We start from the raw sequence: 57105 nt of genomic DNA on the forward strand, positions 1-57105 counted from the left end.
GGGGGGGGGGGGGGGGGGGGGGGGGGGCGGGGGGGGGGGGGGGGGGGGGGGGGGGGGGGGGGGGGGGGGGGGGGGGGGGGGGCGGGGGGGGGGGGGCCCCCCCCCCCCCCCCCCCCCCGGCAGGTCCGCCACACGCGAGAGGCCCCAGGTCGCTGACCTGGGGCCTCTCTGCTGTGGGCGATACTGGGTTCGAACCAGTGACCTCTACCGTGTCAAGGTAGCGCTCTACCACTGAGCCAATCGCCCGTTCCGGCCTGCCGGCCGGTCCGCTCCACCGCTCCCGGCGGATGCCGAGGTGGAGACGGGATTTGAACCCGTGTAGACGGCTTTGCAGGCCGTTGCCTCGCCTCTCGGCCACTCCACCGCACACGGGCGCTGGTCTCGCGACCAGCGCCCGAGGTTCCGAGCGGACGACGGGATTCGAACCCGCGACCCTCACCTTGGCAAGGTGATGCTCTACCAGCTGAGCCACGTCCGCGTTGCCTTACGAGAGAGAACTGTAGCCGACGCCGAAACGGGGTCGACAGGGGGGTCCCCCCGGGGGTCAGCGACCGCCCGGATCGGCCCCGCCGTTGGACAGCAGCGCGGCCAGCTCGCCGTCCACCTCCAGCACCGAGGACTCCTCGCCGACGGGCACCAGGTTCTCGGTCAGGCGCAGGAACCCGGCCAGCGTGCCGCGGGAGGCCTCGAACAGCGCCTCCCCGGACGGGGCGCGCAGGTGCAGGAACAGGACGTCGCCGGAGGTGCGGGAGGGCCACAGGCGCACGTCGCCCTCGCCCGCGGGGCGGTCCAGCCCGGTCTGGAGCAGCTCCCGGCCGACCAGCCAGGAGATGCCCTCCTCGCCGGCGCCGCTGTCGCCGAAGGTGATCCGGACGGCGAACGGGTCGCTCACCTCGTAGCTGAGCTGCGCGGGCACCTCTGTCCACGACTGCGGCCCCACGAGGTGGAGCGTGGTGGGGCAGGTGTACCCGGGTGTCGAGCGGCTCGTCATGTCCCCAACAACGACCTTCCCTGAGCGCGGTCACGCCGGGGTGTTCCCCGGGCGCGTCGTCCCTCTCTGTGCCCGCTACCGGGCGAGCTGAACCCCGGCCCTCTCCCGGGCACCCCCGGTGCGTGTGACGATGGGTGGGTGAGCCGTCCGGCACGGCGGGCCGGGGGCGGTCCCGGCGACGCCGACCTGCTGTTCCGCGTGCGCGCGGGGGACCGGGATGCCTTCGACGGCCTCGTCGACCGACTCGGCCGCCCGGCCCTCGCCCTGGCCCGGTGCGTCCTCGGCGACGACGCCGCCGCCGACGACGTGCTGCGGGCGGTCTTCCTCGACCTCTGGCGGGACCCCGCCGCGTACGACAGGGACTCCGGGAGCGTCGCGGCCCGGGTGCTGGAGCAGGTGCACCGGCGGGCGGTCGAGGCCGTGCGCCGCGGGCAGGTCCACCGGAGCCGGACGGGCGGGCGCCCTGCAGCCGGGGACCCGGCCGGCGCTGACGCGGCCCCCGGGGCGGCGGACCCCGTGCGCGCCGCGCTGCGCGGGCTGCCCGACGCCGAGCGGGCGGCACTGACCCTGGCGTACTACGACGGGTACACCCAGCGCGAGGTCGCCGCCCTGACCGGCACCCCGCTCGGCGAGGTGAAGGCCGCCGCGCTGGCTGCCGTGCGCGCGCTGCGAGGGGAGCTCGGCGCCGTTCCGCAGGGCGGTGCCCTGGGCAGCCCGGCGGTGGCCGAGAGGCCGGCCCGGTGACCGGTCCGGCCCGCGAGCACGAGGCCTTCGACGAACTGGCCGTGGGCTGGGCGCTGCACGCGCTCGAGCCCGAGGAGGAGGAGCTCGTCGCCGCCCACCTGCCCGGCTGTCCCCGGTGCCTCGGCACCGTCGCGGAGACCGGCGAGGTGCTGGCCGCCCTGGCCGGGGGTCTGCCGGCCGCCGGCTCCACCGAGCGGCTGCAGGCGGAGCTGCGCGCCGCGGCGCGGGAGACGGTGCAGGCGCGCCCGCAGCCGGCGCCCCGCCCCTCCGCCCCGGCACGACCGGACGCTCCGCCGGCCGGACCACCGCGGCGGCCGGGGGAGGACGACGCCGCCCGGCACGCGGCCGACCGCGCCGTCCCGGAGTCCGCCGCTCCCGTGTCCGGAGCCCTCCCACGCGGAGCGCCGCCGACCGCGTGGCGTCGCGTGCTGCCCAACGCACTGGGCGCCGCCGCGGTGGCGACCGTCCTCGCGCTCGGCACCTGGAACGTGGTGCTCAGCGACGCCCGCGACGAGGCGCGGGCGACCGTGGCGCGGCAGGCCGACGTCGTCAACGCGCTGCTGACGCCGGGCCCGGCGACGGTCGTGGCACTGTCCGGCGACGACGGTGCGGCCCTCGCCACCGTCGTCGTCCGCACCGGCCAGGTCCAGGTGGTCAACCACGGGCTGCCGGCCAACGACGTCCGGGGGCAGACCTACGTCCTGTGGGGCACCAGTGACGGGGTGGCCGTGGCGCTGGGCACCTTCGACGTCATCTCCCCACGGACCGACCTGCGCGTCGTAGGCTCCGGCGCGACCGGGCTCGGCGTCCACGACGGCTACGACGTCAGCCTCGAGGCCGGTCGCCAGGCTCCGTCGGCACCGACGGACATCGTCGCGCGTGGTGAGGTGACCAACTGACCGGCCCGGAGACGGCGGCGCCCCCAGACCGGGGGCGGCGGCACCACCACCAGACGTCCGCGGAGCTGCGGACGCGCTTCGACCAGGACGGCGTGCGCAGCCTGCGGGAGCGCGTCGCCGAGACGCGCTGGCGTCGCAGGCTGGGCGCCCGCCGCACCGTCGACTCCACCTACCGGGCCTGCGTCGGGGTCGTGGGCGCCCTGATCGTCGCCGTCGGCCTCGTCACCATCCCGCTGCCCGGGCCGGGGTGGCTCACCGTCATCGCCGGCCTGTTCGTCCTCGCGACGGAGTTCTTCTGGGCCGAGCGCCTGCTGGAGTTCACCAAGAAGCACGTCAAGCGCTGGACCGACTGGCTCGGCCGGCAGCCGCTGTGGGTGCGCCTGGCGGTGGCCCTGGCGACCGCGGCGTTCGTCTACGGCGTCCTGCTCGTGACCCTGCACGTCATGGGCGTCCCCGACTGGATCCCGGGGTGGGTGCCACTGTGGCGCTGAGCGTCTGGCAGAATGGGACGCACGGGCGATTGGCTCAGTGGTAGAGCGCTTCGTTCACACCGAAGAGGTCACTGGTTCGAACCCAGTATCGCCCACTCCCGGCAGAGGCCCGGTCCGCGGACAGCGGACCGGGCCTCCGTCGTCCCGGGGCGGCCGCACCGCGGCCGACGGGCCGTGGACACGGCACCGGGTCTGGACGGCGGGGACCGGTCCGGGCACCCTGCCGACATGACCGAGCAGGGAGCCGGCGCTCGTGACGGGCAGGACCCGGCGGTCCCGGCTCCCGCTGCCGGCGGGCTCTCCTCCGTCGGCGCCGCGGCCGCCGCCGGCACCGCCGTGGCGGGCAGTGTGGCGACGGCGGGCAGCGTGGCGGTGGCCGGGAGCGTGGCCACCGCGGGCAGCGTGGCGGTGGCCGGGAGCGTGGCCACGGCGGGCAGCGTCGCGGTCGCCGGGAGCGTGGCCACGGCCGGCAGCGTCGCCGTCGCCGGGAGCGCCGCCACCGCCGGCAGCGTCGGGGTCGTGGCCAGTGCGCTCACCCTGTTCGGCGTCCGGCTCCGGCGGTGCCTGGCCACGCTGGCCTGCGTGGACTGCACCCGCTGCGTGGGCTGCATCGCGTGCGTGGACTGCGTGGACTGCGTCGGGTGCATCGGCTGCGTCGGCCTCCGCGGCGCGGTCGGGCAGCGGGGCGCGCGCGCCTGACGCGCCCCGGTCCGGAGCGCCCACCCCCTGACGGGCCCGGAGGGGGACGATGGGGGAGATGTCCCCCCGCCGGCGCCCGCCCGAGCCCGAGCCGGTCCGGCGGCGCGCGCCCTCGCGGGGGGAGCGGCTCGACGCCGTCCTGGAGCGGGACGGCGGCACCTGCACCTGGTGCGGACGCCGCTTCGACGCCCTGGTGCGGCCCACCACCGACCACCTCGTCCCCCGGGTCAAGGGCGGCCCGTCCTGGCTGGAGAACGAGGTGGCCGCCTGCCGGCGCTGCAACGCCGAGCGCGGCCACCGGTCGCCGTCGGACTGGCTCGAGGAGTGCCTCCGGCGCGGGTGGCCGGCCGACGCCGCGCGGGTGCTGCGGGTCCTCGACGCCCTGGTCACCGCCATCGCGCGGGAGGGCGGTCAGCGCCGGGCGCGGCCCTACCTGGACGCCCAGCTGCGCCGGGTGCGCCGGCGGGAGGCCGACCGGGCCGGACCCGGACGCCGTACGGTCGCGTCGTGACCGCGGTGGGCAGGGTCGAGCAGCTGACGGTGTACCCCGTGAAGAGCCTGGGCGGCCGGCAGGTGGCCGCGGCGGACGTCGGGGCCGCCGGGCTGGCCGGCGACCGCGCGTGGGCCGTGGTCGACGCCACCTCCGGGGAGCGGGTGACGGTCAAGGGCTGCCCGGCCATGGCCGCGGTCGTGGCCACCGGGGACGCCGAGGCCGACACCACCACCCTCACCGAGGTGCTCGGCCGGCCGGTGCGGCTGGACCGGGCCGCCGCCCCGCAGGTCGACGCGGCGGCGGTGCACCTGGTCAGCCGCGCCGCCGTCGCCCGCGCGGCCGACGGCGAGGTGCCCGAGGGCTGCTCGGCCGACGACCCCCGCGCGAACGTCCTGCTCGACCTCCCCGAGGGCGAGGACGAGCGCCGCTGGGTCGGCCGGACGCTCCGGATCGGCGAGGTGGAGCTCGTGGTCACCCGCACCCCCAAGCACTGCCTGGGGGTCTACGCGGACGTGCGCACGCCCGGCCGGGTGCGGGTGGGGGACGCGGTCGAGCTGCACGGGGGCTGACCCGCCGGGCCGGCCGGGAATCGAGCCGGAGGGTGGTCCGCGCCGCGCACTAGGCTCGGAGCGGCTGGCGCACACGTCGCGCCCAGCAGCGCCCGACAGCCGGGCGTGACCGCCGTCGATCCTCTGGAGCGCTCTCGTGTCGACCCCGCCCTCGCCCACCGCCGTCGGTCCCGTCCGGGTGCCGGCCGGGACGACGGCCCAGGACGCGCTCAAGGAGGCGGGCGTCCCGCTCAAGGGCCCCGACGGCGCGGTCGTCGTCCGCGACGTCGCCTCCGGCGACCTCCGGGACCTCGCCTGGGTGCCCGATGCCGACGCCGAGGTGGAGCCGGTGCCCGCGGCCAGCCCCGAGGGCCGCGCGGTGATCCGGCACTCGACCGCGCACGTGCTCGCGCAGGCCGTGCAGGACCTGTTCCCCGGCACCCGGCTGGGCATCGGCCCGCCGGTGGAGAACGGCTTCTACTACGACTTCGACCCCGAGCGGCCGTTCACCCCCGAGGACCTCAAGGCCCTCGAGAAGCGGATGCAGGAGATCGTCAAGGCCGGGCAGCGGTTCGCCCGCCGCGAGATCGACGACGCCGACGCCCGGGCCGAGCTGGCGCACGAGCCCTACAAGCTGGAGCTGATCGGGCTCAAGGGCGGTGCCGGGGAGTCCGCCGAGGGGGCGGACGTCGAGGTCGGCGGCGCCCAGCTGACCATGTACGACAACCTCGACGCCCGCACCGGCGACCGCGTCTGGACCGACCTGTGCCGCGGCCCGCACCTGCCCCGCACCTCGAACATCCCGGCGTTCAGCCTCACCCGCTCGGCGGCGGCCTACTGGCGCGGCAGCGAGAAGAACCCGCAGCTGCAGCGCGTCTACGGCACCGCCTGGGAGAGCCGGGAGGCGCACAAGGCGTACCTCGAGCACCTCGCCGAGGCCGAGCGCCGCGACCACCGGCGGCTGGGCGTCGAGCTGGACCTGTTCAGCTTCCCCGACGAGATCGGCTCCGGGCTGGCGGTGTTCCACCCCAAGGGCGGCGTCGTCAAGCGGGAGATGGAGGACTACGTCCGCCGCCGGCACATCGAGGAGGGCTTCGACTACGTCGGCACCCCGCACATCAGCAAGCGCGGCCTGTTCGAGACCTCCGGGCACCTGCCCTACTACGAGGACACCATGTTCCCGGCCATGGAGCTGGAGAACAGCGAGTACTTCCTCAAGGCCATGAACTGCCCGATGCACAACCTGATCTTCCGGTCGCGCGGGCGGTCCTACCGCGAGCTGCCGCTGCGCTTCTTCGAGTTCGGCTCGGTGTACCGGTACGAGAAGTCCGGGGTGGTGCACGGCCTCACCCGGGTGCGCGGGCTGACCCAGGACGACTCGCACAGCTACGTCACCCCGGAGCAGGCGCCCGGGGAGGTCCGGCACCTGCTGGCGTTCGTCCTCGGCCTGCTGCGCGACTTCGGCCTCGACGACTACTACCTGGAGCTGTCCACCCGCGACGACTCGCCCAAGTTCATCGGGTCCGACGAGGAGTGGGCGGTGGCGACCGGGGTGCTCGAGGACGCCGCCCGGGAGACCGGGCTGGAGCTCGTCCCCGACCCCGGCGGCGCGGCCTACTACGGGCCGAAGATCTCGGTGCAGGCCCGGGACGCCATCGGCCGCACCTGGCAGATGTCGACCATCCAGTACGACTTCAACCAGCCGGCCCGGTTCGGCCTGGAGTTCAGCGCCGCCGACGGCACCCGGCAGCAGCCGGTGATGATCCACTCGGCGAAGTTCGGGTCCATCGAGCGGTTCTTCGGCGTCCTCACCGAGCACTACGCCGGCGCGTTCCCCGCGTGGCTGGCCCCGGTGCAGGTGGTCGGCATCCCGGTCACCGACGAGCAGGTGCCCTACCTCACCGACGTCGCGCTGCGGCTGCGTGCCTCCGGCATCCGGGTCGAGGTGGACGACTCCGACGACCGGATGCAGAAGAAGATCCGCACCGCGAGCAAGCAGAAGGTGCCGTTCGTGCTCATCGCCGGCGCCACCGACGCCGAGGCCGGCGCGGTGTCCTTCCGCTTCCGCGACGGCAGCCAGCACAACGGCGTGCCCGTCGACCAGGCGGTCGAGGCGATCACGCAGTGGGTGGCGGCGCGGGCGAACGTCGACCCGACCGCCGAGGCGCTGGTGGCCGGATGAGCACCGGCGCGGAGGAGGTCCCCCGGGTCGCCGTCCCCGGTGACGACGGTGGCCCCACCACGGTCTTCGAGCACCTGTGGACCCCGTACCGGATGGCCTACATCCGCGGGGAGGGCAAGCCCACGGGTGCGCACGACTGCCCGTTCTGCCTGATCCCGCAGATGGACGACGAGGAGGGGCTGGTCGTCGCGCGCGGCGAGCTCGTCTTCGCGGTGCTCAACCTGTACCCGTACAACGCCGGGCACCTGATGCTGGTGCCCTACCGGCACGTCCCCGACTACACCGACCTCACCCCCGAGGAGGTCGCCGAGCTGGGCTGGTTCACCCAGACGGCGATGCGGGTGGTGCGCGCGGTCTCCGGGGCGCACGGGTTCAACATCGGCATGAACCAGGGGTCGGTCGCCGGTGCCGGCATCGCCGACCACCTGCACCAGCACGCCGTCCCGCGCTGGGGCGGGGACACCAACTTCATGCCGGTCATCGGGCTCACCCGCGTGCTGCCGCAGGTGCTCCGGGAGACCCGCGCGCTGCTGGCCCGGCACTGGCCCGCCGACGGCGGGTCCGTCCCCGCCCGGGAGGACTGAGTGCTCGGCGCCAACGCCCGGGCCGCCGTCGGCCGGTTCTGGGCGCCGGTGGTCACGCGCCTGCTGCGCCTGGGGGTCACCGCCGACATGGTGACCGCGACCGGCACCCTGGGCGCCGTCGCCGGGGCCGTGGGCCTGATCGCCACCGGGCACCTGTTCTGGGGCGCGTTCACCGTCACCGTCTTCGTGCTGCTGGACATGCTCGACGGCGCGCTGGCCCGCGCCCGCGGCGGGGGGTCGCTGTTCGGCGCGGTCCTGGACTCCACCGGCGACCGGGCCGCCGACGCGGCGGTCTTCGGGGCGCTGGTGTGGTGGTACTCGGGGGCGGGGGACAACCGGCTCCTGGTGCTCCTGGCGCTGGTCTGCCTCGTGCTCGGCGTGCTCACCTCCTACGTCAAGGCCCGCGCCGAGGGGGTGGGCCTGCGCTGCGACGTCGGCATCGTCGAGCGCACCGAGCGGCTGATCCTGGTGCTGGTCGGCACCGGGTTCACCGGCCTGGGCATCCCGTACGCCCTGCACGTCACCCTGTGGGTGCTGCTCGTGGGCAGCGCCGTCACCGTCGGGCAGCGGTTCGCCGCCGTCCACCGGGCCGGTCGCGGCCGGCCGCTGCCCTCGGCACCGCCGTCCGGCGGGACCGCGCCGTGAGCGACGCCTCCCCGGCGGACACCGGGCCGGCGACCCCGCCCCCGCTGTCGGTCGTGCCCGCCCGGCCCGGCCTGCGGGCCCGGGTCGGCGCCCGGGTCACCGACCTCGGCTTCGCCGCCGGGTGGGGCGCGGTCCGGGTGCTTCCCGAGCCGGTCGCCCGCGGGGGCTTCGACGCGGCCGGGCGGTGGGCCGCCGGACGGCGGGGCCGCGGCGTGCGGCAGCTGCGGGCCAACCTCCGTGTGGCCACCGGTGGGCGGCTGACCGAGGCCGAGCTCGACCGGCTCACCACCCGGGCGGTGCGCTCCTACGCCCGCTACTGGCAGGAGGCCTTCCGCCTGCCGCGGCTGTCCACGGAGCGGATCGTCTCCGCGACCGAGGTCGTCGGCCTCGAGCACCTGGAGCGGGCCCGCAGCCGCGGCGCCGGCCTGGTCATGGTGCTGCCGCACAGCGGCAACTGGGACGCCGCCGGGGTGTGGTTCGTCGACCGCCTGGGCGGGCCGTTCATGACCGTCGCCGAGCGGCTGCGCCCGGAGTCCCTGTACCGCCGGTTCCTGGACTACCGGGAGTCGCTCGGCATGCGGGTGGTGCCGCTGACCGGTGGTCCCCGGCCGAGCACCGAGGTCCTGCGCGAGTGGCTGACCGGCGGCGGCGCGACCTGCCTGCTGGTCGACCGGAACCTCGGCACCGGCGGGGTGCCGGTGTCGTTCTTCGGCCGGCCCGCGACCCTGCCGGGGGGCGCGGCGCTGCTGGCCGCGCAGACCGGTGCCCCGCTGGTGCCGACGGTCTGCCAGTTCACCCCGCGCGGCTGGCGGCTGGTCTTCTCCCCGGAGGTGCCGGTGGCCGGCCCCGGACGGCTGCGCGACCGGGTCACCGCGGCGATGCAGGGCGTGGCCGACGCGTTCGCCGAGGGCATCGCCGCGCAGCCCGAGGACTGGCACGTGCTCGGGCGCATCTGGCCCGACGTGACCCCGGACGCCGTCCCGGCCGGCCCGCCGGACGACGCCCCCGCGGGCGTGGTCGGCTGATGCGGATCGGGCTGGTCTGCCCCTACCAGTGGGACGTCCCCGGCGGCGTCCAGTACCACGTGCGCGACCTGGCCGAGACGCTGCGCGGCATGGGGCACCACGTCGAGGTGCTCACCCCCGCCGAGCACGAGGAGTCGCTGCCCGCCGAGCACGTCACCTGGGCCGGGCGCACGGTGCCGGTCCCCTACAACGGCTCGATGGCCAGCGTGCAGTTCGGGCCGGTCTCCGCCGCGCGGGTGCGCCGCTGGCTGCGGGAGGGCCACTTCGACGTCGTCCACGTCCACGACCCCGCGCCGCCGTCCATCGGGCTGCTGGTCTGCATGATCGCCAAGGGGCCGATCGTGGCGACGTTCCACGCCGCGACGATCCGCTCCAAGTGGCTGGCCGCCTGGGGCCCGGTCATCCGGCCGTGGCTGGAGCGGATCAGCGGCCGGATCGCCGTCTCCGACTTCGCCCGCCGGGTCCAGGTGGAGCACCTGGGCGGTGACGCGGTGATCATCCCCAACGGCGTGCACGTGGGCGCCTTCGCGAGCGGGCCGGCCCTGCCGGGGCACACCCGCGGCGTCGACGGGCCCACCATCGGCTTCCTCGGCCGCTACGACGAGCCGCGCAAGGGCCTGCCGGTGCTGCTGGAGGCGATGCGCACCGTCGTCCGGCGGCACCCCGGCGCGCAGCTGCTCATCGCCGGCCGGGGCGACCCCGACGAGGTGCGCGAGCTGCTCGGTGACGACCTGCGCCCGCACGTCTCCCTGCTCGGGGTGCTCAGCGAGGAGGAGAAGGGGGCCTTCCTGCGGTCGGTCGACGTGTACTGCGCGCCGAACCTGCTGGGGGAGTCCTTCGGCATCATCCTCATCGAGGCCATGGCCGCCGGGGCGCCGATCGTCGCCAGCGACCTCGACGCGTTCGCCGCGGTGCTCGAGGACGGCGCGGCGGGGGTGCTCGTCCGGCGGGGCGACGCCCGGCAGCTGGCCGTCGCCCTGTGCGACCTGCTGGCCGACCCGGCGCGGCGGGTCCGGCTCTCGGCCGCGGGGTCGCAGGCGGCGACCGCCTACGACTGGTCGGTGGTGGCCCGCCGGATCCTCGCGGTCTACGAGACCGTCGTCCTGCCCGGCGCGGGTGAGGTGACCGCCACGGAGGACGACGACGCCCTGGCCGCGCTGCCCGAGGTGCGCGCCGACGGCGACGAGGACTCCGGCGACGCCCCGCTGCGGTCGGCCCTGCGCCGGTGGGTGCAGCGATAGCCTTCCCCGCCGTGACCCCCGACGTCTGGCTGCTGTGCGCGGTCGCGGCGGTCGTGGTGCTCCTGGCGGTCTGGGCGGGCTGGACGCTGACCCGGTTGCGCCGCCTCGAGGCGCGCGCCGACCGCGCCTGGACCGCCCTCGACACCCAGCTGCGGCGGCGGGCGGGGCTGGCCGCGGAGCTGGCCCGTGAGCACCCCGCCGCCGTGGGGGAGGAGCGCGCCGCCCGGCTGGCCGCGGCGGCCGCCGGGGCGCGCACGGTGCCCGCCGGTGACCGGGAGCTCGCCGAGAACGCGCTGGGCCGCGAGCTGCGCGACCTGCCGGCCGACCTGCCCGGTGTGCCGGCCGCGCTGCGCGCCGACCTCGAGGGCACCGCCACCCGCATCGGCCTGGCCCGGCGGTTCTACAACGACGCGGTCCGCGACACCCACCTGCTGCGCACCCGCCGGCTGACCGGCCTGCTGCGCCTGCACGCCTCCCGCCCGCTGCCGCGCTTCTTCGACATCGAGGACGGCCTGCGCGAGGTGACCGGCAGCGCCTCCGGGGGCGGTCGGCCGCGGTCCTGAGGGCCCGTAGCATCCCTGCCGCACACTCCCGTCGAGCCGTGAGGCAGCATCCCGTGGCAGAGCACAGCACGACCGACCCCCGTACCACCGGCTCCGGTGCCGGCACCGGCACCGAGGGCGTCAAGCGCGGCATGGCCGAGCAGCTCAAGGGCGGCGTGATCATGGACGTGGTCACCCCCGAGCAGGCCCGCATCGCCGAGGACGCCGGCGCCGTCGCCGTCATGGCGCTGGAGCGGGTCCCGGCCGACATCCGCGCCCAGGGCGGCATCGCACGGATGAGCGACCCGGACATGGTCCAGGGGATCATCGACGCGGTCTCCATCCCGGTGATGGCCAAGGCGCGCATCGGGCACTTCGTCGAGGCGCAGGTCCTGCAGAGCCTCGGCGTCGACTACATCGACGAGTCCGAGGTGCTCACCCCGGCCGACGAGGCCCACCACATCGCCAAGAGCGGGTTCACCGTGCCGTTCGTCTGCGGCGCCACCGAGCTCGGCGAGGCGCTGCGCCGGATCGCCGAGGGCGCGGCGATGATCCGCTCCAAGGGCGAGGCCGGCACCGGCAACGTCGTCGAGGCCGTGCGGCACGTGCGGGCCATCCGGGCCGGCATCCGGCGCCTGGGCACCCTCGACGAGACCGAGCTCTTCGTCGCCGCCAAGGAGTTGCGCGCCCCGTACCCGCTGGTCGCCGAGGTGGCCCGGCGGGGGGAGCTGCCGGTCGTGCTGTTCACCGCCGGCGGCATCGCCACGCCGGCGGACGCCGCGATGATGATGCAGCTGGGTGCCGAGGGCGTGTTCGTCGGCTCGGGCATCTTCAAGTCCGGCGACCCGGCGCAGCGGGCCGCGGCCATCGTGCAGGCCACCACGTTCTTCGACGACCCGGACGTCATCGCCAAGGTCTCCCGCGGCCTGGGCGAGGCCATGGTCGGCATCGACGTGGCCACGCTGCCCGAGTCGGGGCGGTACGCCACCCGCGGCTGGTGAGCGCGGCCCCGGCGCCCGCCCGGGGTCCTAGTCTCTCGCCGTGGCCCTGGAGACCCCGCGCGTCGACGACCGGCCCGGGGGGACGCGCCGGGTCCCGGGTCGCATCGCCGGGCTGGACGTGGCCCGCGGGCTCGCCGTCCTCGGGATGTTCGGCGCGCACCTGGGGACCATCGAGGACCTGAGCTGGTCGCCGTCCACGTGGCCCGCGGTGGTGGAGGGCCGGTCCTCGGTGCTGTTCGCCACGCTGGCCGGGGTCTCGATCGCGCTGCTGTCCGGCGGTGTCACCCCGGCCTCCGGCCGCGAGCTCGCCCGGGCCCGCACGCGCATCCTCGTCCGCGCGGCCTGGGTGTTCGCGATCGGCGGGGTGTTGGAGGTCCTCGGCACGTTCGTCGCCGTCATCCTCGGCGTCTACGCGGTGCTGTTCGTCCTGGCGCTGCCGTTCCTCCGGTGGGCCCGCCGCTGGCTGCTGCTCCTGGCCGGTGTGATCGCGCTGGCCGGGCCGTTCCTCGTGCTGGAGATCGGCCAGTGGGTCACCGCCCAGGACCGCTCGCGCTCGGCACTGGCCGCCCTGACCGTCACCGGGACCTACCCGGCGCTGATCTGGTGGGCGTTCGTGCTCGTCGGCCTCGCCGTCGGCCGCAGCGACCTGCGCTCGGCCCGGGTGCGCGCCACGCTGGTGGCCGGCGGGGCCGCCGCCGCCGTGGCCGGCTACGGCGGCGGGTGGCTGAGCACGGCGTGGGTGGACGTGCGCCGCCCCCTCACCGGCATGCAGCAGGGCTTCGGCCGGGACGGGGCGTGGGAGGCGGCCTGGTTCGCCGGCGCCGGGCCGCACAGCGGGACGCCGTTCGAGTTGGTGGGCGCCGCCGGGGTCGCCGTCGCGGTCATCGGGCTGTGCCTGGTCCTCGCCGACCTCCTCCCGTGGCCGACCTGGCCGGTCGCCGCCGTCGGGTCGCTGGCCCTGTCGGTCTACGCCGCGCAGCTGGTCGCCATCTGGCTGCTGGACCTGCCCGTCCGGCCGGGCTGGGACGTGTGGGTGCGCTTCACCGTCACCGCCCTGGTCGTCGCGACGGTCTGGCGGCTGCGTCTCGGGCGGGGTCCGCTGGAGCGGCTGCTGACCTGGAGCTCGACGCGGGCAGCCGGGCCGTAGCCTGGGCAGTCGTGCCCGAGACCCGCGTTCCGCTCATCGGCGTGCTGGCCCTGCAGGGCGACGTCCGGGAGCACCTGGCGGCGGCACGGGCGCTGGGCGCGACGGCGGTGACCGTGCGCCGTCCCGAGGAGCTGGCCGGCGTCGACGGCGTGGTCCTCCCCGGCGGCGAGTCCACGACGATCGGCAGGCTGGCCGACCGGTTCGGGCTGCTGGGGCCGCTGCGCACCGCCCTCGCCGGCGGGCTGCCGGCCTACGGCTCCTGCGCGGGGATGGTCCTGCTCGCCGACCGGCTGCTCGACGCCCCGCCCGGTCAGGTGACCGTCGGCGGGCTCGACGTCACCGTCCGGCGCAACGCCTTCGGCCGGCAGGTGGACTCCTTCGAGTCGGAGGTGGCCCTCGAGGGCCTGGCCGGGGGGCCGGTGCACGCGGTGTTCATCCGGGCTCCGTGGGTGGAGCAGGCCGGACCGGGGGTGCAGGTGCTCGGGCGGGTCGTCGGCGGCCGGGCCGACGGTAGGATCGTCGCGGTCCGCCAGGGGAACCTGGTGGCCACCAGCTTCCACCCCGAACTGACCGGGGACCGCCGGGTGCACGCGCTGTTCGTCGACATCGTCCGCCGTCACCTGGACCAGAGGGCCGGCGTCTCCGCCGGGTACGAGAGGGGTACCGAGCCGTGAGCGGCCATTCCAAGTGGGCGACGACGAAGCACAAGAAGGCGGGCATCGACGCCAAGCGCGGCAAGCTGTTCGCCAAGCTCATCAAGAACATCGAGGTGGCCGCCCGCACCGGGGGCGGTGACCCCGCCGGCAACCCGACGCTGTTCGACGCCATCCAGAAGGCGAAGAAGAGCTCGGTGCCCAACGACAACATCGACCGGGCGGTCAAGCGCGGCGCGGGCCTGGAGGCCGGTGGCGTCGACTACCAGGGCATCACCTACGAGGGCTACGCCGCCGGCGGTGTCGCCGTCCTCATCGAGTGCCTCACCGACAACAAGAACCGGTCGGCGATGGAGGTGCGCACGGCCATGACCCGCAACGGCGGGTCGATGGCCGACCCGGGGTCGGTCGCCTACCTCTTCTCCCGCAAGGGCGTCGTGGTGGTGCCGAAGACCGACACCGCCGACGAGGACACCGTGCTCATGGCCGTGCTCGACGCCGGGGCCGAGGAGGTCCGCGACCAGGGCGACTCGTTCGAGGTCGTGTGCGAGCCGGGCGACCTGGTCGCCGTGCGCACTGCGCTGCAGGACGCCGGCATCGACTACGACTCCGCCGAGGCCGGGTTCGTGCCCAGCGTGACCGTCGAGCTCGACGAGGAGGCGGCCGGCAAGGTGTTCCGCCTCATCGACGCCCTCGAGGACTGCGACGACGTGCAGAACGTCTACGCCAACTACGACGTGTCCGACGAGGTCCTCGAGCGGGTCGGCTGAGGGCACCCTCCCGCGCACCCCGCGCGCCCGGGGTGGGCCCGCGGACGGGCGGGGAGGCGTGTCCTCCCTGATCCGTCGGCGGCGGCGGTTAACCTCGGTCGAACACCAGTTCGGCCGAAGGGGGGCGCCATGCGGGTGCTCGGGATCGACCCGGGCCTCACCCGGTGCGGGTGGGGCGTGGTCGACGGGCGGCCCGGCGCCCGGCCGGTCGCGGTCGGCGTGGGCGTGGTCCGCACCGCCGCGGAGCTGGACCTGGAGCTGCGGCTGCTGGAGCTGCACACCGCGGTGACGGCACTGCTGCGCGAGCACCGGCCCGACGTCGTGGCCATCGAGCGGGTGTTCACCCAGAACAACAAGGGCACCGCCACGGGCACCGCGCAGGCGGCGGGTGTCGCGGCGCTGGCCGCGGCCCAGGCCGACCGCCCGGTGGCCTGGCACACCCCGAGCGAGGTCAAGGCCGCCATCTCGGGCAGCGGCCGCGCCGACAAGGAGCAGGTGACCCTCATGGTCACCCGCGTGCTGGGGCTCGCGTCCGCGCCGAAGCCCGCCGACGCCGCCGACGCCCTGGCCCTGGCCGTCTGCCACGTGTGGCGGGGCCCGGCGCAGCAGCGGCTGCGGGTGGCGGCGCTGGCCGGCGGCATCGGCGCCCCGGTCCGGTCCAGGACGTTGCCGCGGTGGACGGGCGTGTCGCGGTGAGCGGCCCGGGGAGCGGACCGGGCACGACGGGAGGAACGCAGTGATCGCGAGTGTGAGCGGCCGGGTCGCGGCCGTCTCGCCCGACGGCGCCGTGGTCGAGGTCGGTGGCATCGGCCTGGCGGTGCAGTGCACGCCGGGGACGATCGCCCGGCTGCAGGTGGGGGAGAGCGCCCGGCTGTCGACCAGCCTGGTCGTCCGCGAGGACTCCCTCACGCTCTACGGCTTCGCCGACGACGACGAGCGCCAGCTGTTCGAGCTGCTGCAGACCGCCAACGGCGTGGGCCCGCGGCTGGCCCAGGCGGTGCTGGCGATCCACCCGCCGCGCGAGGTCCGCCGGGCGGTCTCGATGGCCGACGTCAAGGCCCTCATGCAGGTGCCCGGCATCGGCAAGAAGGGCGCCGAGCGGCTGATCCTCGAGCTCCGCGACCGGCTCGGTGCCACCACGACCGACACCCAGCTGGACGGGCCGGCGGCCGCCGGGTTGCCCGCGGTCACCCCGGTGGCCCCGTGGCGGGACCAGCTCGCCTCGGCCCTGGTGGGGCTGGGCTGGACGAGCAAGGAGGCCGACGGCGCCGTCGCCGCGCTGGCGCCGATCGCCGATGAGCAGGTCGTGGCCACCGGGTCGGTGGAGGTCGCCGTCCTGCTGCGGCAGGCGCTGCGGATGCTGGGCCGGCCGTGAGCGGGCCGTTCGACCGGTCGCTCCCGGCGGCCGACGCGGGGGCCGGCCGCTACGACCCGGTGACGGCCGAGGCCGGTGACGAGGAACGCGTCGTCGAGTCCGCGCTGCGGCCGCACTCCCTGGCCGACTTCATCGGCCAGCCCAAGGTGGCCCGCCAGCTCGACCTCGTCCTGGAGGGTGCCAAGCGGCGCGGCCGGCCGCCGGACCACGTGCTGCTGTCCGGGCCCCCCGGGCTCGGCAAGACCAGCCTCGCGCTGATCATCGGCTCGGAGCTCGGCACGGCGGTGAAGATCACCAGCGGTCCGGCGATCGAGCGCTCCGGCGACCTGGCCGCCATGCTGTCCAACCTCGGTCCCGGCGACGTGCTGTTCATCGACGAGATCCACCGCATCGCCCGGCCGGCCGAGGAACTGCTCTACATGGCGATGGAGGACTTCCGGGTCGACGTCGTCGTCGGCAAGGGGCCCGGCGCGACCGCCATCCCGCTGGAGATCAACCCGTTCACGCTCGTCGGGGCCACCACCCGCGCCGGCCTGCTCACCGGCCCCCTGCGCGACCGGTTCGGGTTCGTCGGGCAGATGGAGTTCTACGAGCCGGCCGAGCTGCAGCAGGTGCTGGCCCGCAGCGCCTCCCTGCTCGGTGTCGAGCTGACCGAGGAGGGGTCGGCGGAGATCGCCGGGCGCTCCCGTGGCACGCCGCGGATCGCCAACCGGCTGCTGCGCCGGGTGCGCGACTTCGCCGAGGTCCGGGCCGACGGCCGGGTGACCCGCGAGGTCGCCGAGGCCGCGCTGGCCCTGTACGACGTCGACCACCTGGGTCTGGACCGGCTCGACCGCGCCGTGCTCGAGGCGCTGGTCATGCGCTTCGGCGGCGGCCCGGTCGGCGTCGCCACGCTGGCGGTCGCGGTGGGTGAGGAGCCGCACACCGTCGAGGAGGTGTGCGAGCCGTTCCTGGTCCGCGCGGGCCTGCTCGCCCGCACACCGCGCGGTCGGGTGGCCACCGAGGCCGCCTGGCAGCACCTGGGCCAGCCGGTGCCGCGGGGTGGTGTCCCGCTCGGGCGCGTCACAGCAGACCCACAGGCCCCCGAGCCGTCGTCAGAGACCCTCTTCGACGCCTAGACTGCGGAGCGCTGGCGCGCAACCCGTCCGGCCGCGGCCGCGCGCGTCCCGCCCGGTCGCCGCGCCCGGAGGTCTGCGTGCCCCGCAGACCGACGCACCCGAGCGGTTCCGTCCCGGACCGCACCCACCGCGCCCGCACCGCGCGGTAGAGAGGCACATCAGTCGTGGAGCAGTACTTCCCGCTCGTCCTCCTGGCCCTGGCCTTCGTCCTGCTCATCGTCCTGCCGGCCCGGCAGCGCAAGCGGATGCAGGCACAGGCCCAGGCGATGCAGGAGTCGCTGACCCCGGGCACGCCGGTGATGACCACCGCCGGTCTGCACGGCACGGTCGCGGGCCTCGGGGACACCACCGTGGACCTGGAGATCGCGCCCGGCGTGGTCGTCACCTTCGCCCGGCAGGCGGTCCTCGAGGTCCGCAAGCCGGCCGTCGCCGACCCGACCGCCACCGACGGCCCCGCCCTGCCCGGGGACGAGGCGACCGGCCCGGCCGACGGCGGCCCGGCCGGCCGCGCCCACTAGGCCGGAGCGCCCCGTGGCCCAACGCCAGCTCCCCGCGCGCCGGTACTTCGGCGCCTTCCTCCTGATCGTGGCCGTCCTCTACGGCCTGGTCTTCTTCACCGGCGACACCCGCACCCCCCAGCTCGGGCTGGACCTGCGCGGCGGCACGACGGTCACCCTCACCGCGCGCACCCCCGACGGGCAGGCGCCCGACCCCGAGGACCTCGAGCTGGCCCGCCAGATCATCGAGCAGCGGGTCAACGGCCTCGGTGTCGCCGAGGCCGAGGTGGTCACCGAGGGCGACGCGAACATCGTCATCTCCGTCCCCGGGGACGACGGCGACCAGGCCCGCGAGCTGGGCCAGACCGCGCAGCTGCGGTTCCGCCCGGTCCTCGCCGGTCCGGAGCCCGTGACCCCGGCGGAGGAGGGCGCCGACGCGGCCGAGCCGACCGACGGCGCGGCACCGTCCGACGCGGCCACCCCGACCGACGCTGCGGCCCCGACCGACGCCGCGGCGGACCCCGCCGTCCCGACGACCGACGCCGCCCCCAGCGACGCCGTCGAGGATCCGGCGCTGGACCCCGACGCGCCGCCGATCACGCAGGAACAGGCGCAGGCGGCCTACGCCACCCTCACCTGCGACGGGGAGACGACCGGCGCGGTCGACCGCTCCGAGGACCACGTCGCGGCCTGCTCCGAGGACGGCACCACCAAGTACCTGCTGGGGCCGGCCATCCTCGAGGGCACCGACATCGTCGACGCCAGCGCCGGCACCCAGTCCGCCACCGGCGAGTGGGTCGTCCTGCTGGACTTCAACGCGACCGGCCAGGAGACCTGGGCGACCTACACCGCGGCCAACGTCGGCAAGAACGTCGCCTTCACCCTCGACGGCCGGGTCGTCTCCGCCCCGACCATCCAGGGCGCCATCAACGGCCAGACGACGATCACCGGTCAGTTCGACCAGACCAGCGCCGAGCAGCTGGCCAACCAGCTGCGCTACGGCGCGCTGCCGCTCACCTTCGAGCAGGCCACCGCCCAGTCGATCTCCACCGAGCTCGGCGCCGAGCAGCTGCGCGCCGGCCTCATCGCCGGGGCGATCGGCATCGCGCTGGTCTTCGTCTACGCGCTGCTCTACTACCGGCTGCTGGGCCTGGTCATGATCGCCAGCCTGGTGCTGTCGGCGGTCGTGGTCTACGGGGTGCTGGTCCTGCTGGGCCGGCAGATCGGGTTCACGCTCAGCCTGGCCGGGATCGCCGGGTTCATCGTGTCGATCGGCATCACCGCGGACTCGTTCGTCGTCTACTTCGAACGCCTCAAGGACGAGATCCGGGAGGGCCGCACGCTGCGCTCGGCGGTGCCCCGCGCCTGGGTGCGGGCCCGCCGCACGATCCTGTCGGCCGACGCGGTGAGCTTCCTGGCCGCCGCGATCCTCTACGTCCTGGCCATCGGCGACGTGAAGGGCTTCGCGTTCACCCTGGGCATGTCCACGGTGCTCGACCTCGTCGTCGTCTTCCTCTTCACCCACCCGCTGATGGCGGTGCTGGCCCGCTTCCGGAGCTTCGGCAGCAGCCGCTTCTCCGGCCTCGGCGGCAACCTCGACCGGCCCGGGCGGCCGGCCGGCCGGCGGCCCGCCGGCGACCGGCCGCTGGTGGCCGCCACCAGCGGGGCGAGCGCCACCGCGCACGACAGGAGCGACTCATGACCGGCCGCGACCAGCGTCCCGAGGACGACGAGCTGCCGGTGGGCACCGACGCCGACGAGACGCAGGACCCCTCCCGTGCGGCGGACGACGCCGCAGCCGCGGCGGACGACGCCGCCCTGGAGGAGGCCGGGCTGCCGCACGAGGGTGAGCCGGGCACCCGCCGTCCCGACCGCCGGGCGTCGCTGGCGCACCGGCTCTACAACGGGGAGGCGGGGCTCGACGTGGTCGGGCGCAGCCGGCTCATCTACCGCATCACCGCGGTCGTCCTGCTCCTGTGCCTGGCGGCCATCGTCCTCCGCGGCTTCAACTTCGGCATCGACTTCGCCGGCGGCAACAGCTTCCGGCTGCCGGGCACCGAGCAGCAGCTGACCGAGGTCCGGGAGGCGGCCGAGGACGCCGGCGCCGACGTGGCCAGCGCCCAGGTCGTGGGCGGCAACACGGTGCTGCTGCGCACCGGCGCGCTGGACAACGACGGCGAGCGGGCGGTCGTCGACGCGGTGGCCGACGCCGCCGGCATCGACCCGGCCCAGGTGAGCCCGGAGTCGGTGAGCGCCGAGTGGGGCCGCGACATCACCGACCAGGCCGTGTTCGCCCTCGTGGTCTTCCTCGTCGCCGTGACGCTGTTCCTGGCCGTGCGCTTCCAGCCGAAGATGGCGATCGGGGCCATGGCGGCCCTGGTCCACGACATCGTGATCACGGCCGGCGTCTACGCGCTCATCGGCTTCGAGGTCACGCCGTCGACGGTCATCGGGTTCTTGACCATCCTCGGGTTCTCCCTCTACGACACCGTCGTGGTGTTCGACAAGGTCGACGAGAACACCAAGGACGTCGGGCGCGCCGCGCGGATGACCTGGGGCGAGGCGGCCAACCTCGCGGTGAACCAGACCCTGATGCGGTCGATCAACACCTCGGTGATCGCCCTGCTCCCGGTGGCCGGCCTGCTGTTCGTCGGGGCCGGGCTGCTGGGGGTCGGCACGCTCAAGGACCTCGCCCTCGTGCTCTTCGTCGGTCTCGCCGCCGGCACCTACTCCTCGATCTTCCTCGCGACGCCCATCGTGGCCGACCTCAAGGCCCGGGAGCCCGAGGTGCAGGCGCTGCGCAAGCGGGTGCAGGCGCGGCGGGCGTCGCAGACCCGGGCGGGGGGTGCCGGTCCGGCGCAGGGCGCGGCCCCCGTGGCCAGTGCCCGGCGCGCCGGCGCTGCGGCCCGCCGCTCCGGCGGGGTCGCCCTGGCCGAGCGCGAGGAGGACCTCGGGCCGGCGCAGGCCGACGTGGTGGTGGAGTCGCCGGCGTCGGTGCGCCCGGAGCCGAGGACCGGCGGGGCGACGGCGCCGCGGCCCGGCGCCCGGCCGCAGCGCCCGGGCCGCCCGGCCGGGGCGAAGAAGCGCCGGTGAGCGCCGACCCGGTCGACCGGGCCGCGGTCCCGCTCGACGAGCTGATCGCCGGCCTGACCGTCGACGTCCCCGACCACCCCGAGCCCGGCGTGGTCTTCCGCGACCTCACCCCGGTGTTCGCCGACGGGGCCGCGTTCCGCCGGATGGTCGACGGGCTGGCCGCGCCGCAGCTGTCCGACCCGCGCGCCGCCGCGCTCGGCGACGGGGACGGCGGCCCGGGCTTCGACGTCGTCGTCGGGGTGGAGGCCCGTGGCTTCCTGCTGGCCGCCGCGGTCGCCCTGGACGCCGGCGTCGGGGTGGTGCCGGTCCGCAAGGCGGGCAAGCTGCCGCGGGAGCGGATCGCCGCGGACTACGAGCTGGAGTACGGCACCGCGACGCTGGAGCTGCACGCGGACTCGATCCGGCCGGGGCAGCGGGTCCTGGTCGTCGACGACGTGCTGGCCACCGGCGGCACCCTGGGCGCCGCGGTCGCCCTGGTCGAGCAGCTCGGCGGCGTGGTGACGGCCATCTCGGTGGTCGTGGAGCTGGCCGCGCTCGGCGGGCGGCAGCGGCTGGCGCCGCACGCCGTGCACGCCCTCTGGACCACCTGAGAGGGAGGCGGCCGCCCGTCGGGGACGCGACGACACGCCGTCCGACTAGCATGGTGAGGGTCGTTCCTCCTACGGCCTGCAGGAGTCGCCATGGGCCCCGACGCCGCCACCAACGTGGCTGCTCCACGGGCTGACGCCCCGGCGCTCCCCGCGGGCACGGGAACCGAGTCGCCACCGGGCACGGCGCAGCGCCCGCCGCTGCCCAGCCGCCCCGCGGTCCGCCGTCCCGACGACGTGGGCTCCGAGCCGCCGGGGGAGAACGAGACCCCGGGCGCGCCGAAGCGGCGGGTCCGCGACCGGCTGGCCCGCCGCATCGTGGCCGGGCAGCGCAGCACCGTCGTCCGGCCCGTGCTGGAGCCGCTGGCCGCGCTGCACCGGCAGAGCCACCCCAAGGCCGACCTCGCCCTCCTCCAGCGCGCCTACGACGTCGCCGAGAGCGCGCACGCCGCGCAGAAGCGCAAGAGCGGCGACCCGTACATCACCCACCCGCTGGCGGTCGCGACCGTCCTGGCCGGGCTCGGGATGGACACCACCACGCTGGTCGCGGCGCTGCTGCACGACACCGTGGAGGACACCGGGCAGACGCTGGAGTCGATCACCGAGGCCTTCGGCCCCGAGGTCGCCCACCTGGTCGACGGCGTCACCAAGATCGACCGGGTGAAGCTGGGCGACGCCGCCCAGGCCGAGACGATCCGCAAGATGATCGTCGCGATGGCCCGTGACCCGCGGGTGCTGGTCATCAAGCTGGCCGACCGGCTGCACAACATGCGCACGCTGCGCTTCCTCCCGCCGGAGAAGCAGGAGAAGAAGGCCCGCGAGACCCTGGAGATCCTCGCCCCGCTGGCCCACCGGCTGGGCATGAACACGATCAAGTGGGAGCTCGAGGACCTCGCGTTCGCGACGCTGTACCCCAAGCGCTACGACGAGATCGTGCGGCTGGTCGCCGAGCGGGCGCCCTCCCGCGACACGTACCTGGCCGAGGTCACCTCGGCGGTGACCGAGCAGCTCAAGGCCGCGAAGATCGAGGCCGTCGTCACCGGCCGGCCCAAGCACTACTACTCGATCTACCAGAAGATGATCGTCCGCGGCCGCGACTTCGCCGACATCTGGGACCTCGTCGGCATCCGGATCCTGGTCGACTCGGTGCGCGACTGCTACGCGGCGCTGGGCATCATGCACGCGCACTGGCAGCCGGTACCGGGCCGGTTCAAGGACTTCATCGCGATGCCGAAGTTCAACATGTACCAGTCGCTGCACACGACGGTCATCGGTCCGCAGGGCAAGCCCGTGGAGCTGCAGATCCGCACCCACGACATGCACCGCACCGCCGAGTACGGCATCGCCGCGCACTGGAAGTACAAGGAGAAGGCCAGGGCCGGGGGACGGCCGGTGCCCGGCGAGTTCGGCGCGAGCAAGGCCGGCTCGCCCGACGACATGCTGTGGCTGCGCCAGCTGCTGGACTGGCAGCGGGAGGCGCAGGAGCCCGGGGAGTTCCTGGAGACGCTGCGCTACGACCTCGGGCCCCAGGAGGTCTTCGTCTTCACGCCCAAGGGCGACGTGGTCAGCCTGCCCGGCGACTCCACCCCGGTCGACTTCGCCTACGCGGTGCACACCGAGGTCGGGCACCGCTGCATCGGCGCACGCGTCAACGGGGCGCTGGTGTCGTTGGACAGCAAGCTGACCAACGGCGACGTCGTGGAGATCTTCACGTCGAAGTCGCCGACGGCCGGCCCGTCGAAGGACTGGCTGTCCTTCGTCGGCTCCTCCCGCGCCCGCACCAAGATCCGGCAGTGGTTCACCAAGGAGCGCCGCGAGGACGCCGTCGAGGCCGGCAAGGACGCGCTGACCCGGGCCATGCGCAAGGCCGGTCTCCCGCTGCAGCGGCTGCTGGGCGGTGACGCGCTGTCCACGCTGGCCAAGGACCTCCGCTACGCCGACGTCACCGCGCTGTACGCCGCGGTGGGGGAGAACCAGATCTCCGCCTCGTCGATCGTCGAGAAGCTGATCGCCGCCCTGGGCGGGACCGAGGGCGCGGTCGAGGACATCGCCGAGACGACCATCCCCATGCGCCGGCCGGTGCACCGGCGTCCCGCCGGCGGGGACCCGGGCATCGTCGTCCACGGCATGAGCGACGTCTGGGCGAAGCTGGCCAAGTGCTGCACCCCGGTGCCGGGGGACGACGTCCTGGGCTTCGTCACCCGTGGCGGCGGCGTGAGCGTGCACCGCACCGACTGCACCAACGCCGAAGACCTCAAGCGCAAGCCTGAACGTCTGGTCGAGGTCGAGTGGGCCAGCCAGCCCGGCTCGGTGTTCCTCGTCGCCATCCAGGTGGAGGCGCTGGACCGGCACCGGCTGCTCTCCGACGTCACCAAGGCGCTGGCCGACGAGCGGGTCAACATCCTGTCGGCGTCGGTGCAGACCAGCCGCGACCGGGTGGCGGTCAGCCGGTTCACCTTCGAGCTGGCCGACCCGGCGCACCTGGGCGCGGTGCTGCAGACCGTGCGCAACGTCGAGGGCGTCTTCGACGTCGAGCGGGTCACCGCCTGACGGTGCGCACGGGGCTCGGCCCCTCCTGGTGCGTGCCGCCTCGTCGGTGCGAGCTGGGGCACCTCGTCTGAGGGAGCTCGGGCTCTGCCCACCAGGGTGGGCAGAGCACGAGCTCCCCGGTGAAGCCACCACGCAGCGGCCCCCGCAGAGCGCGCGGAGTGGGCCGCACCGCCTGACGCCCAGGCGGACGAGAGCACCGCCTGGGCGTCAGGCGGTGCCGGACCCGGCGAGGAACGCCGGGTTCTCGCACGGCGCACCGGGTTCCGGCGTGGTCTCCGGGTTGCCGGCGAACAGGGCCGCGAACTCCGCCAGGCGGGGGTCGTCGACGTCGTCCAGGCGCAGGGCGTGGTTCCAGGCCTGCACCGTCACCGTCGACCCCAGGTCCGGGTACGGCGACAGCATCAGCCCGTGGGTGCCCTCGGTCAGGTCGGTGAGGGTCGCGACGTCGTCGGCGCCGGCCAGCGCGGGGTCGTAGGTGATCCACACCGCGCCGTGCTCCAGGGCGTGCACGGCGTTCTCCGCGGGGACGGCGGCGGCGTAGACGCTGCCGGTGCAGTCGGCCCACGCGGCGGCGTGCGGGCCGCCGACGGGTGGGGTCTCCGCGTAGTCCACCGGACCGGTCACGTGCGGCTGGCCGGCCGAGTAGGCGGCCACGCGGGTGCCCTCGAGCGTGACCGGTTCCGGGGCCGGGGGGACCGAGCCGGCGACGGCGCCGGTGCAGCCGGTCAGCAGCGCCGCGGTCAGGACGACGACCGGCCCGCGGGCGCGCGTCACGCCACGCTGACCGACTCGATGGTCACCGGCACGCGGGGCGCGCCGCCGCCCGGGCTGGGGTCCATCGAGCCGTCGTTGCCGTTGGCCGCGACGGCGTCGAGCACCGCCAGGCCGGCGTCGTCCACGGTGCCCACGACGGTGTAGTCGGGGGAGAGCTGGCTGTCGCCCCACACGAGGAAGAACTGGCTGCCGTCGACCCCCTGCCCGCTGTTGGCCATCGCGACGGTGCCGCGCGGGTAGGTCTCCTCGCCGGTGACCTCGGTCGGGGAGGTGTAGGTCGGGCCGCCGGCGCCGGTGCCGGTCGGGTCGCCGCACTGGAGCACCTGCAGGCCGGGGCTGTCGACCTCCCGGTGGCAGGGGGAGTCGTCGAAGAACCCGGCCTGCGCCAGGTGCGCCAGGCTGGCCGCCGCGCACGGCGTGGCCGACTGGTCGAGGGTGAGGGTCAGCTCCCCGAGGTTGGTCGTCACGACCAGGTCGGTCGTGCCCGTCGCGGGGACCTCCTCGGGCGGGGTGTCGACCTCGATCAGGTACGGGTTCGCCGCCGAGCCGGCGCCCCACTCGCAGGTCGTCGTCCCGGACGCGGTCGCCGACCCACCGGGACCGCCGCCGGAGCCGGAGCCGCCCTGCGCCCCCGCGCCCGGGTCGTCGCCCGAGCAGGCGGCGAGGGTCAGCAGCGCCCCGGTGAGAGCGGCCGCGGTCCGCAGCCGAGCGGTCACGCGACCACGGTCATCGACTCGATGCTCACCGGGACGTTCGGGGCACCGCCGCCGGGGCTGGGCTCCATCGAGCCGTCGTTGCCGGCCGCGGCGATCTGGTCGAGGACGGCCAGGCCGGCCTCGTCGACGGTGCCCACGACGGTGTAGTCGGGGGACAGCTGCGAGTCGGTGAACACGAGGAAGAACTGGCTGCCGGTCGAGCCGGGCGTGCCGCTGTTGGCCATGGCGATCGTGCCGCGCGGGTAGGTCGTCTCCGGGCTGACCTCCTCGGCGAACTTGTAGGACGGGCCGCCCTGGCCGGTGCCGCTCGGGTCGCCGCACTGCAGGACGCCGAAGGCCTCGCCGTTGACCATGCGGTGACACGGGCTGCCGTCGAAGAACTGCTGCTGCGCCAGGTACGTGAAGCTGGCGGCGGCGCACGGGGCCTGCGCGCGGTCCAGGGTGAGGGTGATGTCGCCCTGCGAGGTGGTCATCAGCAGGGTGCCGGTGCCCTGGGTCGGGGTCGCCTCCGGGGAGGGCGGGGTGCCGACGTCGACGAGGTTGGGGTTGCCCGAGTCGTCGGGGGCGTAGGTGCAGCTCACCGTGCCGTCGGGGTTCGTGGTGGCGGCCGCGGCGCTGCTGGTGGGGGCGGCCGTCGTCGGGTCGGCGGCGGCGTTGTCGGCGTCGTCGCCACTGACGCCGGTGATCAGCCAGACGGCGCCGAGCACCAGCAGCACGGCGACCGTGGTCACCCCGATCAGCAGGTTGCGGCGGCGCCTGCGGGCCAGCTCGGCGCGACGCTCGAGCTGGCGCTGCAGTCGCCGCTGGGCGGCCTGCCGCCGCTGCTTGTTGGTCGGCACGGGTGGGACTCCTCGGACGGACGGGTGCTGCGGCGGGGCGCGGGGGCTCGGCCGGCGCGCGCCCACGCACCGCTGGTCGGTCTGCGAGTCTAGGTGGCGATCCTGGGCGACCCCTGGCAGCAGGAAGCGACGGAGCGCCGCGCGGGCCCCGCGTAACCTGCACGGGTGCTCATCCGCTCGTTCCCGGCCGGCGCGTTCGGCACGAACTGCTACGCGGTCGCCTCCGGGCCCCGGCAGGAGTGCGTGGTCGTCGACCCCGGCATGGACGCCGTCGAGCCGCTGGCGCGCATGCTGGCCGACGACGGCCTCAAGCCGGTCGCCGTCGTCCTCACCCACGGCCACCTCGACCACACCTTCTCCGTGCTGCCGGTCTGCGACGGCTACGACATCCCCGCCTACCTCCACCCGGAGGACGCCGGGATGCTGGCCGACCCGGTGGCGTGGCACGGTCCGCAGCTGGCCCCGCTGATCAGCGGCGTCCGGCTGCCCGACCCCGCCAACGTGCTGCCGCTGGACGACGGGGCGGTGCTGTCCCTGGCCGGGGTCGAGCTGACCGTCCGGCACGCGCCCGGCCACACCCGGGGCTCCGTGGTGTTCTCCCTCGACCTGGGCGAGGCCCCGGGCCTGCTGGCCGGCGACGTCCTGTTCGCCGGCTCGGTGGGCCGGGTGGACCTGCCCGGCGGGTCGTGGGAGGCGATGCTGGGCTCGCTGCGGGACGTCGTCCTGCCGCTGGACGACGCGACGGTGGTGCTGCCCGGCCACGGCCCGGCGACGACGATCGGCCGCGAGCGGGCCACCAACCCCTACCTGGCCGAGGCCGCGGCGGGCGTGGGCCCGGCGCCGAAGGGGCGGGGCCTGTGAGCGGGCTGACCGCGCCGAAGGGGACGTTCGACACCCTGCCGCCGGAGTCGGCGCGCTTCCTCGCCGTCCGGGACACGCTGACCGCGCCGCTGCGGCGGGCCGGCTACGGCTACGTCGAGACGCCGGTGTTCGAGGAGACCGCCGTCTTCTCCCGCGGGGTCGGGGAGTCCACCGACGTCGTGACCAAGGAGATGTACACCTTCGAGGACCGCGGCGGCCGCTCCCTGACCCTGCGCCCGGAGCTCACCGCCGGGCTCATGCGGGCCTTCATCGAGCACCGCCTGCACACCGGTGCCCTGCCGGTGAAGCTGTGGACCGTCGGGTCGGCGTTCCGCTACGAGCGCCCGCAGGCCGGCCGCTACCGGCACTTCACCCAGGTCGACATGGAGGCCCTCGGCACCGACGACCCCGCGCTGGACGCCGAGGTGGTGGCTCTGGGCGTGCAGGGGTTCCGCGACCTGGGGTTGACCGACTTCGAGCTGCTGCTGACCTCGCTGGGCGACGCGACCTGCCGCCCGCAGTACCGCGAGCTGCTGGTCGCCTACCTGGACAAGCTGGACCTGGACGAGGAGACCCGCCGCCGGGCGGAGATCAACCCGCTGCGGGTGCTCGACGACAAGCGCCCCGAGGTGCAGGCGCAGCTCGACGACGCCCCGCTCATGGTCGACCACCTCTCGGACTCGACCAGGGCGCACTACGACGCCGTCCGCCAGCACCTGGCCGACCTCGGCGTGACCTGGACCGAGGCCCCGAAGCTGGTGCGCGGGCTGGACTACTACACGAAGACCACCTTCGAGTTCGTGCACAACGGCCTGGGCGCGCAGTCGGCGATCGGCGGGGGCGGGCGCTACGACGGGCTGTCGGCGGCGCTCGGCGGTCCCGACGTCTCGGGCATCGGGTACGCCGTCGGCGTGGACCGGACGCTGCTGGCGGTGCAGGCCGAGGGTCTCGACGTCGGCGCCACCCCGGGGGTGCAGGCGTTCGTCGTCCCCCTCGGCGCGGAGGCCAAGCGGCTGGCGGTGCGCCTGGTCGGGCAGCTGCGGTCCGCGGGCGTCTCCGCGGACACCGTCTACGGCGACCGCGGGCTCAAGGGCGCGATGAAGGCCGCCGACCGGTCGGGGGCCTCCCACGTGGTGGTCATCGGCGAACGCGACCTGGCCGAGGGCGTCGGCCAGCTCAAGGACATGCGCACCGGCGAGCAGCGGGCCGTCCCGGTGGCCGAGCTGTTCGACACCGTGCGTGCGAGTGTGGGGCGATGAGCATGGAGCAGCGGCCGCTGGGCCGGACCGGGGCCGACGTCAGCGTCGTCGGCCTGGGCACCTGGCAGCTGGGTGGTGACTGGGGGGACGTCGACGACGACACCGCCGGCGACGTCCTCGACGCCGCCCTCGACGCGGGCGTCACCCTGCTGGACACCGCCGACGTCTACGGGGACGGGCGGTCGGAGGAGCGGATCCGCAGGGCGCTGGTCGCCCGCCCGGAGCGGCCGTTCGTCGCCACCAAGGCCGGCCGCCGCGCCGACCCGTTCGAGGCCGCCACGTACACCCCCGAGAACCTGCGCGCCTGGGTCGACCGGTCGCGGCGCAACCTCGGCGTGGAGACCCTCGACCTGGTGCAGCTGCACTGCCCGCCGCCGGCGGTCTACACCGACCAGCGGGTCTACGACACCCTCGACGGGTTCGTGGCCGACGGGTCGATCGCCGCCTACGGCGTGTCGGTGGAGACCGTCGCTGAGGGGCTGACCGCGCTGGAGCACCCCGGGGTCGCCACCATCCAGGTGATCCTCAACGTCTTCCGGCGCAAGCCGCTGGAGGAGCTGCTGCCCGCCGCGGTCGAGGCCGGCGTCGGCGTCCTCGCCCGGGTGCCCCTGGCCAGCGGCCTGCTGTCGGGCCGGTACACCGAGTCGACGACGTTCGCACCCGACGACCACCGGAACTTCAACCGGCACGGCGAGGCCTTCGACGTGGGCGAGACCTTCTCCGGTGTGCCCTACGAGGTCGGCGTCGACGCGGCCCGCGCGTTCACCGAGATCGCCGGCGACGCCGCGCCCAGCGCCGTCGCCCTGCGCTGGGTCATCCAGCAGCCGGGCGTGACCTCGGTCATCCCCGGTGCCCGCACCGTCGCGCAGGCCCGGGCCAACGCCGCGGCCGCCGCCCTCCCGCCCCTCACCGACACCCAGCTGGCCGACCTCGAGCGCCTCTACGACGAGCGCATCCGCGCCCATGTCCACGACCGCTGGTGACGACGACTCCCCGAAAGGCTCTCTAGTGCTCCGCACCCACGACGCCGGCACGCTGCGCGCGTCCGACGCCGGTTCCACCGTCACCCTCGCCGGCTGGGTCGCCCGCCGCCGCGACCACGGCGGGGTCGTCTTCGTCGACCTGCGGGACGCCTCCGGCTACGTGCAGGTGGTCGTCCGCGAGGAGGAGGCGCACGCCCTCCGCAACGAGTTCTGCGTGCTGGTCACCGGCGAGGTGCGCCGGCGGCCGGAGGGCAACGAGAACCCGGAGCTGCCCACCGGCGAGATCGAGGTCGCCGCGGCCGAGCTGCGGGTGCTGTCGGCGGCCGCGCCGCTGCCCTTCCCGATCGAGACCGACCAGGCCGCGTCCGACGACGTCCGCTACCGGTACCGCTACCTGGACCTGCGGCGCCAGGGGCCGGCCCGCACCCTGCGGCTGCGCAGCGAGATCAACCGGATCGCCCGCGGCGTCATGGCCCGGCACGGCTTCGTCGAGGTCGAGACGCCGAACCTGACCCGGTCGACACCGGAGGGTGCGCGCGACTTCGTCGTCCCCGTCCGGCTCCAGCCGGGCAACTGGTACGCCCTGCCGCAGTCGCCGCAGCTGTTCAAGCAGCTGCTGATGATCGGCGGCCTGGAGCGCTACTACCAGATCGCCCGCTGCTTCCGGGACGAGGACTTCCGCGCCGACCGGCAGCCGGAGTTCACCCAGCTGGACTTCGAGATGAGCTTCGTCGAGCGCGACGACGTGCTGGCCGTGGCCGAGGACGTCGTCCGGGCGCTGTGGGGGGAGCTGGCCGGCTACGAGGTGCCGGAGATCCCGCGGATGAGCTACCGCGAGGCGATGGACCGGTTCGGGTCGGACAAGCCGGACCTGCGGTTCGGGATCGAGCTCACCGAGCTCACGTCGTACTTCGCCGACACCCCGTTCCGCGTCTTCCAGGCGCCCTACGTCGGCGCCGTGGTCATGCCCGGCGGGGGCTCGCAGCCGCGGCGGGCGTTCGACGCCTGGCAGGACTGGGCGAAGTCCCGGGGCGCCCGCGGGCTGGCCTACGTGACCATCGCCGAGGACGGCACGCTGGGTGGCCCGGTGGCCAAGAACATCTCCGACGCCGAACGCGCGGGCCTCGTGGCGGCCGTGGGGGCGCAGCCGGGCGACTGCGTCTTCTTCGCCGCCGGTGCCCGCCGGTCCTCCCAGGAGCTGCTGGGGGCGGCCCGCAACGAGATCGCCCGCCGGCTGGAGCTCATCGAGCCCGGCTCCTGGTCGTTCCTCTTCGTCGTCGACTTCCCGATGTTCGAGGAGACCGAGGACGGCGACTGGACGTTCATGCACCACCCGTTCACCTCGCCCACGCCCGAGTGGCGGGAGCGGTTCGCCGAGGACAAGGGCGCCGCGCTGTCCGACGCCTACGACCTGGTCGTCAACGGCAACGAGCTGGCCAGCGGGTCGGTCCGCATCCACGACGCCGAGCTGCAGGAGCGGGTGTTCGAGACCCTCGGCATGTCCCGCGAGGAGGCCCGCGAGCGGTTCGGCTTCTTCCTCGAGGCCTTCGCCTACGGCCCGCCGCCGCACGCCGGGGCCGCGCTCGGCTGGGACCGGCTGACCGCGCTGCTGGCCGGCGTGGACTCCATCCGCGAGGTGATCGCCTTCCCGAAGACCGGTGCCGGGTTCGACCCGCTCACCGGTGCGCCGACGCCGATCACCGAGGCGCAGCGCAAGGAGGCCGGCATCGACGCCCGCCCGGAGGAGCCGGCGCTGCCCGCCGAGCCCGGCGCACCCGGGCCGACCTCGACCGGCGTCCCCATCCGGCCGTAACGCAGGTCACGGACCGCCGGTAGGTTGCGGGCATGCCGCTGCGTGCCCGCACCCTGCTCGGTCCCGGTCCCTCCAACCCCTACCCGGAGGCGACGGTCGCCCTCGGCCAGCCGCTGCTGGGCCACCTCGACCCGGTCTTCCTGGGCATCCTCGACGAGACCTCCGACCGGCTCCGCCAGGTCTTCGGGACGACGAACCGGCGGACCCTGCCGCTGTCGGCGACGGGGTCGGCGGGCATGGAGGCGGCGTTCGTCAACACCGTGGGCCCCGGCGACGTCGTCGTCGTGGCGGTCAACGGCCTGTTCGGCGAGCGGATGGTCGACGTCGCCACGCGGTGCGGCGCCGAGGTCGTGCGGGTGGACCACGAGTGGGGGCAGCCGGTCGACGTCGACCGGGTGCTCGCCGCCCACCCGTCGCCGAAGCTCATCGCCGCCGTCCACGCCGAGACCTCCACCGGGGTCCGTTCGGACCTCGCCCCGCTGGCCGCCGGCAAGGGCGACGCGCTGCTGCTGGCCGACTGCGTCACCTCGCTGGGTGGCATCCCGGTGCAGCTGGACGAGTGGGGCGTCGACCTCGCCTACTCCGGCTCGCAGAAGTGCCTCGGCGTGGCGCCGGGCCTGGCCCCGTTCACGATCAACGACCGGGCCTGGGAGCGGCGCATCGAGAAGCCGCGCAGCTGGTACCTCGACCTCGGCATGCTGGGTGGCTACGCGGGGGAGGCCGCCGGCTCGGGTGGCCGCACCTACCACCACACCGCGCCGACCGGCATGGTCGTCTCGCTGCACGCCGGGCTCGGGCGCCTGCTGGAGGAGGGGCTCGACGCCGTCCACGCGCGGCACGCCGAGGCCGGCCGGCTGCTGCACGAGGGCCTGCAGGAGCTGGGCCTGGAGCTGTTCGCCGCCGAGGGGTACCAGCTGCCCGAGCTGACCACCGTGCGCGTGCCCGAGGGCGTGGACTCCGCGGCGGTGCGCAAGGAGCTGCTCGAGCGCTACGACCTGGAGATCGGCGGCGGCGTGGGGGCCTACGCGGCGTCGGTCTGGCGGATCGGCCTGATGGGGCACAACGCCCGTCCGGACACCGTGACCCTCGTGCTGGCGGCGCTCCGCGAGGTCCTCGGCCGCTGACCCCGGCCGGGCGCTGCCCCGGCCTCCGTCCCGCCGTGATCATCGGATCCGTGCCCGCCGGCCCGGCGTGTCGGTGCGTGCCGCGTGCACCGATCCGATGATCACGGCCGAGGGGGCCGCGCCGAGGGGATCACGGCCGAGGGGGCGGCGCGAGGGCAGGCGGGCCGCACGTCAGCCGTCGAGGCGGGCCAGCTGGTCGGCGGTCAGCTCGAGGTCGGCGGCGGCCGCGGAGTCGACGATGGACGCCGGCCGGGACGCGCCCGGGATCGGGATCACCGCCTCGGACTGGGCCAGGTGCCAGGCCACGGTCACCCGGTACACCGAGACGCCCAGCTCCTCGGCGAGTTCGGCGAACGCCGGTGCGGTGGCGTCGAGCGAGCCGGCCGCCGACACGCCGCCGAAGGGGCTCCACGGCAGGAAGGCCAGCCCGTGGGCCGCGCAGTGCGCCAGCTCGTCGGCGGAGTGCCGCCAGCCGGGGGAGAACTGGTTCTGCACGCTGGCCAGCGCCGGCCCGACGATCGAGCGGGCGACGTCGATCTGGGCGATGTCGGCGTTGGAGATGCCCACCATCCGGACCAGGCCGTCGTCGGCCAGCGCCCGCAGCGCGCCCATCGACTCCTCCCAGGGCGTCGCCGGGTCCGGCCGGTGGAACTGGTAGAGGCCGATGGCCTCGACGCCGAGCCGCCGCAGGGACGCCTCGCACGCCCTGCGCAGGTACGCCGGGGTGCCGTCGAGCTCCCAGTCCGTCCCGCGCCGGGTGTGGCCGCCCTTGGTCGCCACGAGCACCTCACCGGCGCCGGACCCGTAGGAGGCCAGCGCCGCGGCGACCAGCGACTCGTTGTGGCCGAACTCCGCCTCGTCGCGGGCGTAGGCATCCGCGGTGTCGATGAGGGTCACCCCGGCGTCGAGCGCGGCGTGCACCACGGCCTCGGCGTCCTCAGGGGAGGGGCGCGCCTCCTTGGTCGACAGGGGCATCGCCCCGAGGCCGATGGCGCTGACGGTCGTGTCCCCGATGCGTCGCTGCTGCACGGGGGGTGTCGTGCCCCGCGGGTAGCGTTCGCAAGCGTGAGTGGACAGGGGCGGGAGCCCGCCGGGGCGCGCCGGCGACCGCGGGGCGGAGCGGCCCGCGGGAGCGGACCGAGGACGCCGTGAGTTCGCTGTTCGACGAGCCCGAGGGCGAGGGCGCGCCGGCGGTCGACCCGGGCGCCCCGCTCGCCGTCCGCATGCGGCCCCGCTCGCTGGACGAGGTGGTCGGGCAGTCCCACCTGCTCGGCCCGCGGTCGCCGCTGCGCCGGCTGGTCGAGGCCGACGAGCCGATGTCGCTGGTCCTCTACGGCCCGCCCGGCACCGGCAAGACCACCCTCGCGCACGTCATCTCGCTGGCCACCAAGCGGCAGTTCGTGCAGCTGTCGGCACTGGACGCCGGGGTCAAGGAGGTCCGCGCGGTCATCGCCGGGGCCAAGCGCGAGCTCACCTACGCCGGCCGGCGCACCGTCCTGTTCATCGACGAGGTGCACCGCTTCTCGAAGACCCAGCAGGACAGCCTGCTGTCCGCCGTCGAGGACCGGATCGTCAGCCTCATCGCCGCCACCACCGAGAACCCGTTCTTCTCCGTGGTCAGCCCGCTGCTGTCCCGCTCGCTGGTCCTCGCCCTGCAGCCGCTGTCCGACGACGACGTCCGTGCGCTGCTGCGCCGGGCACTCACCAGCGACCGCGGGCTGGACGGCGCGGTCACGCTGAGCCCGGAGGCAGAAGAGCACCTGGTCCGCATCGCCGGCGGGGACGGGCGCAAGGCGCTGACCGCGCTGGAGTCCGGGGCCGGGGCCGCGCTGGCGGCGGGCGTGCCGGAGATCGACCTGCAGACCCTGGAGACGGCGGTCGCCCAGGCGGCGGTCCGCTACGACCGGCAGGGCGACCAGCACTACGACGTGGCCAGCGCCCTGATCAAGTCCATCCGCGGCAGCGACGTCGACGCCGCCATGCACTACCTGGCGCGGATGATCGAGGCCGGGGAGGACCCCCGTTTCATCGCCCGCCGGCTGGTGATCTCCGCCAGCGAGGACATCGGCATGGCCGACCCGACGGCGCTGCTCACCGCGGTGGCGGCCGCCGACGCCGTGGCCTTCATCGGCATGCCCGAGGGGCACTTCCCGCTGGCGCAGGCCGTCGCGCACCTGGCCACCGCGCCGAAGTCCAACGCCCTCGCCGTCGCGATCGGCGAGTCCACGGCCGACGTGCGGGCGGGGCTGGCCGGGCCGGTGCCGCCCGGGCTGCGCGACGCCCACTACGCCGGGGCCAAGAAGCTGGGGCACGGCTCGACCTACCGCTACCCGCACGACGCGCCCGACGGGATCGTCCCCCAGCAGTACCCGCCCGACGCGCTGGTCGGCCGCGACTACTACCGCCCGACCAACCGCGGCGCCGAGGGGCCGATCGCGGCGCGGCTGGCCAAGCTGCGGGCGATCGTCCGGCGGGGCCGCTGAGGTCCCGGCCGGGTACGGACGGGCGCCGGCGCCCGCGACTACTGTGACCACGCCGGGCCGACGCCCGCCGGTGCCGACCGGCGGGCGGGAGCAGCAGCCGACGAGGAACAGGAGACCCCGCGTGTCCGCAGGAGAGTGGGCCGGATTGATCGCCGCGCTGGCGCTGGTGCTGCTGGTGGTGCTGCTGGCCGTCCCGATCCTGAAGCTGGGTCGCACGCTGGACGAGGCGACGCTGACCATCCGCCAGACGCGGGAGCACAGCGGCCCGATCCTCAGCCAGGCCTCGACCACGGTCGCGCACGTCAACAGCAACCTCGAGCGGGTCGACGACATCACCGGCAACGCGGCCAACGTCTCCAGCAACGTCGCGGCGCTGAGCAGTGTCGTGGCCGCCACCCTGGGCAGCCCGCTGATCAAGGTCGCCGCGTTCAGCTACGGCGTCCGCAGCGCCGCGCGGAAGAAGCGGGAGGGCCAGGCCCTCGCCGACGCCGCCGCTCGTGACAAGGCCGAGCGCCGCGCCCGCCGCGCCGCCCGGCGGGCCGCCTGATGCGCCGGCTGTTCTGGCTCGCCATGGGCATCACCATCGGCGCGCTCGTCGTCCGCAAGCTGTCCCGGGCCGCGGAGAAGATGACGCCGCAGGGCATCGCCGGCGCGCTGGTGGAGGGGCTGCGCGACCTCGCCGACGCGATCGGCGAGTTCGGTGCCGACGTGCGTGCCGCCGCCGCGGAGCGGGAGCAGGAACTGCGCACCGGCACCGGGCTGGACGCCCCGCTCCCCACGGGGGAGCAGGTGCAGCTGCCCGGCCGGCACGCCGTCCGCCCCACCGACCGCTGACCCCCTCACCACCTGCGGGAGGACGCCGCTCCGCCCGCCTCCAGACCCACGAGTAGGACCATGCAGACCGCCGAGATCCGCCGCCGCTTCCTGGAGCACTTCGCCTCCCGCGGCCACACCGTCGTGCCCAGCGCCTCGCTGGTCTCGCCCGACCCGTCGCTGCTGTTCACGGTGGCCGGCATGGTGCCGTTCATCCCGTACCTGACCGGCCGCGAGCCGGCGCCCTACCCGCGGGCCACCAGCGTGCAGAAGTGCGTGCGCACCCTCGACATCGAGGAGGTGGGCAAGACCACCCGGCACGGCACGTTCTTCCAGATGAACGGCAACTTCTCCTTCGGCGACTACTTCAAGGACGGCGCCATCCAGCACGCCTGGGAGCTGGTCACCGGGTCGGTGGACGACGGCGGGCTGGGCTTCGACCCGGAGCGGATCTGGGTCACCGTCTACCTGGACGACGACGAGGCGGCCGAGGCCTGGCACCGGATCGCGGGGCTGCCGGTCGAGCGGATCCAGCGGCTGGGCAAGAAGGACAACTACTGGCACACCGGCCAGCCCGGCCCGGGCGGTCCGTGCAGCGAGATCTACTTCGACCGGGGCCCGCAGTTCGGCCCCGACGGCGGCCCGCTGGTCGACACGGCCGGTGACCGGTTCCTGGAGATCTGGAACCTGGTGTTCATGCAGTACGAGCTCACCGACGTCCGGAGCAAGGAGGAGTTCCGGATCGTCGGCGAGCTGCCGAAGAAGAACATCGACACCGGCATGGGCCTGGAGCGGGTGGCCTACCTGCTGCAGGGCGTCGACAACCTGTACGAGATCGACGAGGTCGCCCCGGTGTTGCACCGGGCCGCCGAGATCGCCGGGGTGCGCTACGGCGCCGAGCACGACGCCGACGTCCGGCTGCGGGTGGTCGCCGACCACGTGCGCAGCGGCCTGATGCTCATCGGCGACGGCGTCACGCCCGGCAACGAGGGCCGTGGGTACATCCTGCGCCGGCTGCTGCGCCGCGCCGTCCGCTCGATGAAGCTGCTCGGCGTCGACGAGGCCACGCTGCCCGAGCTGCTCCCGGTGTCCCGCGACGCGATGAAGGCCAGCTACCCCGAGCTGGAGACCGACTTCGCCCGCATCTCCAGCGTCGCCTACGCCGAGGAGGAGGCGTTCCGGCGCACCCTCACCGCCGGCACCACGCTGTTCGACACCGCCGTGGCCACCGCCAGGCAGGCCGGTACCCCGCAGCTGTCCGGTGAGCAGGCGTTCTCGCTGCACGACACCTACGGGTTCCCCATCGACGTGACCCTCGAGATGGCCGCCGAGCAGGGCGTGTCCGTCGACGAGGAGGGGTTCCGCGCGCTCATGCAGCAGCAGCGGGACCGCGCCCGCGCCGACGCCCGCGCCAAGAAGACCGGCTCGGTCGACGTCCTGGCCTACCGCCGGCTGCTGGCCGACCACGGCCCCACCGACTGGCGCGCCTACGACACGCTGCGCACCGACTCCCGGGTGCTGGGGGTCGTCTCCGAGCTGTCCGACGACGAGGCGGGCCAGAGCGCCCCGGTGGGGCCGGGGGAGGTCACCCGGGTCGTCCTCGACCGCACGCCCTTCTACGCCGAGTCCGGCGGTCAGGTCGCCGACGCGGGCGTCCTCACCTGGGACGGCGGCCGCGCCGAGGTGCTCGACGTGCAGCGCCCGGTCAAGGGCCTGGTCGCCCACCAGGTGCGGGTGCTGGAGGGCGAGCTGCGCGAGGGCGCCGAGCTCGTGGCGGAGGTCGACCGCGAGTGGCGGCTGTCGGCCTGCCAGGCGCACTCGGGCACCCACGTGGTGCACGCCGCGCTGCGCCAGGTGCTCGGCCCGCAGGCGCTGCAGTCCGGCTCCTACAACCGGCCCGGGTACCTGCGGCTGGACTTCGCCTGGCAGGGCGCGCTCACCGCGCAGCAGCGGCACGACATCGAGGACGTCGCCAACGCCGCGGTCCGCGCCGACCACAAGGTGCGCGCCAGCTTCATGACCCTGCCCGAGGCCCGTGCCATCGGCGCCCTGGCGCTGTTCGGGGAGACCTACGGCGAGCAGGTCCGCGTCGTGGAGATCGGCGGCCCGTGGTCCCGGGAGCTGTGCGGTGGCACCCACGTGCAGGGCAGCGCCCAGATCGGCACGCTGGCGCTGACCGGTGAGTCGTCGGTCGGTTCCGGCTCCCGACGCGTGGAGGCCGTCGTGGGCCTCGAGGGCTTCCGCTACCTGGCCCGCGAGCGCGACCTGGTCCGCCAGCTCGCCGACCTGCTGAAGACCCCCACCGACGGCCTGACCGAGCGGATCAGCGGCATGCTGGCGCGGCTGCGCGACGTCGACAAGGAGCTCGCCGAGCTGCGGGCCCAGCAGACCCTCGCCGCGGCCGGGGAGCTGGCCGCCGGTGCGCGCGACGTCGGCGGGGTCGCGGTGGTCACCGGCTCGCCCGCCGGCCTGGGCGGCGGGGACCTGCGCACGCTGGCCCTCGACGTCCGCGGCCGGCTGCCGGGCGACCGGCCCGCCGTGGTGTTGCTGGCCTCGGAGTCGGGGGGCAAGGTGGCTCTCGTGGCGGCCCTCAACCCGGCCGCACAGGAGCGCGGGCTGTCGGCGAACGACGTGCTGCGCGCGGCGGCGGCCCCGGTCGGCGGCCGGGGCGGCGGCAAGACGGACGTGGCCCAGGGGGGCGGTACCGAGCCCGCCGGCATCCCCGCGGCCCTGCAGGCCGGCGAACAGGCGGTCGCGACCGCCGCAGGGAGGTGACCGAGGTGCCTGAGCAGCGCCCCGACGAGACCGGTCCGGTGGGCGAGCGCCGGGTGAGCCGCCCGGCGGTGCCGCCGCCCACCCGGCAGCGCCCCGCCGTGCCACCCCCGCCGGTGCAGCACCGCACCGAGCAGATCGACCTGTCCGCCGGGTTCCCGCCGGTGCGGCACGAGACCAGCCAGATCGACCTCTCCGGCGGCCTGCCCGGGGGGCTCCCCATCCCGCCGCGGCGCCCGAGGCAGGGCCGGCGGCTGGGCATCGACGTCGGCTCGGTGCGGGTCGGCGTGGCGCTGTCGGACCCCACCGGCACGCTGGCCAGCCCGCTGGAGACGGTGCGCCGGGCCCGCGACGAGTCCGACCTCGACCACATCGCGGCCCTCGTGGTGGAACACGAGGTGACAGAGGTGATCGTGGGGGAGCCGAGGCACCTCTCGGGAGCGTCGGGCGCCTCGGCGAAGGAGGCGCGTGCCTACTCTCGGGCACTCGCCGGGCGCATCGGGCCCGTGCCCGTGCACCTCGTCGACGAAAGGCTCTCCACCGTGACTGCAGCCAGTTCCCTCCGGGCGAACGGCCTCGACAGCCGGCAGCAGCGCCCGGTGATCGACCAGGCCGCCGCCGTGGTCATCCTCCAGGCCTATCTGGACGCCCAGCGGGAGCGCTCGTGAGTGATCCGACCCCGTCCGCGCGACGGGGTCGGCACTCGTCGGACCTCGCGAGTGGTGTCCCTGCCACCGCGTGGATGGCGTCCATGCCGCGGCAGGTCGCCGACCAGCCCCCGGCCGGCACCCGTGCCCCCGACCCGTACCGCGTCGACGCCCGGCTGGGGCCCGCCGGTGCGACCCCGTACGCGGGCCCGCGCGGGCGCCGGGCCGACGACCCCCGCAGCACCGGACCGCTGCTGCCCCGCGCGGAGGCCGGCGGCCTGCCCACCCCGCCGGCCGGCGGCTCCGAGGGCGGCACGCACCCGTCGGCGCCGCTGCCCGGCCTCCCGCCGCGGCCCGCCGGCACCTGGTCCCGCCTGCAGCGGCGCACCGACGTCCACCCCGACGACGCCCAGACCGTGGCCCAGCCCGTGGGCAGCCAGCCCGGCGTCCCCGGTGAGCGTCCCGGTGACGACCGCTCCGCCGACATGTCCTGGGACGACGACGGCGACGATCCCGACGCCACCGGCGGCCTCGAGGTGCTCGGTGCCTCCGACGAGGGGACCCGCGGCTGGCGGCACCGCGGCGGCGACGAGCCGCCGACCGGCCGCCGGCGTCGCCGGCGCCGCCCGGTGGCCGTCGTCGTGTCGCTGCTGGTGCTCGCCGGCCTGGTCGGCGGCATCGTCTTCGGCGGCAAGGCCCTGATCAACCTGGTCAACCCGCCCAGCGAGGACTTCGTCGGCCAGGGCAGCGGTGAGGTGCAGGTCCGGATCGCCGTCGGCGACACCCTCAGCGACATCGGCCGCACGCTCGTCTCCGAGGGCGTCATCGCCTCCGTCGGCCCGTTCGTGGACGCCGCCGAGCTGCAGCCGGCCGCCACCGGCATCCAGCCCGGGGTGTACGCGATGCGCCAGCAGATGAGCGGCCAGGCGGCACTGGACCTGCTGCTCGACCCGGCCACCCGGCTGTTCGCCCGGGTGACCATCCCCGAGGGCTTCACCGTGCAGCAGATCCTGCAGCGGCTCTCCGAGGGCACCCAGAAGCCGGTCGAGGAGCTGCGGGCCGCGGCCGCCGACCCCGCCGCGCTCGGCCTGCCGGCCTACGCCAACGGCCAGCTCGAGGGCTTCCTCTTCCCGGCCACCTACGACTTCCAGCCCGACGACACCCCGGTCACCATGCTCCGGGCCATGGTCTCGCGCTTCACCGAGACCGCGTCCGCCATCCAGCTGGAGCAGCGGGCCGCCGCGGCCGGCCGGTCGGTGTACGACGTGGTGACCGTGGCCTCCATGGTGCAGTCGGAGACACGGCTGGACGAGGAGCGGCCCGACGTGGCCCAGGTGGTCTACAACCGCCTCGGCCAGGGCATCCCGCTCGGCATCGACGCCACGCTGGCCTACGGCCTGGGCAAGAACGGCAACGACCTCACCGTCGCCGACCTGCAGACCGACAGCCCGTACAACACGCGCACCCGCGCCGGGCTGCCGCCGACGGCGGTCAGCTCGCCGGGGGAGGCCAGCCTCGAGGCGGCGCTGGCACCGACCACCGGCGACCTCCTGTACTACGTGCTGGAGTCCGCGGACGGGCGGCACTTCTTCACCGCCGACTACACGGAGTTCATGGCGGCGCGGGAGCGGTGCGCCGCGGCCGGCCTCGGCTGCGGTGGCTGACGGGCGCCACGCGGGGACGGCGGTCGGTGTGCAGCGGGCGGCCGTGCTGGGCCGTCCGGTGGGGCACTCGCTGTCCCCGTTGCTGCACCGGGCGGCCTACGCGGCACTGGGCCTGACCGACTGGACCTACGACGCCCTCGACGTCGGCGCCGAGGACCTGCCGGTGCTGCTGGCCGGGCTCGGCGAGGAGTGGCGCGGCTTCTCGGTGACCATGCCGTGCAAGCAGGCCGCGGTCGAGGTCGCCGACGTCGTCGAGCCGCTGCCGCGGCTGCTGCACGCGGCCAACACCCTCGTCCGCACCGACCAGGGGTGGCGCGCGGAGAACACCGACGTCACCGGCGTCGGCATGGCGCTGCAGCTGGCCGGGGTCGAGGAGGTGGACCGGGCGGCGATCCTCGGTGCGGGTGGCACGGCCGCGGCGGCCGCGGTCGCGCTGTCCTCGCTCGGCGCCCGGCACGTCGACGTCGTCGTCCGCGACCCCTCCCGCGCCGGGGACCTGCTGCGCGTGCTGGACACCCTCGGCGTGCCGACGACGGTGGTCTCGCTGCGGGAGGCCGTGGTCGACGCGACCGTCGTGGTGAGCACCGTCCCGGTCGGCGGGCAGCCGGACGTGGCTGCCCTGCCGTGGCTGGCCGACCAGACCGTCCTCGACGTGCTCTACGACCCGTGGCCGACGCCGCTGGCCAGCGCGGTGACCGCCGCCGGGGGCACCGTCGTCGGCGGGCTGGACGTCCTGTTCTGGCAGGCCACCGTCCAGGTGGAGCTGATGACCGGGCAGCCCGCACCGATCGAGGCCATGCGCGCGGCACTGCACGCCCGCTGACGCCGGTGCCCGCAGCGCTCCCGCCGGCCGCGGTCGGCGGCGTCGCGGTCGTGGCCGCGGTCCTGCTGGGCCCGTGGCTGGCCCGCGTGTCGGTCCGGCTGGCCCGGCGCGACGGGACGGCCGCCGCGTCCGCGGGGCGGACCGTCGTGACCACCGTCGTGCTCGCGGTCGCCCTGGCCGGCGCGCTCGCCCTGGGCGGGCTGCGGCCGGCCACCGTGGCGTTCGGGTGGGCAGCCGCGGCCGGGGTGGTGCTCGCCGCCGTCGACCTCGCCGTCCACCGGCTGCCCGACCGGGTCACCTTCCCCGCCGGGGGCGTGGTCGCCACGGCGTTCCTCGTGGACGCCGCCGTGCTGGGGACCTGGCCGGCGCTGCTGCGGGCGGTCCTCGCCGCCGCGGCCGCGTTCGGGCTGGCGGCGCTCGGCGCGCTGGTCTCCCCGCAGGGGCTCGGCTACGGCGACGTCAAGCTGCTGGGTCTGCTGGGGCTGCTGCTCGGGTGGGTGGGCTGGGGCGCGCTGCTGGCCGGGGTGTTCCTCGGGCTGCTCACCGGGGCGGCGGTCTCCCTCGTGCTGCTGGCCACCGGCCGGGCCGGGTGGCGCACCGCGCTGCCGTTCGGGCCGCCGCTGCTGGTCGGTGCCGCCCTGGCACTGGCGCTCGAGGGCGCCGTGCCCATGGCGTGAGCGGAGCCCGGTGCCCCGGCTGGCACAATCCGGGGCATGTTGCGCTGGCTGACCGCCGGTGAGTCGCACGGCCAGCAGCTCACCGCCATCCTCGAGGGCCTGCCCGCCGGCGTGCGGGTGCAGACCTCCGACCTCGACGTCGACCTGGCCCGGCGCCGGCTCGGCCACGGCCGCGGCGCCCGCATGTCCTTCGAGCAGGACGTCGTCACCCTGACCGGCGGCGTCCGGCACGGGGTCACCCAGGGCGGGCCGATCGCCGTCCAGGTGGGCAACACCGAGTGGCCGAAGTGGACGACGGTCATGTCCGCCGACCCGGTCGACCCCGAGGTGCTGGCCGGCCAGGCCCGCAACGCGCCGCTCACCCGGCCACGCCCCGGGCACGCCGACCTCGCCGGCATGCAGAAGTACGGCTTCGACGACGCCCGCCCCGTCCTGGAGCGCGCCAGTGCCCGCGAGACCGCGGCCCGGGTCGCGCTCGGCGCGGTGGCCCGGGCGTTCCTCCGGCAGGTCCTCGACGCCGAGGTCGTCAGCCACGTCGTGGGCATCGGGCCGGTGACCGTCCCCGACGGCGTCGTCCCCGGCCCGCAGGACAACCCGCGCATCGACGAGGACCCGGTGCGCTGCGCCGACCCGGCCACCAGTGCGCTCATGGTCGCCGAGGTCGACGACGCCCGGAAGAACGGCGACACGCTGGGTGGCGTCATCGAGGTCGTCGTCCACGGCCTGCCGCCGGGTCTGGGCAGCCACGTGCACTGGGACCGCCGGCTGGACTCCCGGCTGGCCGCCGCCCTCATGGGTGTGCAGTCGGTCAAGGCGGTCGAGGTCGGGGACGGGCTGGAGACCGCCCGTCGCCGCGGCTCGGTGGCCCACGACGAGATCGTCCTGGCCGACGGCCGGGTGCAGCGGACGACCGACCGCGCCGGCGGCATCGAGGGCGGCATGACCAACGGCGAGGTGCTGCGGGTCCGGGCGGCGATGAAGCCGATCTCGACGGTGCCGCGCGCGCTGGCCACCGTCGACGTCTCCACCGGCGAGGCCGCGGTCGCCATCAACCAGCGCAGCGACGCGTGCGCGGTGCCCCGCGGCGCCGTCGTCATGGAGGCGATGGTCGCCCTCGTGCTGGCCGACGCCGTCCTGGAGAAGTTCGGCGGCGACTCGGTGCCCGAGACGCGCCGCAACGTCCAGGCCTACCTCGAGAACCTCAGGATCCGATGAACCCCGCCGATCCGGGCACCCGTCCCGTCCTGGTCCTCGTCGGGCCACCGTCGTCGGGCAAGACGACGGTCGGCACCGCCGTCGCGGAGCTGCTCGGGGTCCCGTTCCGGGACACCGACGCCGACATCGAGGACGTCACCGGCCAGACCGTCGCCGACCTGTTCGTCGAGCGCGGCGAGCCGTTCTTCCGCTCCCTGGAGGAGCAGGCCGTGGCCCGCGCGCTGGGCACGCACGCCGGGGTGCTGGCCCTCGGTGGTGGCGCCGTGCTCAGCGCGGCCACCCGCGCGCTGCTGGTCGCCTACACCCGCGCCGGGGGCACGGTGGTCTGGCTGGACGTCGACCTCGCCTCGGCCGCCCAGCGCGTCGGGCTGGGCCGCGACCGGCCGGTGCTCGGCATGAACCCGCGGGCCACGCTGCGCAACCTGCTGCTGGCCCGCGCGCCGCTCTACGGCGAGGTGGCCACGCTGGCCGTGCCCACCGGCGGTCGCGAACCCGCCGACGTCATCGCCGACGTGGCCGCCGCCCTCCGCCCGCGGGCCACCTCGTGAGGCGGGTGACCGTCCCCGGGGACGAGCCCTACGACGTCGTGATCGGGCCGGGGGCCCAGGCCGAGCTCGCCCTGGTCCTCGCCGGCACCCCGCGGGCCGCCGTCGTGCACGCCCCGCCGCTGGCCGCGCTGGCCGGCGCCGCGGTGGAGACGCTGCAGACCGCGGGCGTGGCCGCGGAGGCCGTCGTCGTCCCCGACGGGGAGGCGGCCAAGACCGCCGAGGTCGCGGCCGGGGCGTGGGAGGAGTTCGGCCGGCTGGGGCTGACCCGCTCCGACGCGGTCGTCGGCGTCGGCGGCGGTGCGGTCACCGACCTCGCCGGCTTCCTGGCCGCCACCTGGGTCCGCGGCGTGCGGGTGGTCCACCTGCCGACCAGCCTCCTCGGCATGGTCGACGCCGCGGTCGGCGGCAAGACCGGCATCAACACCGGGGCCGGCAAGAACCTCGTCGGCGCGTTCCACCCGCCGGCCGGGGTGCTCGCCGACACCGACGTCCTCGCCGGGCTCCCCGAGGCGGAGTTCCGCTCGGGCCTGGCCGAGGTCGTCAAGTGCGGCTTCATCGCCGACGGGACCATCCTGGAGCTGCTCACGGCCGACCCGACCGGACGCCGCGACACCGCCGAGCTCATCGAGCGTGCGGTGCAGGTCAAGGCCGACGCGGTGGGGGAGGACCTCTTCGACACCGGGCGGCGCGAGTTCCTCAACTACGGGCACACCCTGGCCCACGCCATCGAGCGGGTGGAGGACTTCGGCTGGCGGCACGGCGAGGCGGTCGCCGTCGGCCTGGTGTTCGCCGCCGAGCTCGCCGGTCGGGCCGGGCTGCTCTCCCGCGCCGAGGTCGACCGGCACCGCGAGCTCGTCGCGGCGATGGGGCTGCCCACCACCTACGACGGCGACTGGGCGCAGCTGCAGTCGGTCATGCGGGTGGACAAGAAGGCCCGCGGTGCCTCGCTGCGGTTCGTCGTCCTCGACGGCCTCGGCAACCCCCGGATCCTGGCCGACCCGGACCAGGCCTGGCTCGACGCCGCGTGGGCGGCGGTCAGTGGAGGAGAAGCGTGACGATCCAGGTGCTCAACGGCGCCAACCTCGGCCGGCTCGGACTGCGCGAGCCGGAGAAGTACGGGACGACGACGTACGCCGAGCTGGTCGAGCTGCTGGAGGTCACCGGCCGGGAGCTCGGCGTCGAGGTGCGGGTGCGCCAGACCGACTCCGAGGGCGAACTGCTCGGCTGGGTGCACGCCGCCTCCGACGCCGGCGACGCCGTCGTGATCAACCCGGGCGGCTGGTCGCACACCTCGGTCGTCCTGCACGACGCGCTGGCCGCCCTCAACGGCCCGCTGGTCGAGGTGCACATCACCAACATCCACCGGCGCGAGGAGTTCCGGCACCTCTCCTACGTCTCGCGGGTCGCCGACGGCGTGATCGCCGGGCTGGGCGTGCAGGGGTACGTGCTGGCGCTGCAGTGGCTGGTCGCGCGGGGGCACCGGTGAACCACGCCGCCCGGCGGGAGGCGCTGCGGGCGACGGCGGCCGAGCGGGGGCTGGACGCCGTCCTGGTCACCGACCTGCTCAACGTCCGCTACCTGACCGGTTTCACCGGCTCGAACGGCGCGCTGCTGCTGCGCACCGACGCCGCCGACCTGTTCGGCACCGACGGCCGCTACACCACCCAGGCCGGGACCCAGGTGCCCGACGTGGAGCTGCTGGTCGACCGCGCCACCGTGTCCGCGCTGGCGCGGGAGGCGGTCCGGCGCGGCGCGGGGCGGATCGGCTACGAGAGCCACCACCTCACCGTCGACGGGCTCCGCGCCCTGGAGTCGGTGCTGGCCGACGCGGCCGCCGGCGGCACGGTGCCCGAGCTGACCAGCGTCCGCCGCGCGGTGGAGGCGCAGCGGGCGGTCAAGGACGACGACGAGGTCGACGCGCTGCGCCGGGCCTGCGCCGTGGCCGACGCCGCGCTGGCCGAGCTGGCCGCGGAGGGTGCGCTGCGGCCCGGCCGGACCGAGCTGCAGGTGGGCCGCGAGCTGGACGCCCGGATGCTGGCGATGGGGGCCGAGGCGCCGTCGTTCGAGACGATCGTGGCCACCGGCGCGAACTCCGCCATCCCGCACCACCGGCCCGACGCGACGGTGCTGGCCGACGGGGACCTCCTCAAGCTGGACTTCGGCGCGACCGTCGACGGGTACCACTCGGACATGACCCGCACGCTGGTCCTCGGCCACGCGGCCGACTGGCAGCGGGAGGTCTACGAGCTGGTCGCCGCGGCGCAGGCCGCCGGTCGGGCGGCGCTGGCCGTCGGGGCGGACGTGGTCGCCGTCGACGCGGCGGCCCGCGACGTCATCGCCGCCGCCGGCCACGGCGAGCACTTCACCCACGGCCTCGGCCACGGTGTCGGGCTGGAGATCCACGAGGCGCCCGGCATCGGGCAGCTGGGCGCGGGTACGCTGGCCGCCGGCATGGCCGTCACCGTGGAGCCGGGCGTCTACCTGCCCGGTCACGGCGGGGTCCGGATCGAGGACACGCTGGTCGTCACGGATGACACGCCCGAGTTGTTGACCCTCACGAGCAAGGAACTGCTGGTCCTCTAGATGGCTACCACCAACGACCTCAAGAACGGCATGGTCCTCAACCTCGACGGCCAGCTCTGGACCGTCACCGAGTTCCAGCACGTCAAGCCGGGCAAGGGCGGCGCGTTCGTCCGCACCACGCTGAAGAACGTGCTCTCGGGCAAGGTCGTCGACAAGACGTTCAACGCGGGCACCAAGGTCGAGACCGCCAACGTCGACAAGCGCTCGATGACGTACCTGTACAAGGACGGCAGCGACTTCGTCTTCATGGACGGCGACACCTACGACCAGATCCACGTGCCGGCCGAGACCGTCGGCGGGGGCGCGGACTACCTGCTGGAGAACACCGAGGTGGTCGTCGCGGTGCACGACGGCAGCCCGCTCTACGTGGAGCTCCCGGTGACCCTGGAGCTGGTGGTCCAGCACACCGACCCCGGTCTGCAGGGCGACCGCTCCACCGGCGGCACGAAGCCGGCCACCCTGGAGACCGGCGCGCAGATCCAGGTGCCGCTGTTCGTCAACACCGGCGACAAGCTCAAGGTCGACACCCGCGACGGCCGGTACCTCGGCCGCGCCAACTGACGACCCGCCCGGCGATGGCTGCCCGGTCCAAGGCGCGCAAGCGCGCCGTCGACGTCCTCTACGAGGCCGACCTGCGCGGTTCGGACCCGCTCGCGCTGCTGCGCGAGCGGGTGGCCGACGCCCAGCCGCCGGTGCCCGACCACGCCGTCCGGCTGGTGGAGGGGGCGGTGGAGCACTCCGCCCGCATCGACGAGCTGATCGACCGGCACGCCACGGGCTGGTCGATCGACCGGCTGCCCGACGTCGACCGCGCCATCCTGCGGATGGCGGTCTTCGAGCTGCTCTGGGCCGACGACGTACCCGACGCGGTGGTCATCGACGAGGCGGTGGAGTTGGCCCGGGCGCTGTCGACCGACGACTCGCCGGCCTACGTCAACGGCGTCCTGGGCGCGATCCTCGACGCCGAGGTGCCCACCAGCTGACCCGCGCGGTCACGCCGGCGGGCCGGCCGCGGCCAGCATCGCGCTGATCCGTGCGGCGCTCTGCCGGCGCTGCGCCCGGCGCAGGGCGGCCCGGCGGCGGGCGGCGCGTTCGAGCAGCCCGTCCAGGACGACGGGGGCCGGTTCGGTCGGCTCCATGGGGGCTCCTCGGGTGGTCGGTGCGGCGTCGCCGACGCTAGGACCCCCTGCTGACAGTTCTCACCCCCCAATGTCGGGAGGGGTGCGCGCGGCCCCGGTACGCCAGAGGCCCCCGACCGGTGCGGTCAGGGGCCTCTCGTGCGTCCACGGGCTCAGCGCGGGGTGCGCCGGCGCTCCCAGTTGGGGTTGACCTCGTCCTCGTCCTCGTCGCCGCCGAAGCCGACGACGCTCTCCATGCCGGGGGAGAGCACGCCCCACTCGATGAGCCGCGAGGTCAGCTCGTCGGGGCTCATGTCGTAGATGATCGCCAGCGACTTGAGGTCCTCGGCCCGGATGGACAGGACCTTGCCGTTGTAGTCGTGCCGCTGGGCCTGGATGGTCGACGCGTAGCGCGCCAGGGGCCCGGCCTCGTCGGCGGGCAGCGAGCCCAGCGACTCGAGGTTCAGCACGATCTTCGTCGTCGAGGTGACCGCGGAGCTCGGGCGGGGGTCGGGCAGCAGCTCGGAGACCGGCACGCCGTAGAAGACCGCCAGCTCGGAGAGCCGCTGCACGGTCACCGCACGGTCGCCGCGTTCGTAGGAGCCGACGACGACGGCCTTCCAGCGGCCGTGTGACTTGTCCTCGACTCCCTGGAGGCTGAGACCCTGCTGGTTGCGGATGGCGCGGAGCCGGGCACCGAGGGCCCGTGAGTAGTCGGTGCTCATCGCTTCCTGCTCACTGTCCGTCGTCGTGGGCGTTCTGTCGTCACGGAGCGTACTGGTCTTGCGGGATCAGCGACACCAGGGCACCCGTCAGGGTGGCTCGGCCCCACATCGTGGCCCCTCCGGCCGCGGTGCGGGTCACATCCGGGCGTGCAGTACCGTCGCTCCCGGTCCGACCACTCCTTTAACGACCCGTCCAGTGAGGCGGGGAAGGAGGCCTCATGGCCGATTCGTCCGAACCTGCCCTGGACGCCGCACCGGCCCCCGCCGGTCCGTCCGCCGCAGCACTCCTCTCCGCCGCCGACGTGGCGCGCGTCCTCGACCGGATGGCCCACCAGGTCATCGAGCGCGCCGCAGCGGCCAGCCCCGGCTCGGCCGACGGCGGCCTGTCCGACGTCGTCCTGATCGGGATCCCGACCCGTGGCGCCCCGCTGGCCCGCCGGCTGGCCGCCCGCATCGAGGCGTTCTCCGGGACGCCGGTCGACGTCGGCACCGTCGACATCACCCTCTACCGCGACGACCTGCGGCGACGCGGTGTCCGCGCGCTGGAGCCGACGACGCTGCCGGAGGCCGGCATCGACGACCGCCTGGTCGTCCTCGTCGACGACGTCCTCTACTCCGGCCGCTCGGTGCGGGCCGCGCTCGACGCGCTGCGCGACCTGGGCAGGCCGCGGGCGGTGCGGCTGGCCGTGCTCGTCGACCGCGGCCACCGGGAGCTGCCGATCCGCGCCGACTACGTGGGCAAGAACGTGCCCACCTCGCGCACCCAGCAGGTGCGCGTCCACCTCACCGAGACCGACGGCGCCGACGAGGTGCTCGTCACGGAGGAGGAGCGGTGAAGCAGCACCTGCTGGAGGCCGCCGACCTCGACCGCGCCGACGCGACGCTGGTGCTGGACACCGCCGCGCAGATCGAGCAGGCGCTGGCCGGCCGCGAGGTGCGCAAGCTGCCGACGCTGCGCGGCCGCACGGTGGTGAACCTGTTCTACGAGGACTCCACCCGCACCCGCATCTCCTTCGAGCTGGCGGCCAAGCGGCTGTCGGCCGACGTCATCAACTTCTCCGCCAAGGGCAGCAGCGTCTCCAAGGGCGAGAGCCTCAAGGACACCGCGCTGACGCTGGAGGCCATGGGCTCCGACGCCGTCGTCGTCCGGCACTCGGCCTCCGGGGCGCCGCACCGGCTGGCGAACTGGGTGCGCGGCAGCGTGGTCAACGCCGGCGACGGCACCCACGAGCACCCCACGCAGGCGCTGCTGGACGCCTACACGGTCCGGCAGCGGCTGGGCCGGCTCGAGGGCGTGCGGGTGGCGATCGTGGGCGACGTCCTGCACAGCCGGGTGGCCCGCTCCAACGTCCGGCTGCTGGCGACCCTGGGCGCGGAGGTCACCCTGGTCGCCCCGCCGACCCTGCTGCCGGTCGGGGTGGGCAGCTGGCCGGCGGAGGTCTCCTACGACCTGGACGCCGTCCTGCCCAAGTCCGACGTGGTGATGATGCTGCGGGTCCAGGCCGAGCGGATGAACGCCTCGTTCTTCCCCAGCGCCCGGGAGTACAGCCGCCGCTACGGCCTCGACGGCCGGCGCATGGAGGCCCTGGCCGACGACGCGATCGTCATGCACCCGGGCCCGATGAACCGCGGGATGGAGATCGCCGCCGAGGTGGCCGACTCCGCCCGCTCCACGATCGTCGAGCAGGTCGGCAACGGGGTCTCCGTGCGCATGGCCGTGCTCTACCTGCTGCTGGGAGGCGCCCCCTCATGACGGTTCTCATCCGAGGGGCCCGGCCCTACGGCGAGGACGCCGCCGACATCCTCGTCCAGGACGGCCGGATCGCCGCGATCGGGGAGTCGCTGTCGGTGCCCGGCGCGGACGTGGTCGAGGCCGCCGGCCTGGTCGCCCTCCCCGGCCTGGTGGACCTGCACACCCACCTGCGCGAGCCCGGCCGGGAGGACGCCGAGACCGTGGAGACCGGCAGCCGGGCCGCGGCGCTGGGCGGGTACACCGCGGTGCACGCGATGGCCAACACCGACCCGGTCGCCGACACCGCCGGCGTCGTGGAGCAGGTCTGGCGGCTGGGCCAGGAGGCCGGGCTGGTCGACGTCGTCCCGGTGGGGGCGGTGACCGTGGGCCTGGCCGGTGAGCGGCTGGCCGAGCTCGGCGCGATGGCCGACTCGGCCGCGCGGGTCCGGGTGTTCTCCGACGACGGGCACTGCGTCGCCGACCCCGCGCTCATGCGGCGGGCGCTGGAGTACGTCAAGGCCCTGGACGGCGTCGTCGCGCAGCACGCCGAGGAGCCGCGGCTGACCGTCGGCGCGCAGATGCACGAGGGGGACCGGTCGGCCCGCCTGGGGCTCACCGGCTGGCCGGCGGCCGCGGAGGAGGCGATCATCGCCCGCGACGTGCTGCTCGCCGAGCACGTCGGCGCGCGGCTGCACGTCTGCCACGTCTCCACGGCGGGTTCGGTGGAGATCCTCCGCTGGGCCAAGTCGCGCGGCGTGCAGGTCACCGCCGAGGTCACCCCGCACCACCTGCTGCTCACCGACGCCTGCGCCGAGGGCTACGACCCGGTGTTCAAGGTCAACCCGCCGCTGCGCACCGACGCCGACGTCGAGGCGCTGCGGGCCGGCCTCGCCGACGGCACGATCGACGCCGTCGCCACCGACCACGCCCCGCACGCCGTGGAGGACAAGGAGTGCGAGTGGGCGCAGGCCCGGCCCGGGATGCTCGGGCTGGAGCAGGCGCTGGCGGTGGTGGTCGACACGATGGTCGACACCGGCCGGCTCGACTGGCGCGGCGTCGCCGACCGGATGTCGGTGCGCCCGGCGGCCATCGGCCGCCTGGACGGTCACGGCCGACCGCTCGCCGCGGGCGAGCCGGCCAACCTGCTGCTGCTGGACCCGGGTGCCCGGTCGGTCGTCGACCCGGCGGCGCTGGCCAGCCGCAGCCGCAACAGCCCCTATGCCGGCCGGGAGCTGCCCGGCCGGGTGGTCGCCACGTTCCTGCGGGGCGAGGCGACCGTGCTCGACGGAAAGGCGACCAAGTGAGTGAGGCGCTGCTCGTCCTGGAGGACGGCAGGACGTTCCGTGGCGAGGCCTACGGCGCGGTGGGGACGACGCTGGGTGAGGCGGTGTTCGCCACCGGGATGACCGGCTACCAGGAGACGCTGACCGACCCCAGCTACGCCCGCCAGATCGTGGTCATGACCGCCCCGCACATCGGCAACACCGGGGTCAACGACGAGGACGACGAGAGCCGCCGCATGTGGGTGGCCGGGTTCGTCGTCCGCGACCCCGCCCGACGGCCGGCCAACTGGCGGGCCACCGGCACCCTCGACGACGAGCTGGTCGCGCAGGGGGTCGTCGGCATCAGCGACGTCGACACCCGGGCGCTGACCCGCCACCTGCGCGAGCGGGGCGCGATGCGCGCCGGCATCAGCAGCGAGGGCCTCTCGGCCGACGAGCTGCTGCTGCGGGTCCGGGCCTCGGAGAGCATGAGCGGCGCGGACCTGGCGCCGTCGGTGACCGCCAACGACCCCTACGTCGTCCCGGCGGTGGGGGAGCGGCGGTTCACCATCGCCGCCCTCGACCTCGGCATCAAGACCGCCACCCCGCGGCACCTGGCGGCCCTCGGCGTCGAGACCCGCGTCCTGCCGGCCACGGCGACCGCCGAGGACCTGCTGGCCGCCGGCCCGGACGGCGTGTTCCTGTCCAACGGCCCGGGTGACCCGGCCGCCGCCGACTACGCGGTCGAGGCGGTGCGCGGTGTCCTCGACGCCCGGCGGCCGCTGTTCGGCATCTGCTTCGGCAACCAGATCCTCGGCCGGGCCCTGGGTCTGGGCACCTACAAGCTGCGCTTCGGGCACCGCGGCATCAACCAGCCGGTGCTCGACCGGGTCAGCGGCACCGTGCGGGTGACCAGCCACAACCACGGCTTCGCCGTCGACGCCCCGCTGGACCGGTCCACCGACACCCCCTACGGCCGGGTCGAGGTCAGCCACGTCGGCCTCAACGACGACGTCGTGGAGGGGCTGCGCTGCCTGGACGTGCCGGCGTTCAGCGTCCAGTTCCACCCGGAGGCGGCGGCCGGGCCGCACGACGCCGCGCCGCTGTTCCAGCGGTTCGTCGACCTGATGGACACCGCCCGCGAGACCGGGGACGCCGTCAGTCCGCCGCCGGTCGTCGAGCACACGACCGGGGAGAAGAGCGCCTGATGCCCAAGCGGGACGACATCCACCACGTGATGGTGATCGGCTCCGGGCCGATCCTCATCGGCCAGGCCGCCGAGTTCGACTACTCCGGCACCCAGGCGTGCCGGGTGCTCAAGGCCGAGGGGCTGCGGGTCAGCCTGGTCAACAGCAACCCGGCGACGATCATGACCGACCCGGACGTCGCCGACGCCACCTACGTGGAGCCGCTGACGCCGGAGTTCGTCGAGAAGGTGATCGCCAAGGAGCGCCCCGACGCGCTGCTGGCCACCCTCGGCGGGCAGACCGCGCTCAACATCGCGATCGGCCTGTACGAGAACGGCGTCCTGGAGCGGTACGGGGTGCGGCTCATCGGCGCCGACGTCGACGCGATCAACCGCGGCGAGGACCGGCAGATGTTCAAGGACATCGTGCGCTCCATCGGCGCCGACGCCCCGCGGTCGACGGTCTGCTCGACCGTCGACGAGGCGGTCGCCACCGCCGAGGAGGTCGGCTACCCGGTCGTCATCCGGCCCAGCTTCACCATGGGCGGGCTGGGCTCGGGCATCGCCACCGACGAGCCGATGCTGCGCCGCATGGCCGGGCACGGGCTGGCCGACTCCCCGGTGCACACCGTCCTCATCGAGGAGTCGGTGCTCGGCTGGAAGGAGTACGAGCTGGAGCTGATGCGCGACCGCAGCGACAACGTGGTCGTCATCTGCTCGATCGAGAACATCGACGCGATGGGCGTGCACACCGGCGACTCGGTGACCGTCGCCCCGGCGATGACGCTCACCGACCGCGAGTACCAGCGGATGCGCGACGTCGGCATCGCGGTGCTGCGCGAGGTCGGCGTGGACACCGGTGGCTGCAACATCCAGTTCGCCGTCCACCCCGACACCGGCCGGCTGGTGGTCATCGAGATGAACCCGCGGGTGTCCCGGTCCAGCGCGCTGGCGTCGAAGGCCACCGGCTTCCCGATCGCCAAGATCGCCGCGAAGCTGGCCATCGGCTACACCCTCGACGAGATCACCAACGACATCACCGGGGTCACCCCGGCGTCGTTCGAGCCGGCGCTGGACTACGTCGTGGTGAAGATCCCGCGCTTCGCCTTCGAGAAGTTCCCCGGCGCCGACCCGCGGCTGACCACCACGATGAAGAGCGTCGGGGAGGTCATGGCGCTGGGCCGCAACTTCCCCGAGGCGCTGGGCAAGGCGATGCGGTCCACCGAGACCTCGATGGCCGGCTTCTGGACCGGCGGGGAGGACGGGTCGACCGCCGAGGAGCTGCTCGAGGCGCTGCGCACCCCGGTCGACGGGCGGCTCTACCTGGCCGAGCGGGCGCTGGCCGCCGGCGCCACCGTCGAGCAGGTGGCCGCGGCCAGCGGGTTCGACCCGTGGTTCGTCGACCAGATCGCCCTGGTGCACGAGATCGGCGAGCAGGTGCGCGAGGCGCCGTCCCTCACCCCCGAGCTGCTGCGCCGGGCCAAGCGCTACGGGCTGTCCGACCGGCAGGTCGCCGCGCTGCGCCCGGAGCTGGCCGGGGAGGACGGCGTCCGGCTGCTGCGCTGGCGCACGGGCATCCGGCCGGTCTACAAGACCGTGGACACCTGCGCCGCGGAGTTCGCCGCGCGCACGCCGTACCACTACTCCTCCTACGACGAGGAGACCGAGGTCGAGCCGCGGGAGAAGCCGGCGGTGCTGATCCTGGGCTCGGGGCCCAACCGGATCGGCCAGGGCATCGAGTTCGACTACTCCTGCGTGCACGCGGTCCAGGCGCTGCAGGACGCCGGCTACGAGGCGGTGATGGTCAACTGCAACCCGGAGACCGTCTCCACCGACTACGACACCGCCGACCGGCTGTACTTCGAGCCGCTGACCCTCGAGGACGTCCTCGAGGTGGTCGAGGCCGAGCGCGCGGCCGGCCCGGTGGCCGGGGTCATCTGCACCCTGGGCGGGCAGACGCCGCTGGGCCTGGCGCAGCGGCTCAAGGACGCCGGCGTCCCGGTGCTGGGCACCTCCCCGGAGTCGATCGACGCCGCCGAGGACCGCGGCGTGTTCTCCCGGGTGCTGTCCGACACCGGGCTGCTGGCGCCCAAGCACGGCACGGCGACCACGTTCGCCGAGGCCCGGGAGATCGCCGCGGCCATCGGCTACCCGGTGCTGGTCCGGCCGTCCTACGTCCTGGGTGGCCGCGGGATGGAGATCGTCTACGACGACGCCACCCTGGAGGCCTACATCGCCAAGGCCACCGACGTCAGCCCCGAGCACCCGGTGCTGGTGGACCGGTTCCTGGAGGACGCCGTCGAGGTCGACGTCGACGCGCTCTACGACGGCACCGAGCTCTACCTCGGCGGGGTCATGGAGCACATCGAGGAGGCCGGGATCCACTCCGGCGACTCCGCGTGCGCGCTGCCGCCGATCACGCTCGGCTCCACCGACCTGGTCCGCATCCGCGCCGCGACGGAGAAGCTGGCCGCCCGCATCGGCGTCCGCGGGCTGATGAACGTCCAGTACGCGGTCAAGGACGACATCCTGTACGTGCTGGAGGCCAACCCGCGGGCCAGCCGCACGGTGCCGTTCGTCTCCAAGGCCACCGCCGTCCAGCTGGCCAAGGCCGCCGCCCGCATCGCGGTCGGGGAGACCATCGCCGACCTGCGCGCCGCCGGGGTGCTGCCCGCGGCCGGGGACGGCGCGGACCTGCCCGAGGACGTGCCGATCGCGGTCAAGGAGGCGGTGCTGCCGTTCCACCGCTTCCGCACCGTCGAGGGGCAGAACGTCGACACCGTGCTCGGCCCGGAGATGAAGTCCACCGGCGAGGTCATGGGCCTGGACACCGGCTTCGGGACGGCGTTCGCCAAGTCCCAGGCCGCCGCGTACGGCTCGCTGCCGGTCGAGGGCACGGTCTTCGTGTCGCTGGCCAACCGGGACAAGCGCTCGGCGATCTTCCCGGTCAAGCGGCTGGCCGCCCTCGGCTACCGGGTGCTGGCCACCGCCGGCACCGCCCAGGTGCTGCGCCGCAACGGCGTGACCTGCGAGGTGGTCGGCAAGTTCAGCGAGGGCCCCGGCAACGTCGTCGAGCGGATCCTCGCCGGCGACGTCGACATCGTGGTCAACACCCCGTTCGGGTCGCCGGGCAACAGCGGGCCGCGGCTGGACGGCTACGAGATCCGCACCGCCGCGGTCGCCGCGGGGATCCCGTCGATCACCACCGTGCAGGGGCTGGCGGCCGCGGTGCAGGGCATCGAGGCCCTGCGCGAGGGCGACGTCGGCGTCCGGAGCCTGCAGGAGGTCCACGCGGCGCTGACCTCCGCGGCGCCGCGCCCGTGACCGCCGTCGTCGCGGCCGGCGCCGTCGCCCGCGTGCGGGAGGACCTCGTGCGGCGCGGGCTGGTCGACGGCCTGCCCGACGCCTTCCTCGCCGGGGTGACCCGCTTCGCGCGGCCGCCGCAGCCGGAGCTGGACGCGCTGGGGGAGTCCGCCCGCGCGCTGGCGGCGCGGCTCGCCTCCGGCGCGGCGGGGGACGGCGACCTGCCGCTGCTGACCCGGGTGCTGTTCTTCGCCGGCCACGGCGGGGTGCTGGCCGACGCCGGCGTCCGGACGCCCGCCTACGACGTCCTGGGCTCCTACCGGGACAACCTGACCACCCCGGTCGGCCCGCGGCTGCCCGAGCGGCCGGTCGCGGCCGGACGGCGCTGGCGGGTGCTCGGCCGGGAGGTGGGCTTCCCGATCGGCGTGCCCGCCTGCGTGCTCAACGGCGGCGAGCGGTGGGTGCGCCACTTCGCGGGGAACGGCTACAGCGTGCTGACGTACAAGACCGTCCGCAGCCGCGCCGCCGAGCCGAACAGCCGGCCCAACTGGGTCTTCGCCCAGCGGCAGACGGCGAGCCTGCCCCCGGGGGCGGCCGCCGAGGTCACCGCCGACCCGTGGGACTGGGTCGAGCCCGGCTCGCCGCACGTCAGCACGGTCAACTCCTTCGGCGTCCCGTCGCTCGCCCCGGAGGAGTGGGTGCCCGACCTCGAGCGGTCGCTGGCCGCGGTCGGAGACGACCAGCTGCTGCTGGTCAGCGTCATGGGGGAGGGGGACGGCACCGCCCTGGTCGACGACTTCGCCCGGACCGCGCGGATGGCGGAGGAGGCCGGGGCGCCGGTCGTCGAGCTGAACCTGTCCTGCCCGAACACCCTCAGCCCGTCCGCGACCGGGGTGAAGCCGCCGCTGTGCCTGGACGCCGACGCCACCGTCGCCGTCGTCGAGGGGGTGCGGCGGGCGCTGGACGACCGCACCGGCCTGGTCGCCAAGCTCTCCTGGCTGGACGAGCCGTCCCTGGCGGCGCTGGTGCCCCGGCTGGCCCCGCTGGTCGACGGCGTGGCCGGGATCAACACGCTGCAGAGCCGGGTGCGCCGCAGCGACGGGGCGGCGACCTTCCCGGGCCGCGAGCTGGCCGGGCTGTCCGGCGTCGCCGTCCGCGACTCCGCGCTCGACTTCACCCGGCGCCTGGTGGACCTGCGGGAGGCCGGCGGCTGCTCCTTCGACGTCCTCGCGATGGGCGGGGTGACCGACCCCGGCTCGTTCGAGGCGCTGTTCGCCGCCGGCGCGGACGCCGTGCAGTCGGCGTCGGGC

Annotated in this window: 57 protein-coding genes and 4 tRNA genes (1 of these 61 only partly in view); 51 read left to right on the forward strand and 10 right to left on the reverse strand. The window is 75.1% G+C overall.

Annotated elements, in window-relative coordinates:
- Positions 1 to 174: 174 nt before the first annotated feature.
- The 4 genes from ACI79E_RS07360 to ACI79E_RS07375 all read right to left on the reverse strand — a co-directional run bounded on the left by ACI79E_RS07360 (position 175) and on the right by ACI79E_RS07375 (position 916).
- Positions 175 to 246, reverse strand: a tRNA-Val gene (locus ACI79E_RS07360).
- Positions 247 to 293: 47 nt separating this feature from the next.
- Positions 294 to 364: transfer RNA gene (locus ACI79E_RS07365), tRNA-Cys, on the reverse strand.
- A gap of 41 nt (positions 365 to 405) precedes the next feature.
- Positions 406 to 478: transfer RNA gene (locus tag ACI79E_RS07370), tRNA-Gly, on the reverse strand.
- Between the two features lie 66 nt (positions 479 to 544).
- Entirely contained in the window at positions 545 to 916 is a 372-nt protein-coding gene (locus ACI79E_RS07375; RefSeq protein WP_456931874.1) for an SsgA family sporulation/cell division regulator, read from the reverse strand.
- Positions 917 to 1129: 213 nt separating this feature from the next.
- Between ACI79E_RS07375 and ACI79E_RS07380 the strand changes: the two genes are divergently transcribed.
- The 25 genes from ACI79E_RS07380 to ACI79E_RS07500 all read left to right on the forward strand — a co-directional run bounded on the left by ACI79E_RS07380 (position 1130) and on the right by ACI79E_RS07500 (position 23875).
- Positions 1130 to 1735, forward strand: a complete 606-nt coding sequence (locus ACI79E_RS07380) for a sigma factor-like helix-turn-helix DNA-binding protein (protein ID WP_456931875.1) — start codon at positions 1130 to 1132, stop codon at positions 1733 to 1735.
- Complete coding sequence (locus ACI79E_RS07385) at positions 1732 to 2634, forward strand: anti-sigma factor (protein WP_456931876.1); 903 nt, start codon at positions 1732 to 1734, stop codon at positions 2632 to 2634. The genes ACI79E_RS07380 and ACI79E_RS07385 overlap by 4 nt, the downstream gene beginning before the upstream one ends.
- A 92-nt stretch (positions 2635 to 2726) precedes the next feature.
- Positions 2727 to 3125: a TIGR02611 family protein gene (locus ACI79E_RS07390; protein ID WP_456931877.1), complete on the forward strand. Its 399-nt coding sequence runs from the start codon at positions 2727 to 2729 to the stop codon at positions 3123 to 3125.
- A gap of 23 nt (positions 3126 to 3148) precedes the next feature.
- Positions 3149 to 3220: transfer RNA gene (locus ACI79E_RS07395), tRNA-Val, on the forward strand.
- A gap of 133 nt (positions 3221 to 3353) precedes the next feature.
- Positions 3354 to 3824, forward strand: a complete 471-nt coding sequence (locus tag ACI79E_RS07400; RefSeq protein ID WP_456931878.1) for a hypothetical protein — start codon at positions 3354 to 3356, stop codon at positions 3822 to 3824.
- Between the two features lie 58 nt (positions 3825 to 3882).
- Entirely contained in the window at positions 3883 to 4335 is a 453-nt protein-coding gene (locus ACI79E_RS07405; protein ID WP_456931879.1) for an HNH endonuclease, read from the forward strand.
- The gene (locus ACI79E_RS07410) at positions 4332 to 4886 is read left to right on the forward strand and encodes an MOSC N-terminal beta barrel domain-containing protein (RefSeq protein WP_456931880.1); all 555 of its coding nucleotides are present in this window, start codon (positions 4332 to 4334) and stop codon (positions 4884 to 4886) included. The genes ACI79E_RS07405 and ACI79E_RS07410 overlap by 4 nt, the downstream gene beginning before the upstream one ends.
- 136 nt (positions 4887 to 5022) lie before the next feature.
- The gene (gene thrS / locus ACI79E_RS07415; protein ID WP_456931881.1) at positions 5023 to 7047 is read left to right on the forward strand and encodes a threonine--tRNA ligase; all 2025 of its coding nucleotides are present in this window, start codon (positions 5023 to 5025) and stop codon (positions 7045 to 7047) included.
- Positions 7044 to 7631: an HIT family protein gene (locus ACI79E_RS07420; RefSeq protein WP_456931882.1), complete on the forward strand. Its 588-nt coding sequence runs from the start codon at positions 7044 to 7046 to the stop codon at positions 7629 to 7631. Before thrS ends, ACI79E_RS07420 begins: the two co-directional genes overlap by 4 nt.
- Positions 7632 to 8276, forward strand: coding sequence for a phosphatidylinositol phosphate synthase (pgsA, locus tag ACI79E_RS07425; protein WP_456931883.1), 645 nt, complete (start codon positions 7632 to 7634; stop codon positions 8274 to 8276). It begins immediately after the preceding gene.
- A complete protein-coding gene (locus ACI79E_RS07430; RefSeq protein WP_456931884.1) occupies positions 8273 to 9301 on the forward strand; it encodes a phosphatidylinositol mannoside acyltransferase in 1029 nt (342 codons plus the stop codon). Before pgsA ends, ACI79E_RS07430 begins: the two co-directional genes overlap by 4 nt.
- Complete coding sequence (locus ACI79E_RS07435; protein WP_456931885.1) at positions 9301 to 10542, forward strand: glycosyltransferase family 4 protein; 1242 nt, start codon at positions 9301 to 9303, stop codon at positions 10540 to 10542. The genes ACI79E_RS07430 and ACI79E_RS07435 overlap by 1 nt, the downstream gene beginning before the upstream one ends.
- Before the next feature lie 11 nt (positions 10543 to 10553).
- Positions 10554 to 11105 carry a hypothetical protein gene (locus ACI79E_RS07440; RefSeq protein WP_456931886.1) on the forward strand — a complete coding sequence of 184 codons (552 nt, stop codon included), beginning with the start codon at positions 10554 to 10556 and terminating at the stop codon, positions 11103 to 11105.
- 53 nt (positions 11106 to 11158) lie between these two features.
- Positions 11159 to 12085, forward strand: coding sequence for a pyridoxal 5'-phosphate synthase lyase subunit PdxS (pdxS, locus tag ACI79E_RS07445; RefSeq protein ID WP_456931887.1), 927 nt, complete (start codon positions 11159 to 11161; stop codon positions 12083 to 12085).
- A 40-nt stretch (positions 12086 to 12125) separates the two neighbouring features.
- Entirely contained in the window at positions 12126 to 13232 is a 1107-nt protein-coding gene (locus ACI79E_RS07450; RefSeq protein WP_456931888.1) for a heparan-alpha-glucosaminide N-acetyltransferase domain-containing protein, read from the forward strand.
- Positions 13233 to 13243: 11 nt separating this feature from the next.
- Positions 13244 to 13906, forward strand: coding sequence for a pyridoxal 5'-phosphate synthase glutaminase subunit PdxT (gene pdxT, locus ACI79E_RS07455; protein ID WP_456931889.1), 663 nt, complete (start codon positions 13244 to 13246; stop codon positions 13904 to 13906).
- Positions 13903 to 14655: a YebC/PmpR family DNA-binding transcriptional regulator gene (locus ACI79E_RS07460; RefSeq protein ID WP_456931890.1), complete on the forward strand. Its 753-nt coding sequence runs from the start codon at positions 13903 to 13905 to the stop codon at positions 14653 to 14655. Before pdxT ends, ACI79E_RS07460 begins: the two co-directional genes overlap by 4 nt.
- Before the next feature lie 129 nt (positions 14656 to 14784).
- Positions 14785 to 15351, forward strand: coding sequence for a crossover junction endodeoxyribonuclease RuvC (gene ruvC / locus ACI79E_RS07465; protein ID WP_456931891.1), 567 nt, complete (start codon positions 14785 to 14787; stop codon positions 15349 to 15351).
- 40 nt (positions 15352 to 15391) lie between these two features.
- Positions 15392 to 16030 (forward strand): Holliday junction branch migration protein RuvA, encoded by a 639-nt coding sequence (ruvA, locus tag ACI79E_RS07470; RefSeq protein ID WP_456931892.1) that lies wholly within the window; start codon positions 15392 to 15394, stop codon positions 16028 to 16030.
- Positions 16027 to 17148 carry a Holliday junction branch migration DNA helicase RuvB gene (gene ruvB, locus ACI79E_RS07475; RefSeq protein ID WP_456931893.1) on the forward strand — a complete coding sequence of 374 codons (1122 nt, stop codon included), beginning with the start codon at positions 16027 to 16029 and terminating at the stop codon, positions 17146 to 17148. Before ruvA ends, ruvB begins: the two co-directional genes overlap by 4 nt.
- 164 nt (positions 17149 to 17312) lie before the next feature.
- Positions 17313 to 17666, forward strand: a complete 354-nt coding sequence (yajC, locus tag ACI79E_RS07480; protein ID WP_456931894.1) for a preprotein translocase subunit YajC — start codon at positions 17313 to 17315, stop codon at positions 17664 to 17666.
- Between the two features lie 13 nt (positions 17667 to 17679).
- Entirely contained in the window at positions 17680 to 19347 is a 1668-nt protein-coding gene (secD, locus tag ACI79E_RS07485) for a protein translocase subunit SecD (protein WP_456931895.1), read from the forward strand.
- On the forward strand, positions 19344 to 20738 hold the full coding sequence (secF, locus tag ACI79E_RS07490; protein ID WP_456931896.1) for a protein translocase subunit SecF: 1395 nt from the start codon (positions 19344 to 19346) through the stop codon (positions 20736 to 20738). Before secD ends, secF begins: the two co-directional genes overlap by 4 nt.
- The gene (locus ACI79E_RS07495) at positions 20735 to 21328 is read left to right on the forward strand and encodes an adenine phosphoribosyltransferase (RefSeq protein WP_456931897.1); all 594 of its coding nucleotides are present in this window, start codon (positions 20735 to 20737) and stop codon (positions 21326 to 21328) included. The genes secF and ACI79E_RS07495 overlap by 4 nt, the downstream gene beginning before the upstream one ends.
- A 90-nt stretch (positions 21329 to 21418) precedes the next feature.
- Entirely contained in the window at positions 21419 to 23875 is a 2457-nt protein-coding gene (locus ACI79E_RS07500; RefSeq protein WP_456931898.1) for a RelA/SpoT family protein, read from the forward strand.
- A gap of 207 nt (positions 23876 to 24082) precedes the next feature.
- Here the strand turns inward: ACI79E_RS07500 and ACI79E_RS07505 are convergent, their stop codons facing one another.
- Genes ACI79E_RS07505 through ACI79E_RS07515 form a run of 3 tightly spaced genes read right to left on the reverse strand, consistent with a single transcriptional unit; the run spans position 24083 to position 26204 of the window.
- Positions 24083 to 24649, reverse strand: coding sequence for a DUF3105 domain-containing protein (locus ACI79E_RS07505; protein WP_456931899.1), 567 nt, complete (start codon positions 24647 to 24649; stop codon positions 24083 to 24085).
- Positions 24646 to 25365 carry a peptidylprolyl isomerase gene (locus ACI79E_RS07510; protein WP_456931900.1) on the reverse strand — a complete coding sequence of 240 codons (720 nt, stop codon included), beginning with the start codon at positions 25363 to 25365 and terminating at the stop codon, positions 24646 to 24648. Before ACI79E_RS07510 ends, ACI79E_RS07505 begins: the two co-directional genes overlap by 4 nt.
- Positions 25362 to 26204: a peptidylprolyl isomerase gene (locus tag ACI79E_RS07515; protein WP_456931901.1), complete on the reverse strand. Its 843-nt coding sequence runs from the start codon at positions 26202 to 26204 to the stop codon at positions 25362 to 25364. The genes ACI79E_RS07510 and ACI79E_RS07515 overlap by 4 nt, the downstream gene beginning before the upstream one ends.
- A gap of 165 nt (positions 26205 to 26369) precedes the next feature.
- On the opposite strand from ACI79E_RS07515, the gene ACI79E_RS07520 reads away from it, so the two are divergent.
- The 5 genes from ACI79E_RS07520 to ACI79E_RS07540 are packed head-to-tail and all read left to right on the forward strand — an operon-like array spanning position 26370 to position 32244.
- Positions 26370 to 27065: an MBL fold metallo-hydrolase gene (locus ACI79E_RS07520; protein WP_456931902.1), complete on the forward strand. Its 696-nt coding sequence runs from the start codon at positions 26370 to 26372 to the stop codon at positions 27063 to 27065.
- Positions 27062 to 28324, forward strand: coding sequence for a histidine--tRNA ligase (gene hisS, locus ACI79E_RS07525; RefSeq protein WP_456931903.1), 1263 nt, complete (start codon positions 27062 to 27064; stop codon positions 28322 to 28324). The genes ACI79E_RS07520 and hisS overlap by 4 nt, the downstream gene beginning before the upstream one ends.
- The gene (locus ACI79E_RS07530) at positions 28321 to 29307 is read left to right on the forward strand and encodes an aldo/keto reductase (protein WP_456931904.1); all 987 of its coding nucleotides are present in this window, start codon (positions 28321 to 28323) and stop codon (positions 29305 to 29307) included. Before hisS ends, ACI79E_RS07530 begins: the two co-directional genes overlap by 4 nt.
- 25 nt (positions 29308 to 29332) lie before the next feature.
- On the forward strand, positions 29333 to 31120 hold the full coding sequence (gene aspS / locus ACI79E_RS07535; protein WP_456931905.1) for an aspartate--tRNA ligase: 1788 nt from the start codon (positions 29333 to 29335) through the stop codon (positions 31118 to 31120).
- Between the two features lie 32 nt (positions 31121 to 31152).
- Positions 31153 to 32244, forward strand: a complete 1092-nt coding sequence (locus ACI79E_RS07540) for a pyridoxal-phosphate-dependent aminotransferase family protein (RefSeq protein WP_456931906.1) — start codon at positions 31153 to 31155, stop codon at positions 32242 to 32244.
- A 171-nt stretch (positions 32245 to 32415) separates the two neighbouring features.
- On the opposite strand, the gene ACI79E_RS07545 is transcribed toward ACI79E_RS07540, so the two are convergent.
- The gene (locus ACI79E_RS07545; RefSeq protein ID WP_456931907.1) at positions 32416 to 33273 is read right to left on the reverse strand and encodes an aldo/keto reductase; all 858 of its coding nucleotides are present in this window, start codon (positions 33271 to 33273) and stop codon (positions 32416 to 32418) included.
- A gap of 119 nt (positions 33274 to 33392) precedes the next feature.
- On the opposite strand from ACI79E_RS07545, the gene ACI79E_RS07550 reads away from it, so the two are divergent.
- The 15 genes from ACI79E_RS07550 (at position 33393) to nusB (ending at position 47452) form a co-directional block, all read left to right on the forward strand.
- Positions 33393 to 34727 (forward strand): replication-associated recombination protein A, encoded by a 1335-nt coding sequence (locus tag ACI79E_RS07550; RefSeq protein ID WP_456931908.1) that lies wholly within the window; start codon positions 33393 to 33395, stop codon positions 34725 to 34727.
- A gap of 121 nt (positions 34728 to 34848) precedes the next feature.
- Positions 34849 to 35274, forward strand: coding sequence for a DUF948 domain-containing protein (locus ACI79E_RS07555; RefSeq protein WP_456931909.1), 426 nt, complete (start codon positions 34849 to 34851; stop codon positions 35272 to 35274).
- Entirely contained in the window at positions 35274 to 35561 is a 288-nt protein-coding gene (locus ACI79E_RS07560; RefSeq protein WP_456924955.1) for a hypothetical protein, read from the forward strand. Before ACI79E_RS07555 ends, ACI79E_RS07560 begins: the two co-directional genes overlap by 1 nt.
- A gap of 60 nt (positions 35562 to 35621) precedes the next feature.
- The gene (alaS, locus tag ACI79E_RS07565; RefSeq protein WP_456931910.1) at positions 35622 to 38315 is read left to right on the forward strand and encodes an alanine--tRNA ligase; all 2694 of its coding nucleotides are present in this window, start codon (positions 35622 to 35624) and stop codon (positions 38313 to 38315) included.
- 5 nt (positions 38316 to 38320) lie between these two features.
- Positions 38321 to 38980 carry a Holliday junction resolvase RuvX gene (gene ruvX / locus ACI79E_RS07570; protein ID WP_456931911.1) on the forward strand — a complete coding sequence of 220 codons (660 nt, stop codon included), beginning with the start codon at positions 38321 to 38323 and terminating at the stop codon, positions 38978 to 38980.
- Between the two features lie 83 nt (positions 38981 to 39063).
- Positions 39064 to 40623 (forward strand): endolytic transglycosylase MltG, encoded by a 1560-nt coding sequence (gene mltG, locus ACI79E_RS07575; RefSeq protein WP_456931912.1) that lies wholly within the window; start codon positions 39064 to 39066, stop codon positions 40621 to 40623.
- Complete coding sequence (locus ACI79E_RS07580; RefSeq protein WP_456931913.1) at positions 40616 to 41446, forward strand: shikimate dehydrogenase; 831 nt, start codon at positions 40616 to 40618, stop codon at positions 41444 to 41446. The genes mltG and ACI79E_RS07580 overlap by 8 nt, the downstream gene beginning before the upstream one ends.
- Positions 41447 to 41451: 5 nt before the next feature.
- Complete coding sequence (locus ACI79E_RS07585) at positions 41452 to 42123, forward strand: prepilin peptidase (protein ID WP_456931914.1); 672 nt, start codon at positions 41452 to 41454, stop codon at positions 42121 to 42123.
- 36 nt (positions 42124 to 42159) lie between these two features.
- Positions 42160 to 43338, forward strand: coding sequence for a chorismate synthase (gene aroC / locus ACI79E_RS07590; RefSeq protein WP_456931915.1), 1179 nt, complete (start codon positions 42160 to 42162; stop codon positions 43336 to 43338).
- Positions 43335 to 43886 carry a shikimate kinase gene (locus ACI79E_RS07595; RefSeq protein WP_456931916.1) on the forward strand — a complete coding sequence of 184 codons (552 nt, stop codon included), beginning with the start codon at positions 43335 to 43337 and terminating at the stop codon, positions 43884 to 43886. Before aroC ends, ACI79E_RS07595 begins: the two co-directional genes overlap by 4 nt.
- 5 nt (positions 43887 to 43891) lie before the next feature.
- Complete coding sequence (gene aroB, locus ACI79E_RS07600) at positions 43892 to 44941, forward strand: 3-dehydroquinate synthase (RefSeq protein WP_456931917.1); 1050 nt, start codon at positions 43892 to 43894, stop codon at positions 44939 to 44941.
- A complete protein-coding gene (gene aroQ / locus ACI79E_RS07605; protein ID WP_456931918.1) occupies positions 44938 to 45372 on the forward strand; it encodes a type II 3-dehydroquinate dehydratase in 435 nt (144 codons plus the stop codon). Before aroB ends, aroQ begins: the two co-directional genes overlap by 4 nt.
- Positions 45369 to 46469, forward strand: coding sequence for a M24 family metallopeptidase (locus ACI79E_RS07610; RefSeq protein ID WP_456931919.1), 1101 nt, complete (start codon positions 45369 to 45371; stop codon positions 46467 to 46469). Before aroQ ends, ACI79E_RS07610 begins: the two co-directional genes overlap by 4 nt.
- Entirely contained in the window at positions 46470 to 47030 is a 561-nt protein-coding gene (gene efp / locus ACI79E_RS07615) for an elongation factor P (protein ID WP_456931920.1), read from the forward strand.
- Between the two features lie 14 nt (positions 47031 to 47044).
- Positions 47045 to 47452, forward strand: a complete 408-nt coding sequence (gene nusB, locus ACI79E_RS07620) for a transcription antitermination factor NusB (protein WP_456931921.1) — start codon at positions 47045 to 47047, stop codon at positions 47450 to 47452.
- Between the two features lie 9 nt (positions 47453 to 47461).
- Here nusB and ACI79E_RS07625 read toward each other — a convergent pair whose 3' ends face one another.
- Positions 47462 to 47608, reverse strand: a complete 147-nt coding sequence (locus tag ACI79E_RS07625) for a hypothetical protein (RefSeq protein ID WP_456931922.1) — start codon at positions 47606 to 47608, stop codon at positions 47462 to 47464.
- A gap of 152 nt (positions 47609 to 47760) precedes the next feature.
- Positions 47761 to 48312 carry a transcriptional regulator BldD gene (bldD, locus tag ACI79E_RS07630; RefSeq protein ID WP_091217936.1) on the reverse strand — a complete coding sequence of 184 codons (552 nt, stop codon included), beginning with the start codon at positions 48310 to 48312 and terminating at the stop codon, positions 47761 to 47763.
- 218 nt (positions 48313 to 48530) lie between these two features.
- Between bldD and pyrR the strand changes: the two genes are divergently transcribed.
- The 6 genes in view from pyrR to ACI79E_RS07660 are tightly spaced (each overlapping or abutting the next) and all read left to right on the forward strand, a layout consistent with a single transcriptional unit that may run on beyond the window.
- Positions 48531 to 49148, forward strand: coding sequence for a bifunctional pyr operon transcriptional regulator/uracil phosphoribosyltransferase PyrR (gene pyrR, locus ACI79E_RS07635; RefSeq protein WP_456931923.1), 618 nt, complete (start codon positions 48531 to 48533; stop codon positions 49146 to 49148).
- Positions 49145 to 50065, forward strand: coding sequence for an aspartate carbamoyltransferase catalytic subunit (locus tag ACI79E_RS07640; protein WP_456931924.1), 921 nt, complete (start codon positions 49145 to 49147; stop codon positions 50063 to 50065). Before pyrR ends, ACI79E_RS07640 begins: the two co-directional genes overlap by 4 nt.
- On the forward strand, positions 50062 to 51348 hold the full coding sequence (locus tag ACI79E_RS07645) for a dihydroorotase (protein WP_456931925.1): 1287 nt from the start codon (positions 50062 to 50064) through the stop codon (positions 51346 to 51348). The genes ACI79E_RS07640 and ACI79E_RS07645 overlap by 4 nt, the downstream gene beginning before the upstream one ends.
- Positions 51345 to 52514 carry a glutamine-hydrolyzing carbamoyl-phosphate synthase small subunit gene (carA, locus tag ACI79E_RS07650; protein WP_456931926.1) on the forward strand — a complete coding sequence of 390 codons (1170 nt, stop codon included), beginning with the start codon at positions 51345 to 51347 and terminating at the stop codon, positions 52512 to 52514. Before ACI79E_RS07645 ends, carA begins: the two co-directional genes overlap by 4 nt.
- Positions 52514 to 55816, forward strand: a complete 3303-nt coding sequence (gene carB, locus ACI79E_RS07655; RefSeq protein WP_456931927.1) for a carbamoyl-phosphate synthase large subunit — start codon at positions 52514 to 52516, stop codon at positions 55814 to 55816. The genes carA and carB overlap by 1 nt, the downstream gene beginning before the upstream one ends.
- Positions 55813 to 57105 carry the 5' portion of a dihydroorotate oxidase gene (locus ACI79E_RS07660; protein WP_456931928.1) on the forward strand. The gene runs 102 nt beyond the window's last position, so the window shows 1293 of its 1395 coding nt (coding positions 1–1293); it begins with the start codon at positions 55813 to 55815; the stop codon falls past the right edge of the window. Before carB ends, ACI79E_RS07660 begins: the two co-directional genes overlap by 4 nt.

This window comes from Geodermatophilus sp. SYSU D00079 (assembly GCF_054050635.1).

What these genes read in the sequence shown, in the direction of transcription:
- ACI79E_RS07400 (WP_456931878.1), top strand. Translation starts at nt 3,354, where the DNA reads ATGACCGAGCAGGGAGCCGGCGCTCGTGACGGGCAGGACCCGGCGGTC.
- ACI79E_RS07405 (WP_456931879.1), top strand. Translation starts at nt 3,883, where the DNA reads ATGTCCCCCCGCCGGCGCCCGCCCGAGCCCGAGCCGGTCCGGCGGCGC.
- ACI79E_RS07420 (WP_456931882.1), top strand. Translation starts at nt 7,044, where the DNA reads ATGAGCACCGGCGCGGAGGAGGTCCCCCGGGTCGCCGTCCCCGGTGAC.
- ACI79E_RS07435 (WP_456931885.1), top strand. Translation starts at nt 9,301, where the DNA reads ATGCGGATCGGGCTGGTCTGCCCCTACCAGTGGGACGTCCCCGGCGGC.
- ruvC (WP_456931891.1), top strand. Translation starts at nt 14,785, where the DNA reads ATGCGGGTGCTCGGGATCGACCCGGGCCTCACCCGGTGCGGGTGGGGC.
- secF (WP_456931896.1), top strand. Translation starts at nt 19,344, where the DNA reads ATGACCGGCCGCGACCAGCGTCCCGAGGACGACGAGCTGCCGGTGGGC.
- ACI79E_RS07500 (WP_456931898.1), top strand. Translation starts at nt 21,419, where the DNA reads ATGGGCCCCGACGCCGCCACCAACGTGGCTGCTCCACGGGCTGACGCC.
- ACI79E_RS07530 (WP_456931904.1), top strand. Translation starts at nt 28,321, where the DNA reads ATGAGCATGGAGCAGCGGCCGCTGGGCCGGACCGGGGCCGACGTCAGC.
- ACI79E_RS07540 (WP_456931906.1), top strand. Translation starts at nt 31,153, where the DNA reads ATGCCGCTGCGTGCCCGCACCCTGCTCGGTCCCGGTCCCTCCAACCCC.
- ACI79E_RS07560 (WP_456924955.1), top strand. Translation starts at nt 35,274, where the DNA reads ATGCGCCGGCTGTTCTGGCTCGCCATGGGCATCACCATCGGCGCGCTC.
- alaS (WP_456931910.1), top strand. Translation starts at nt 35,622, where the DNA reads ATGCAGACCGCCGAGATCCGCCGCCGCTTCCTGGAGCACTTCGCCTCC.
- mltG (WP_456931912.1), top strand. Translation starts at nt 39,064, where the DNA reads ATGCCGCGGCAGGTCGCCGACCAGCCCCCGGCCGGCACCCGTGCCCCC.
- aroC (WP_456931915.1), top strand. Translation starts at nt 42,160, where the DNA reads ATGTTGCGCTGGCTGACCGCCGGTGAGTCGCACGGCCAGCAGCTCACC.
- ACI79E_RS07595 (WP_456931916.1), top strand. Translation starts at nt 43,335, where the DNA reads ATGAACCCCGCCGATCCGGGCACCCGTCCCGTCCTGGTCCTCGTCGGG.
- efp (WP_456931920.1), top strand. Translation starts at nt 46,470, where the DNA reads ATGGCTACCACCAACGACCTCAAGAACGGCATGGTCCTCAACCTCGAC.
- nusB (WP_456931921.1), top strand. Translation starts at nt 47,045, where the DNA reads ATGGCTGCCCGGTCCAAGGCGCGCAAGCGCGCCGTCGACGTCCTCTAC.
- ACI79E_RS07625 (WP_456931922.1), bottom strand. Translation starts at nt 47,608, where the DNA reads ATGGAGCCGACCGAACCGGCCCCCGTCGTCCTGGACGGGCTGCTCGAA.
- bldD (WP_091217936.1), bottom strand. Translation starts at nt 48,312, where the DNA reads ATGAGCACCGACTACTCACGGGCCCTCGGTGCCCGGCTCCGCGCCATC.
- pyrR (WP_456931923.1), top strand. Translation starts at nt 48,531, where the DNA reads ATGGCCGATTCGTCCGAACCTGCCCTGGACGCCGCACCGGCCCCCGCC.
- ACI79E_RS07645 (WP_456931925.1), top strand. Translation starts at nt 50,062, where the DNA reads ATGACGGTTCTCATCCGAGGGGCCCGGCCCTACGGCGAGGACGCCGCC.
- carB (WP_456931927.1), top strand. Translation starts at nt 52,514, where the DNA reads ATGCCCAAGCGGGACGACATCCACCACGTGATGGTGATCGGCTCCGGG.